Origin of the sequence: Streptomyces sp. NBC_01198, from assembly GCF_036010485.1 — a bacterium.
Classification (GTDB): domain Bacteria; phylum Actinomycetota; class Actinomycetes; order Streptomycetales; family Streptomycetaceae; genus Actinacidiphila.
The window spans coordinates 5068565-5125608 of the sequence record NZ_CP108568.1 but is presented as its reverse complement, the minus strand read 5'-3'; the positions used below and the strand labels follow the sequence as shown (position 1 = coordinate 5125608).

The 57044-nt window shown below is 71.5% G+C and carries 54 protein-coding genes, 1 tRNA gene and 1 pseudogene (1 of these 56 cut by a window edge); 31 read left to right on the top strand and 25 right to left on the bottom strand.

Annotated elements, in window-relative coordinates:
- The first annotated feature begins 81 nt into the window (after positions 1 to 81).
- The 4 genes from OG702_RS22935 (at position 82) to OG702_RS22920 (ending at position 5764) form a co-directional block, all read left to right on the top strand.
- Complete coding sequence (locus tag OG702_RS22935) at positions 82 to 822, top strand: hypothetical protein (RefSeq protein ID WP_327290798.1); 741 nt, start codon at positions 82 to 84, stop codon at positions 820 to 822.
- Positions 823 to 961: 139 nt separating this feature from the next.
- Complete coding sequence (locus OG702_RS22930) at positions 962 to 1975, top strand: SMI1/KNR4 family protein (RefSeq protein ID WP_327290797.1); 1014 nt, start codon at positions 962 to 964, stop codon at positions 1973 to 1975.
- A gap of 7 nt (positions 1976 to 1982) precedes the next feature.
- Positions 1983 to 4643 (top strand): SUKH-4 family immunity protein, encoded by a 2661-nt coding sequence (locus OG702_RS22925; RefSeq protein WP_327290796.1) that lies wholly within the window; start codon positions 1983 to 1985, stop codon positions 4641 to 4643.
- Positions 4644 to 4855: 212 nt separating this feature from the next.
- Positions 4856 to 5764, top strand: a complete 909-nt coding sequence (locus tag OG702_RS22920) for a cellulose-binding protein (RefSeq protein WP_327290795.1) — start codon at positions 4856 to 4858, stop codon at positions 5762 to 5764.
- An 8-nt stretch (positions 5765 to 5772) separates the two neighbouring features.
- Here the strand turns inward: OG702_RS22920 and OG702_RS22915 are convergent, their stop codons facing one another.
- Complete coding sequence (locus tag OG702_RS22915; RefSeq protein ID WP_327290794.1) at positions 5773 to 7161, bottom strand: sensor histidine kinase; 1389 nt, start codon at positions 7159 to 7161, stop codon at positions 5773 to 5775.
- 230 nt (positions 7162 to 7391) lie between these two features.
- On the opposite strand from OG702_RS22915, the gene ppc reads away from it, so the two are divergent.
- Positions 7392 to 10148 (top strand): phosphoenolpyruvate carboxylase, encoded by a 2757-nt coding sequence (gene ppc, locus OG702_RS22910; RefSeq protein WP_327290793.1) that lies wholly within the window; start codon positions 7392 to 7394, stop codon positions 10146 to 10148.
- Positions 10149 to 10263: 115 nt separating this feature from the next.
- On the opposite strand, the gene OG702_RS22905 is transcribed toward ppc, so the two are convergent.
- Positions 10264 to 10866 (bottom strand): TetR family transcriptional regulator, encoded by a 603-nt coding sequence (locus tag OG702_RS22905; protein WP_442814729.1) that lies wholly within the window; start codon positions 10864 to 10866, stop codon positions 10264 to 10266.
- Positions 10867 to 10957: 91 nt separating this feature from the next.
- Positions 10958 to 11953: an acyl-CoA desaturase gene (locus OG702_RS22900; protein ID WP_327290791.1), complete on the bottom strand. Its 996-nt coding sequence runs from the start codon at positions 11951 to 11953 to the stop codon at positions 10958 to 10960.
- Positions 11954 to 12177: 224 nt separating this feature from the next.
- Between OG702_RS22900 and OG702_RS22895 the strand changes: the two genes are divergently transcribed.
- The 6 genes from OG702_RS22895 (at position 12178) to OG702_RS22870 (ending at position 17109) form a co-directional block, all read left to right on the top strand.
- Positions 12178 to 12248 (top strand) — tRNA-Gln (locus tag OG702_RS22895).
- A gap of 74 nt (positions 12249 to 12322) precedes the next feature.
- On the top strand, positions 12323 to 13768 hold the full coding sequence (gene glmU / locus OG702_RS22890) for a bifunctional UDP-N-acetylglucosamine diphosphorylase/glucosamine-1-phosphate N-acetyltransferase GlmU (RefSeq protein WP_327290790.1): 1446 nt from the start codon (positions 12323 to 12325) through the stop codon (positions 13766 to 13768).
- A gap of 230 nt (positions 13769 to 13998) precedes the next feature.
- Complete coding sequence (locus OG702_RS22885) at positions 13999 to 14976, top strand: ribose-phosphate diphosphokinase (RefSeq protein ID WP_327290789.1); 978 nt, start codon at positions 13999 to 14001, stop codon at positions 14974 to 14976.
- A gap of 218 nt (positions 14977 to 15194) precedes the next feature.
- Positions 15195 to 15821 carry a 50S ribosomal protein L25/general stress protein Ctc gene (locus tag OG702_RS22880; RefSeq protein ID WP_327290788.1) on the top strand — a complete coding sequence of 209 codons (627 nt, stop codon included), beginning with the start codon at positions 15195 to 15197 and terminating at the stop codon, positions 15819 to 15821.
- A gap of 137 nt (positions 15822 to 15958) precedes the next feature.
- On the top strand, positions 15959 to 16552 hold the full coding sequence (gene pth / locus OG702_RS22875; RefSeq protein ID WP_327290787.1) for an aminoacyl-tRNA hydrolase: 594 nt from the start codon (positions 15959 to 15961) through the stop codon (positions 16550 to 16552).
- Positions 16553 to 16614: 62 nt separating this feature from the next.
- A complete protein-coding gene (locus OG702_RS22870; protein WP_327290786.1) occupies positions 16615 to 17109 on the top strand; it encodes a hypothetical protein in 495 nt (164 codons plus the stop codon).
- 59 nt (positions 17110 to 17168) lie between these two features.
- Here the strand turns inward: OG702_RS22870 and OG702_RS22865 are convergent, their stop codons facing one another.
- Positions 17169 to 17990 carry a trans-aconitate 2-methyltransferase gene (locus OG702_RS22865; protein WP_327290785.1) on the bottom strand — a complete coding sequence of 274 codons (822 nt, stop codon included), beginning with the start codon at positions 17988 to 17990 and terminating at the stop codon, positions 17169 to 17171.
- 135 nt (positions 17991 to 18125) lie between these two features.
- On the opposite strand from OG702_RS22865, the gene tamR reads away from it, so the two are divergent.
- A complete protein-coding gene (gene tamR, locus OG702_RS22860) occupies positions 18126 to 18623 on the top strand; it encodes a MarR family transcriptional regulator TamR (RefSeq protein ID WP_327290784.1) in 498 nt (165 codons plus the stop codon).
- Here tamR and OG702_RS22855 read toward each other — a convergent pair.
- The 13 genes from OG702_RS22855 to rsmI form a co-directional block, all read right to left on the bottom strand.
- The gene (locus OG702_RS22855; RefSeq protein ID WP_327290783.1) at positions 18582 to 19379 is read right to left on the bottom strand and encodes a response regulator transcription factor; all 798 of its coding nucleotides are present in this window, start codon (positions 19377 to 19379) and stop codon (positions 18582 to 18584) included. The two genes, tamR and OG702_RS22855, sit on opposite strands and share 42 nt — an antisense overlap.
- Before the next feature lie 296 nt (positions 19380 to 19675).
- Positions 19676 to 20806, bottom strand: a complete 1131-nt coding sequence (galK, locus tag OG702_RS22850; protein ID WP_327290782.1) for a galactokinase — start codon at positions 20804 to 20806, stop codon at positions 19676 to 19678.
- Complete coding sequence (gene galE, locus OG702_RS22845; protein WP_327290781.1) at positions 20803 to 21783, bottom strand: UDP-glucose 4-epimerase GalE; 981 nt, start codon at positions 21781 to 21783, stop codon at positions 20803 to 20805. The genes galK and galE overlap by 4 nt, the downstream gene beginning before the upstream one ends.
- A complete protein-coding gene (gene galT / locus OG702_RS22840) occupies positions 21780 to 22832 on the bottom strand; it encodes a galactose-1-phosphate uridylyltransferase (protein WP_327290780.1) in 1053 nt (350 codons plus the stop codon). The genes galE and galT overlap by 4 nt, the downstream gene beginning before the upstream one ends.
- A 298-nt stretch (positions 22833 to 23130) precedes the next feature.
- Positions 23131 to 23808, bottom strand: a complete 678-nt coding sequence (locus OG702_RS22835) for a helix-turn-helix transcriptional regulator (RefSeq protein ID WP_327293334.1) — start codon at positions 23806 to 23808, stop codon at positions 23131 to 23133.
- 240 nt (positions 23809 to 24048) lie between these two features.
- On the bottom strand, positions 24049 to 25839 hold the full coding sequence (locus OG702_RS22830; RefSeq protein WP_327290779.1) for an outer membrane protein assembly factor BamB family protein: 1791 nt from the start codon (positions 25837 to 25839) through the stop codon (positions 24049 to 24051).
- A gap of 150 nt (positions 25840 to 25989) precedes the next feature.
- Positions 25990 to 27783, bottom strand: a complete 1794-nt coding sequence (locus OG702_RS22825) for an ABC-F family ATP-binding cassette domain-containing protein (RefSeq protein WP_327293333.1) — start codon at positions 27781 to 27783, stop codon at positions 25990 to 25992.
- 379 nt (positions 27784 to 28162) lie between these two features.
- A complete protein-coding gene (locus OG702_RS22820) occupies positions 28163 to 29068 on the bottom strand; it encodes a 4-(cytidine 5'-diphospho)-2-C-methyl-D-erythritol kinase (protein ID WP_327290778.1) in 906 nt (301 codons plus the stop codon).
- Between the two features lie 23 nt (positions 29069 to 29091).
- Entirely contained in the window at positions 29092 to 29949 is an 858-nt protein-coding gene (gene rsmA, locus OG702_RS22815; RefSeq protein WP_327290777.1) for a 16S rRNA (adenine(1518)-N(6)/adenine(1519)-N(6))-dimethyltransferase RsmA, read from the bottom strand.
- 79 nt (positions 29950 to 30028) lie between these two features.
- Positions 30029 to 31183 carry a ubiquitin-like domain-containing protein gene (locus OG702_RS22810; RefSeq protein ID WP_327290775.1) on the bottom strand — a complete coding sequence of 385 codons (1155 nt, stop codon included), beginning with the start codon at positions 31181 to 31183 and terminating at the stop codon, positions 30029 to 30031.
- A 46-nt stretch (positions 31184 to 31229) separates the two neighbouring features.
- The gene (locus OG702_RS22805; protein ID WP_327290773.1) at positions 31230 to 32105 is read right to left on the bottom strand and encodes a TatD family hydrolase; all 876 of its coding nucleotides are present in this window, start codon (positions 32103 to 32105) and stop codon (positions 31230 to 31232) included.
- A gap of 131 nt (positions 32106 to 32236) precedes the next feature.
- Positions 32237 to 32632 (bottom strand): hypothetical protein, encoded by a 396-nt coding sequence (locus tag OG702_RS22800; protein ID WP_327290772.1) that lies wholly within the window; start codon positions 32630 to 32632, stop codon positions 32237 to 32239.
- Between the two features lie 256 nt (positions 32633 to 32888).
- Positions 32889 to 33752 carry a 16S rRNA (cytidine(1402)-2'-O)-methyltransferase gene (gene rsmI, locus OG702_RS22795; RefSeq protein ID WP_327290771.1) on the bottom strand — a complete coding sequence of 288 codons (864 nt, stop codon included), beginning with the start codon at positions 33750 to 33752 and terminating at the stop codon, positions 32889 to 32891.
- Positions 33753 to 33900: 148 nt separating this feature from the next.
- On the opposite strand from rsmI, the gene OG702_RS22790 reads away from it, so the two are divergent.
- The 3 genes and pseudogenes from OG702_RS22790 to OG702_RS22780 form a co-directional block, all read left to right on the top strand.
- The gene (locus OG702_RS22790) at positions 33901 to 35625 is read left to right on the top strand and encodes a dolichyl-phosphate-mannose--protein mannosyltransferase (RefSeq protein WP_442814512.1); all 1725 of its coding nucleotides are present in this window, start codon (positions 33901 to 33903) and stop codon (positions 35623 to 35625) included.
- Between the two features lie 249 nt (positions 35626 to 35874).
- Positions 35875 to 36438 carry a hypothetical protein gene (locus tag OG702_RS22785; RefSeq protein ID WP_327290770.1) on the top strand — a complete coding sequence of 188 codons (564 nt, stop codon included), beginning with the start codon at positions 35875 to 35877 and terminating at the stop codon, positions 36436 to 36438.
- 60 nt (positions 36439 to 36498) lie between these two features.
- A pseudogene (locus OG702_RS22780) lies at positions 36499 to 36747 on the top strand (winged helix-turn-helix domain-containing protein); the annotation flags it as partial.
- Positions 36748 to 36921: 174 nt separating this feature from the next.
- Here the strand turns inward: OG702_RS22780 and OG702_RS22775 are convergent.
- Positions 36922 to 38172 (bottom strand): XRE family transcriptional regulator, encoded by a 1251-nt coding sequence (locus OG702_RS22775; RefSeq protein ID WP_327290769.1) that lies wholly within the window; start codon positions 38170 to 38172, stop codon positions 36922 to 36924.
- 154 nt (positions 38173 to 38326) lie between these two features.
- Entirely contained in the window at positions 38327 to 38692 is a 366-nt protein-coding gene (locus OG702_RS22770; RefSeq protein WP_327290768.1) for a winged helix-turn-helix domain-containing protein, read from the bottom strand.
- Positions 38693 to 39331: 639 nt separating this feature from the next.
- Here OG702_RS22770 and OG702_RS22765 point away from each other — a divergent pair.
- From OG702_RS22765 to OG702_RS22690, 16 genes are all read left to right on the top strand, one after another.
- Entirely contained in the window at positions 39332 to 39778 is a 447-nt protein-coding gene (locus OG702_RS22765; RefSeq protein ID WP_327290767.1) for a transcriptional regulator, read from the top strand.
- Positions 39779 to 39889: 111 nt separating this feature from the next.
- On the top strand, positions 39890 to 40063 hold the full coding sequence (locus tag OG702_RS22760) for a hypothetical protein (protein ID WP_327290766.1): 174 nt from the start codon (positions 39890 to 39892) through the stop codon (positions 40061 to 40063).
- On the top strand, positions 40060 to 40416 hold the full coding sequence (locus OG702_RS22755) for a hypothetical protein (protein ID WP_327290765.1): 357 nt from the start codon (positions 40060 to 40062) through the stop codon (positions 40414 to 40416). The genes OG702_RS22760 and OG702_RS22755 overlap by 4 nt, the downstream gene beginning before the upstream one ends.
- Positions 40417 to 40563: 147 nt before the next feature.
- Positions 40564 to 40860, top strand: coding sequence for a hypothetical protein (locus OG702_RS22750; protein ID WP_327290764.1), 297 nt, complete (start codon positions 40564 to 40566; stop codon positions 40858 to 40860).
- Entirely contained in the window at positions 40857 to 41816 is a 960-nt protein-coding gene (locus tag OG702_RS22745) for a DUF2637 domain-containing protein (RefSeq protein WP_327290763.1), read from the top strand. Before OG702_RS22750 ends, OG702_RS22745 begins: the two co-directional genes overlap by 4 nt.
- Positions 41813 to 42448 (top strand): GGDEF domain-containing protein, encoded by a 636-nt coding sequence (locus tag OG702_RS22740; RefSeq protein WP_327290762.1) that lies wholly within the window; start codon positions 41813 to 41815, stop codon positions 42446 to 42448. The genes OG702_RS22745 and OG702_RS22740 overlap by 4 nt, the downstream gene beginning before the upstream one ends.
- Complete coding sequence (locus tag OG702_RS22735) at positions 42448 to 42834, top strand: RRQRL motif-containing zinc-binding protein (RefSeq protein ID WP_327290761.1); 387 nt, start codon at positions 42448 to 42450, stop codon at positions 42832 to 42834. Before OG702_RS22740 ends, OG702_RS22735 begins: the two co-directional genes overlap by 1 nt.
- Positions 42835 to 42978: 144 nt before the next feature.
- Positions 42979 to 45234 (top strand): cell division protein FtsK, encoded by a 2256-nt coding sequence (locus OG702_RS22730; RefSeq protein ID WP_327290760.1) that lies wholly within the window; start codon positions 42979 to 42981, stop codon positions 45232 to 45234.
- A 245-nt stretch (positions 45235 to 45479) separates the two neighbouring features.
- On the top strand, positions 45480 to 45626 hold the full coding sequence (locus OG702_RS35545; protein ID WP_442814510.1) for a hypothetical protein: 147 nt from the start codon (positions 45480 to 45482) through the stop codon (positions 45624 to 45626).
- A gap of 22 nt (positions 45627 to 45648) precedes the next feature.
- The gene (locus OG702_RS22720) at positions 45649 to 45843 is read left to right on the top strand and encodes a hypothetical protein (RefSeq protein ID WP_327290758.1); all 195 of its coding nucleotides are present in this window, start codon (positions 45649 to 45651) and stop codon (positions 45841 to 45843) included.
- A gap of 26 nt (positions 45844 to 45869) precedes the next feature.
- Positions 45870 to 46475, top strand: coding sequence for a DUF6197 family protein (locus tag OG702_RS22715; RefSeq protein WP_327290757.1), 606 nt, complete (start codon positions 45870 to 45872; stop codon positions 46473 to 46475).
- Between the two features lie 90 nt (positions 46476 to 46565).
- Positions 46566 to 47471: a bifunctional DNA primase/polymerase gene (locus OG702_RS22710; RefSeq protein ID WP_327290756.1), complete on the top strand. Its 906-nt coding sequence runs from the start codon at positions 46566 to 46568 to the stop codon at positions 47469 to 47471.
- Positions 47468 to 48775, top strand: coding sequence for a DUF3631 domain-containing protein (locus OG702_RS22705; protein ID WP_327290755.1), 1308 nt, complete (start codon positions 47468 to 47470; stop codon positions 48773 to 48775). Before OG702_RS22710 ends, OG702_RS22705 begins: the two co-directional genes overlap by 4 nt.
- Before the next feature lie 223 nt (positions 48776 to 48998).
- Positions 48999 to 49190 (top strand): helix-turn-helix transcriptional regulator, encoded by a 192-nt coding sequence (locus OG702_RS22700; protein ID WP_327290754.1) that lies wholly within the window; start codon positions 48999 to 49001, stop codon positions 49188 to 49190.
- Between the two features lie 85 nt (positions 49191 to 49275).
- Entirely contained in the window at positions 49276 to 50541 is a 1266-nt protein-coding gene (locus OG702_RS22695) for a tyrosine-type recombinase/integrase (protein WP_327290753.1), read from the top strand.
- Positions 50542 to 50843: 302 nt separating this feature from the next.
- Positions 50844 to 52535: a penicillin-binding transpeptidase domain-containing protein gene (locus OG702_RS22690; RefSeq protein WP_327290752.1), complete on the top strand. Its 1692-nt coding sequence runs from the start codon at positions 50844 to 50846 to the stop codon at positions 52533 to 52535.
- Between the two features lie 114 nt (positions 52536 to 52649).
- On the opposite strand, the gene OG702_RS22685 is transcribed toward OG702_RS22690, so the two are convergent.
- The 6 genes in view from OG702_RS22685 to OG702_RS22660 are tightly spaced (at most 5 nt apart) and all read right to left on the bottom strand, a layout consistent with a single transcriptional unit that may run on beyond the window.
- Complete coding sequence (locus tag OG702_RS22685; protein ID WP_327290751.1) at positions 52650 to 53780, bottom strand: cytochrome P450 family protein; 1131 nt, start codon at positions 53778 to 53780, stop codon at positions 52650 to 52652.
- Positions 53744 to 55219, bottom strand: a complete 1476-nt coding sequence (locus OG702_RS22680; RefSeq protein ID WP_327290750.1) for a cytochrome P450 — start codon at positions 55217 to 55219, stop codon at positions 53744 to 53746. Before OG702_RS22680 ends, OG702_RS22685 begins: the two co-directional genes overlap by 37 nt.
- 5 nt (positions 55220 to 55224) lie before the next feature.
- Positions 55225 to 55857, bottom strand: coding sequence for a GTP-binding protein (locus tag OG702_RS22675; RefSeq protein WP_327290749.1), 633 nt, complete (start codon positions 55855 to 55857; stop codon positions 55225 to 55227).
- Complete coding sequence (locus OG702_RS22670) at positions 55835 to 56194, bottom strand: DUF742 domain-containing protein (protein ID WP_327290748.1); 360 nt, start codon at positions 56192 to 56194, stop codon at positions 55835 to 55837. Before OG702_RS22670 ends, OG702_RS22675 begins: the two co-directional genes overlap by 23 nt.
- Positions 56191 to 56625, bottom strand: coding sequence for a roadblock/LC7 domain-containing protein (locus OG702_RS22665; RefSeq protein WP_327290747.1), 435 nt, complete (start codon positions 56623 to 56625; stop codon positions 56191 to 56193). The genes OG702_RS22670 and OG702_RS22665 overlap by 4 nt, the downstream gene beginning before the upstream one ends.
- A protein-coding gene (locus OG702_RS22660; RefSeq protein ID WP_327290746.1) for an ATP-binding protein crosses the window boundary here: on the bottom strand, positions 56622 to 57044 show its 3' end. Its footprint extends 1008 nt past the window's final position; 423 of the gene's 1431 nt are visible here — the last part of the coding sequence; its start codon lies beyond the right edge, outside the window — the gene reads right to left on this strand; it ends in the stop codon at positions 56622 to 56624. Before OG702_RS22660 ends, OG702_RS22665 begins: the two co-directional genes overlap by 4 nt.

Here is a 57044-nt window from a genome sequence, read left to right as displayed (position 1 = left end):
CGCGCGGCAACGGGCCGCCGCCCGTGGGATCGCCGTCGCCCGTGGGACGCCGGGACGGACACGACACAGGGGATCGCATCGATGCCGATACGCGCAGACCATCGCCTACTGACCGGTAGGCGGGCCGTGGCCGCCGCCGCGCTGCTGCCCGCTCTCGTGCTCACGGCCGGCTGCGGCGGTGATGGCGACGGCGGCGGCAAGGACGAGCCGGGGCCGGTGAAGGCGTCGGGCGCGGTGCCCATCGCCAAGCTGACCTCCGCCCTGCTGACCTCCTCCGACCTGCCGCACGTCCAGGTGCTGCCGGCCGCCAGCAAGGACCAGCTGCTCGGCCCCGCGCAGAAGGCGGACGTGGCGGCGTGCCAGCCGGTGGTCGACCAGTGGAGCAGCCAGCCCGCGCACCCGCGGCAGGTCTACACCGGCGCGATGGTCACCGACACCACGGACAAGGACAAGGGCGCCAAGGCGATCTCACTGACCGTCATCGCGTCCTACAAGGTGGGGGTGGCCAGGACCGTCCTGGACGAGCTGACCGCCGCGGTGACGGCCTGTCACGACTACGCCCTGGTGCGCAGCGGCGTGACCACCCACTTCGCGGTGAAACCCGCGCCCACCACGCCGGGGCTGGGCGACCAGCAGGTCTCCTACACGATCGGCGACACGGCCAAGGGCATCGCGGGCCAGGTGCTGGTCACGGTGGTCAGGGCAGGCGACACCACCGCGGCTTTCGAGACGGTGCGCGCCGACCACACGCCGGCGACGCTGCGCCGCACGATCCCGGTCAAACAGGTCGACAAACTGCGCACCGCGGCCAAGGGCGGCTGACCCCGGCGGCAGCCGCGGCGGCCACCGGGCGGCACCCGCCCGCGAGCTGAGCAAAGGGCCGGTCAGCGCACCTGCGACAGGCCAGGACAACAGGCCCTAGGCTGTCGTCATCACCCGTACGTACCAGGGGGCAGCAGTCATGACGACAGGTCGGCAAGGGCTGGGGGCAGCGCCTCCCGACCCCGGAGCGGGGGGTCGGACCGCGCCGCCGAACGCGGCCTACGCCGGGCAGGTCGTGCACTTCCCCGACCCGCTACGGGCCGGCCGCCACCCGCAGGGGGTGTGGATCGACGACGAGGGCCACCCCGACTTCTCGCCCTACGCCCGCGCGGCGGCCGAGATAGCCGAGCCGCCCCAGGGTTTCGGCATCGACGAACTGCGGCTGACCGACTACGTCTCGGCGAACGCCGCGCTGCACGCCTCGGGCCACGAGCTGTGGGGCAGCCTGCCCCCGGTGGCCACCCCGCACGGCTGGACCTGGCACCACGTGCCGGGTTCGCGGCGGCTGGAACTGGTCCCCACCGAGGTCAAGGCGCTGCTGCGGCACCACGGCGGGCTCGCGGAGTCCGTCGCCGACCACGACAAGCGCGGCACCCGGCCGCTGCAGGAGACCCGGCCGGTGCATTTCGCGCTGCCGAAGGACCCGGTGGCGGTCAGCGAGACGCAGGTGCGGGACGTCGAGGAGGAGCTGGGCTACCGGCTGCCGGGGTCCTACCGGGCCTTCCTGAAGGCGGCGGGCGGCTGCGCGCCCCGCGGGGTGGCGCTGGACCCGGAGCTGGGACTGCTCATCGACCAGCCGTTCTTCACCGTCCGCGACACCGCGGCGGCCAACGACCTGGTCTACGTGAACAAGTGCCTGCGCGACCACCTCACCAAGGACTACCTGGCGATCGCCTACATCCAGGGCGGGCTGCTCGCGGTGAAGGTCAAGGGCGAGGGCGCCGGCTCGGTGTGGTTCTGCGCCTACGACGACGCGCGTGACGGCGACCGCTGGGACAGCCCGGCCGACCGGGTGGCCGAACTGCTGCTGCCGTGCGGCGACTCGGTCGACGCCTTCCTGCTGCGGCTCGCGGGCAATCCGCCGGAGCTGGAGACGGTCGCGAACCTGATGGTCGACGGCGGTTTCGCCGCCGCGGCAGCGGTGGAGGGGTGAGCCGGACATGGTGACTTTCGCTCAGGCGCAGGAGCGCGCGGAGCACTGGATCAACGGCGGCGTGCCGCCCTACGAGCACCGCGAGATCCGGGTGCGCGAGTTCGACCTCGGCTTCGTCATCTGGTCGGAGCCGCGCGAGGGCGGCCCCTCGGCGGACGACGGCGGCGACATACGGGTGGTCATCGCCCGCGACAGCGGGGAGGCCACCTTGTGGCCCGCCCTGCCCATCGGCGAGTTGATCCGCCGCTACGAGGAGGAGTACGGCGCTGTGCCTAACGACGCGGCGCCGGAACCGCCGCAGCGCATCGACCTGGAGGCGACGTCCTTCCTGCTGAGCCCGCCGCAGTGGCTGCAGGACGCGGCGGACCGGATGGGCATCCCGGACCGCAGGCAGGACAGCGCCGCCGCGACCGCCCGCGCCGGCAGTGATGCCGATGCCGGCTCCGGCACGAGCACGCCGTCCGGCGGCACGAGTACGCCGTCCGGCGGGGGGGAATCCGCGGGCCGGATCGGCTACCGGCGGCCGGCCGCCGCGGAGAGCACGCCCCAGGAGCCCGACCGGCAGCGGCCTGCCGCCGCGTCCGAGGGATCGGGGGGCGTCGACTACGTCCGGCGGCCCGCCGCCGTCCCCGAGCACAACGGGCCGCAGGAAGGCGACAGTTGGGCGGGCAAGACGGTCAGCGGCTCCAGCGGGGGGCAGTCGGTGCCGGTCCCGGCCACCGTCTTCGCACCGCCGGTCGGCGCGGACCTGCCGCCGCAGGCGCCGCGGCCCGACGCCGCCGAGGAGCGGACCGACCTGCTGCCCGGCGGCAGCGGCACGCCCGAGCAGGCGCCTCCGCCGGCGCGCGGCGGGGTGCCGCACACCGTGGGCGGCTCCGCCTACCCGCCGCCGAGCGGCCCCGGCGTCCCCCTTCCCCCGCCGTCCGCGGGCGGTCAGGGCGCAGGCCCAGGCAGCGGACCCGGAAGTACCGCGGACATCGCGGGCCTTGAGACGGCCAAGGCGGTCCGCGGCAACGTGCCGCCGGCTCCCCCGTCCCGGCAGGGCGGTACTCCCCCGCCGCCCTACGCCGGGACTCCCGGCACACCGCCGCTGCCGGCGTACGGAGGGACCCCCGGCACACCGCCGTCCCCCGCGAGCAACGACCCCCACTACGCGGCCACCATGCTCGCCGGAGGCGGCGGCAACCCGCCCCACATCCCTTTCGCCGGAACTCCCGGCGGCGGCACGCCCCCGCCGCCCTACGCCGGGACTCCTGGCACACCGCCACCCCCGCCGCCGTACGCGGGTACCCCCGGCACCCCGCCACCCCCGCCGCCCTACGCGGGTACCCCCGGCACCCCGCCACCCCCGCCGCCGTACGGAGGCAGCGCCGGTGCGCCACCACCTCCGCCGCCCTACGGGGGCAGCCCCGCTGCTCCACCACCCCCGCCGCCCTACGGAGGCGCCCCCGGCACAACGCCGCCCCCCGCGAGCAACGACCCGCACTACGCGGCCACCATGCTCGCCGGACCCGCCGTCGCCGGACCCGCGCTGGGCGGCGCTCCGCCGCCCCCGCCGCCGGGGCCCTTCGCCGGCGCTCCCGGTGGCGGCGCTCCGCCGCCCCCGCCGCCCTACGCCGGCGGGCCCGCCGCGCCGCCGCCCGCGCCCGGCTACGGCTATCCGCAGCCGCCGGCCGGCGTGCCGACGGTGGGGCCCGGCTACATGGCGGTGCTGCGCTACCGCGGCCAGGACGGCAGCGAGCAGCAGATCATCAGGCGCTCCGCGCCCGGCACCCCCCATCCGGAGTGGCAGATCCTGCACGAGCTGCGGTCGGCCGGGGTGCGCCCTGAGCAGGTGCTCGAACTGCACACCGAACTGGAGTCCTGCGACCTGCCCGGCGGTTACTGCACCCGGATGATCAGGGAGACCTGGCCGCAGGTGCGGATCAGCCACACCGCGCCCTACGGGCGGGACCACGCGAGCCGCCGGCAGGGCGTGCAGCACCTGCTGACGCACCAGGGCGAACTGCACCAGGTGGCGGGCGCTCCCGCCCGCCCGCAGCCGCAGCGGGTGCCGATGCCCGACCCGCACACCGTACTGCGGGTGCCGCCGGTCGGGCTCGACGTGATCGGGCAGGAGCTGGCGGGCGCCTTCGGGCCGCCCGGGATCTTCCGCTTCGACCAGCGGGCCGTCTCCCGGCAGGGGGTGCCCGACATCGTGGCGCAGACCCTGATGTGGGCCGGGTTGCCGGTGGACTTCGGGCCGTTCTTCTGGGCGCAGGCCCAGCCCGGCCAGCCGGTGCCGACGCTGGCCGAACTGGCCGCCTCCCGCGGGGTGCAGCCGGCCGCGGACGCGGGTTCGTATCTGGTGATGGGCAACGACTTCGGGCGCCAGCTGTGCGTGCAGTACGGCACCGCGCACATCGTGGCGCTGCCGCTGGAGGGCGGGCCCGCGGGTTCGCCGCCCGCGGCACCGCAGTTCGTGAACTCCAGCCTGCCCGAGTTCGCCCGCAGCCTGGCGCTGCTCGGCCGGATGTGGCGGCTGCGGATCGGGCTGACCCCCGAGCAGGCGGGCCACTGGACGGTCGACTTCCAGGCCGCGCTGGCGGCGCAGGACCCGGCGGCGATCGCCTCGCCCGACAACTGGTGGTCGGTGCTGATCGAGCAGATGTGGGACGGGCTGCTGTAACAGCCGGGGCGGACCCGACGGTTCACCGCGGCGCCCGCCCAAGGGCCGGGCGGAAGGACGGATGTGTCCTTCCGCCCGGCCCTCCGGCGTTTTCCGGGTAGGAGAACAGTCGGAGTGTCGTAGCTCGTACAATTCGGTCATAAGCCATAAATAGGTAGCGAGGGAACGGCGAGGGGCAGCAGCGGTACGCCACCGGTAAAAGGGGCAGACGGATGAGCAGCAACACGACCGCATCGTCAACAGGCTTCCAGCAGACGCGCGGGCGGGGCCACGGCTACCGCCCCGACCAGGTCGACCGCTACCTCGAGGAACTCTCCGAGGACCGCGACGCCGCCTGGGAGCGCGCCGCCCGGCTCACCGTCCTCGCCAACGAGATGGACGCGGAATGCGCGGCCCTGCGCGAACAGGTCGGCGCCCTCCCGCCGGAGAACTACGAGACGCTCGGCCCCGGCGCGCTGGAACTGATGCGGCTGGTCGAGGAGGAGGCCGAGGCCGTACGCGAACGCGCCGAGGTCGAGGCGCAGTACGCCAGGGACGCCGCGGAGACCGCCCGCCGCACCCTCCAGGACGAGGCACGTGCCGCCGCCTCCGCCCGGCTGGCCGCGGCCGAGGACCACGCCGAGCGGATGCTGGACGAGGCGTGCAGCCGCGCCGCCGAGATCCTCGGCCAGGCCCGCGCCGAGGCGGACGCCCTGCGCGGCGAGGCGGGCCAGACGCTGGACGCCATGCGGCAGGACGTCGACCGCAGCACCGCCGAGGCCGAGAAGGAGCGGCAGGGGCGCCTGGACACCCTGCGGCACGAACTCGCCGAGCACGAGGCCGGCGTCGACAGCCGGCTCGGCGCGCTCCTGGCCGACGCCGAGCGGCGGCTCGACGCGGCGCAGAAAGAGCGGGCCGCCGCCGAGGAGGCGCTGCGCACCCAGCAGGAGGAGGCCGATCAGCGGGCCGCCTCGATGCTGTCGCAGGCACGGCTGCACGAGGAGCGGGTCCGGCGGGAGAGCGAGCGCTCGCTGCGCGCCCACGAGGAGCACCGCGACGAGATCCGCGCCCACCTCGCCCACGTCCGCTCCACCCTCGCCACCCTCACCGGGCGCCACACCACCCCGCCCGAGGAGCAGTAGCCGCCGGGTCAGACGCCGCGCAGCGGGACCATGGCCGAGACGCGGAAGCCGCCGTCCGAGGTGGGCCCGGCGGCGAATCCGCCGCCATGTGCGGTGACCCGCTCCTTCATGCCGAGCAGACCGTGCCCGCCGCTGGGCAGCGCGGTCTGCGCGGAGCCGTCGGAAGGGCCGTTGGTGATGAGGACCGCGACTTCGGCCTCCCGGTAGGCCAGCCGTACGACCGCCTTGGCGCCCGCCGCGTGCTTGTGCACGTTGGTGAGCGCCTCCTGCACGACGCGGTAGACGGTGGCCTCGATGCGTGCCCCGCACGGCCGCTGCGACCCCTCGACGGTCAGCTCGACGGCCATTCCCGCGGCCTGCGACTCCTCGACCAGGGCGGCGAGCAGCGCCAGCGTGGGCCCGTCCGCCCCGGGGCCGGGCGCGCCCGCCGGGTCCGCCCCGGCCTGCCGCGCCTGCGAGGTGTCCGGCCGGATGTCCACCCGCACGGCGTCGGCCCGCATGGCCGGGGCGACCACCACCGGCGCCGCGGCGGTACGCAGCACGCCCAGCATCTGGCGCAGTTCGGTGAGGGCCTGCCGCCCCATGTCGCCGAGCATCTCCGCACTGGCCGACGCCTTCTGCGGGTCCTTGAGCGCGACCGCCTTGAGCGCGGCGGCGTGCACGACCATCAGGCTCACCCGGTGCGCGACGACGTCGTGCATGTCGCGGGCGATCCGGGTCCGCTCCTCCGCCCTGGCCCGCTCGGCCCGCTCGGCGGCCTTCTCGGCGAGCAGTTCGAGTTCGCGTTCCAGACCGTCGGCCCGCTCCCGCAGGCTCTCCACCAGGCGGCGCCTGGCGCGTACGTAGAGGCCGAGCAGCACCGGAGGACCGGTCAGGCCGAGCGCCATGAGCGCCGCGACGACCAGTGTCAGCGGCATCCGCAGCGAGCTGCCGCCGTCCTGGTCGCCCAGGTTGTCGTGGAACTGGAGGAAGGCGACGATCATGGTGCCCAAGCCGTTCATCCCGGCCAGCACCGCGGTGATCCGCCGCGGCACCTCGGAGGACGCCAGCGTGTAGAGGCCGACCAGGGAGAGCAGGAAGCCCATCTGGGCCGGCGTCATGGCGATGCTGACCAGCACCACCGCCACCGGCCAGCGCCGGCGCAGCACCAGGACCGTGCCGACCAGCACGCCGAGCAGCGCGCCCGCACCGGTGACGATCCCGGTGCGGTCGGCGAAGGTGGCCCCCTCGAAGGCGCACTCGATCGCGGAGACCGCGGCCAGTGCCACGTCCAGCACGAAGCCGCGCCGCCGCGGCCACCACCACACGCCGGGGCGGCGCGGCAGCACCACTGCGATGGCGGCCGCCGCACCTCCCCCGGCACCGTCGTCCGGTACGTGCGCCCCCGTCGTACTCATGGCGTCCAGCGTATGCGGTGCCGGGGCGGCGCACCGGGCGCATACCGGCCGGGTACCGGGGCGTCACCGGCGGGTCTCCCGCCGTGCACCGGGCGGTGCCGGCGGCGGGACGCGGTGTCCGCCTGATGGGCTGACCGTCTCGGCGGAGGGGCCGCGACCTATCCTGGAACGGCCGGACAGCGCGGTCCGCGAGTACGCCGTCCACTTCCCCTGCACAAGGAGCCGCACCTGTGAGCAGCGCCGACACCGCCCCGGACAGCAGTACCGCCAGCAGTACCGCCCTGCGTGCCGACATCCGCCGCCTGGGGGAGCTGCTCGGCGGCAGCCTGGTGCGCCAGGAGGGCCAGGAACTGCTCGACCTGGTCGAGAAGGTCCGCGCCCTGACCCGCAGCGACGGGGAGGCCGCCGCCGCACTGCTCGGCGACACCGACCTGGAGACCGCCGCGAAGCTGGTGCGCGCCTTCTCCACCTACTTCCACCTGGCGAACGTCACCGAGCAGGTGCACCGCGGCCGCGAGCTGCGCTCCCGCCGCGCGGCCGAGGGCGGCCTGCTGGCCCAGACCGCCGACCTGCTCAAGGACGGCGACCCCGAGCACGTACGCGAGACGGTACGCAACCTCAACGTGCGGCCGGTGTTCACCGCCCACCCCACCGAGGCGGCCCGCCGCTCCGTCCTGAACAAGCTGCGGCGGATCGCCGAGCTGCTTGAGGACGGCCACGGCAACGGCGAGGGCAGCACCGGGGACCGGCGGCGCGCCGACCTGCGGCTGGCCGAGAACATCGACCTGCTGTGGCAGACCGACGAGCTGCGGGTGGTGCGCCCGGAGCCCGCCGACGAGGCGCGCAACGCGATCTACTACCTCGACGAGCTGCACGCGGGGGCGGTCGGCGACGTCCTGGAGGACCTGGCCGCCGAGCTGGAGCGGGTCGGTGTGCCGCTGCCGCCGCAGACCCGCCCGCTGACCTTCGGCACCTGGATCGGCGGCGACCGCGACGGCAACCCCAACGTGACGCCGGAGGTCACCTGGGACGTGCTGATCCTGCAGCACGAGCACGGCATCACCGACGCACTCGAACTGGTCGACTTCCTGCGCGGCGCGCTGTCCAACTCGATCCGCAACTCCGGCGCGAGCAGCGAACTGCTCGACTCGCTGGCCACCGACCTGGTGGCGCTGCCCGAGATCAGCCCGCGCTACAAGCGGCTCAACGCCGAGGAGCCCTACCGGCTCAAGGCCACCTGCATCCGGCAGAAGCTGATCAACACCCGCGAGCGGCTGGCGGCCGGCACCCCGCACGTCCCGGGCCGCGACTACCTGGGCACCGCGGGGCTGCTCGAGGACCTCCAGCAGATCCAGGACTCGCTGCGCACCCACCGCGGCGGCCTGATCGCCGACGGCCGGATGGACCGGACGATCCGCACCCTGTCGGCGTTCGGCCTGCAGCTGGCGACGATGGACGTGCGCGAGCACGCCGAGGCCCACCACCACGCGCTCGGCCAGCTCTTCGACCGGCTCGGCGAGGAGTCCTGGCGGTACGCCGACATGCCGCGCGACTACCGCCGCAAGCTGCTCGCCAAGGAGCTGCGCTCGCGCCGGCCGCTGGCCCCGACCCCGGCGCCGCTGGACGAGGCGGGCGCAAAGACGCTCGGCGTCTTCCACACCATCAGGCAGGCCTTCGAGCGCTTCGGCCCCGAGGTCGTGGAGTCCTACATCATCTCGATGTGCCTGGGCTCCGACGACGTCTTCGCCGCGGCCGTGCTGGCCCGCGAGGCCGGTCTGATCGACCTGCACAACGGGGTCGCCAGGATCGGCATCGTGCCGCTGCTGGAGACCACCGACGAGCTGAAGATCGCCGACAAGCTGCTGGACGAGATGCTGTCCGACCCGTCCTACCGGCGGCTGGTCTCGCTGCGCGGCGACGTGCAGGAGGTGATGCTCGGCTACTCCGACTCCTCGAAGTTCGGCGGCATCACCACCTCGCAGTGGGAGATCCACCGGGCCCAGCGCCGGCTGCGCGATGTGGCGCACCGGCACGGGGTGCGGCTGCGGCTCTTCCACGGCCGCGGCGGCACCGTCGGCCGCGGCGGCGGCCCCTCGCACACCGCGATCCTCGCCCAGCCCTGGGGCACGCTGGAGGGCGAGATCAAGGTGACCGAGCAGGGCGAGGTCATCTCCGACAAGTACCTGATCCCCTCGCTCGCCCGGGAGAATCTGGAGCTGACGGTCGCCGCCACGCTCCAGGCGTCCGCCCTGCACACCGCGCCGCGGCAGTCCGACGAGGCGCTGGCCAGCTGGGACGCGGCGATGGACATCGTCTCCGAGGCCGCCCACGGCGCCTACCGCACGCTGGTCGAGGACCCCGACCTGCCGCCGTACTTCTTCGCCTCCACCCCCGTCGACCAGCTCGGCGAGCTGCACCTGGGCTCCCGCCCCTCCCGCCGTCCGGACTCCGGCGCGGGCCTGGACGGACTGCGCGCGATCCCGTGGGTCTTCGGCTGGACGCAGTCCCGGCAGATCGTGCCCGGCTGGTTCGGCGTCGGTACCGGGCTGAAGGCCGCCCGCGACGCCGGCCTCGACTCGGTGCTCGAAGAGGCGCACGGCCAGTGGCACTTCTTCCGCAACTTCCTGTCCAACGTCGAGATGACGCTGGCCAAGACCGACCTGCGGATCGCCCGCCACTACGTGGACACCCTGGTGCCCGACGAGCTCAAGCACGTCTTCGAGGCGATCGAGGCCGAGCACGAGCTGACCGTCCGTGAGGTGCTGCGGCTGACCGGCGAGTCGGAGCTGCTCGCCGCGAGCCCGGTGCTGGCGCAGACCTTCCACATCCGCGACCAGTACCTCGACCCGATCTCCTACCTCCAGGTCACGCTGCTGGCCCGGCAGCGTGCGGCGGCCGCGGCCGGCGACGAGCCGGACCCGCTGCTGTCCCGCGCGCTGCTGCTGACGGTCAACGGGGTGGCCGCGGGGCTGCGCAACACCGGCTGACCCGCCTGGCGGCCCGACCGGCCGCGGGCAGAGCGCCGCCCCCGCGCCCATGAGGGCCGGGGGCGGCGGTCCGTTCCGGCGGGCGGTGTGCCGCGCCGGGTGTGCCGCGCGGCGGTCAGTTCTTGCGGTGGCCGATCAGCCGGGGCCTGGGCTCCAAGCCCGACAGGCCGTTCCAGGACAGGTTCACCAGGTGGGCGACGACCTCGGCCTTGTCGGGATGCTGGGCGTCCAGCCACCACTGGCCGGTCAGGGCGACCATGCCCACCAGGGCCTTGGCGTACATCGGCGCGAGCTTGGGGTCGAAGCCGCGCTGCTTGAACTCGTGGCCGAGGATGTCCTCGACCTGGGTGGCGATGTCGCTGATCAGCGAGGCGAAGGTGCCGGTGGACTGGGCGACCGGCGAGTCGCGGACCAGGATGCGGAAGCCGTCGGTGTACTGCTCGATGTAGTCCAGCAGCGCGAAGGCGGCCTGTTCGAGCAGTTCGCGCGGGTGGCCGCCGGTGAGGGCGCCGGTGACCATGTCGAGCAGCCGGCGCATCTCCCGGTCGACCACGACGGCGTACAGGCCCTCCTTGCCACCGAAGTGTTCGTAGACCACCGGCTTGGACACGCCGGCCTTGTGGGCGATCTCCTCGACGGAGGTGCCCTCGAAACCTCGCTCCGCGAACAGCGTCCGACCGATGTCGAGCAGCTGCTCGCGGCGCTCCTCGCCGGTCATGCGGACCCGGCGCGTGCGGCGCGGGCCGGGTCCCGAGGGTGTCTGGGGGGTCGTCGTCGCCCTGTCGTCTCTGCCGTCGGTCACGGATCAATCATGCCGCTTCACTGACGTCTTCCTTACGGCGGGCGGCGATCCGCTCCGCGGTCGGCCAGCGGACGTCGGTGGCCCAGCCGGCGAGCTCGAACCAGCGGATGATCCGGGCGCTGGAGTCGATCTGGCCGCGCAGCACCCCGTGCCTGGCACAGGTGGGGTCGGCGTGGTGGAGGTTGTGCCACGACTCGCCGCAGGACAGCACCGCGAGCCACCACACGTTGCCCGAGCGGTCACGCGACTTGAACGGCCGCTTGCCGACCGCGTGGCAGATGGAGTTGATCGACCAGGTCACGTGGTGCAGCAAAGCCACCCGAACGAGCGAACCCCAGAAGAAGGCCGTGAAGGCCCCATACCATGACATCGTGACCAGGCCGCCCACCAGCGGCGGCAGCAGCAGCGAGATCGCCGTCCACATCCAGAAGTCGCGGGAGATGCGGCGGATCGCTGGGTCCTTGATCAGGTCGGGGGCGTACTTGTTCTGCGGGGTCTGCTCCTCGTCGAAGAGCCAGCCCATGTGCGCCCACCACAGGCCCTTCATCAGCGCGGGCAGCGTCTCGCCGTAGCGCCAGGGGCTGTGCGGGTCGCCTTCCGCGTCGCTGAACTTGTGGTGCCTGCGGTGGTCGGCGACCCAGCGCACGATCGGGCCCTCGACGGCCATCGACCCGGCGATCGCCAGCGCGATCTTCAGCGGCCTGCTGGCCTTGAACGAGCTGTGGGTGAAGTGCCGGTGGAAGCCGATGGTGATGCCGTGGCATCCCAGGTAGTACATGCCCACCATCAGGCCGAGGTCGAGCCAGCTCATGCCGCGGCCCCACGCCAGCGGCACGGCGGCGGCCAGCGCCACGAAGGGAATGCAGATGAAGATCAGCAGCGCGATCTGCTCGATCGAGCGCTTGCTCTCGCCACCGAGGGTGGCCTTGAAATCCGATTCCTCTCCTGACGTCCCGGGATCCGGTTCCCGGGACTCGGTGATCACGTCCGGCTGTGTGGTCATGTGTGTCCCTCGGGGATGTGGAAGTGGGGGGCTGTTATCTGTGGTTACGTCCGTAACCTACGCCGCCGTAAGTATTGCAGCGGTGCACGGCGGCCGACAGGACCGTGTCGGGCCTGTGCCCAACGATCTCTACCCTGATCTCCGTCGCGTCCACCCCGCCGGGTACGGCATGATGGGAGCGACCGGCCGGCCTGCTCGACGCGATGCCGGGAGGGCCGAGTTGATCCGCCGTGGTGTAATGGCAGCACTGGGGCTTTTGGTGCCTTAAGTCCGGGTTCGAATCCTGGCGGCGGAGCAGTACGTGGTCGTAGGCGGGAAGGCCTCGCTATCCTGCGGGTGTCCCGCAATCGAAGCCCAGGAGTCTCCCCTGTGAGCGCCACACGCCCGGCTGCCGTCGTCGTCCTCGCCGCGGGTGAGGGCACTCGCATGAAGTCGGCCACCCCGAAGGTCCTGCATCCGATCTGCGGCCGCTCGCTGCTCGGCCATGTGGTCGTCGCGGCCCGCGCCCTGGACCCGGAACAGCTCGTCGTCGTCGTCGGACACGGGCGGGACCAGGTCGCCGCGCACCTGTCGGCCGCCGACCCGGCGGCGCTGACCGCCGTGCAGGAGAAGCAGAACGGCACCGGCCACGCGGTCCGCGTCGGCCTCGACGAGCTGGCCGCGCAGGGCGTCACGCCCGACGGCACCGTCGTGGTGACCTACGGCGACACCCCGCTGCTGACCGCGGAGACGCTGGCCACGCTGGTGGCCGCGCACCAGGCCGACGGCAACGCGGTGACGGTGCTGACCGCGAAGGTCCCCGACCCGACCGGCTACGGGCGGATCGTGCGGGACCTGACCGACGGCCAGGTCACCGCGATCGTCGAGCAGAAGGACGCCTCCCCCGACCAGCAGACCATCAGCGAGATCAACTCCGGGGTCTACGCCTACGACGCCGCGCTGCTCTCCGAGGCGCTGACCAAGATCACCACGGACAACTCGCAGGCCGAGGAGTACCTGACCGACACCCTGGCGATCCTGCGCGAGGACGGCCACCGGGTGGGCGCCTACACCGCGCCGGACCACCGGGAGATCGCCGGGGTGAACAACCGGGTGCAGCTGGCCGAGGCCCGCCGGGTCTTCAACGACCGGCTGCTGCACCGGGCCATGCTGGACGGCGCCACCATCGTCGACCCGGGGTCCACCTGGCTGGACGCCGATGTGGTGCTCGAACCCGACACCGTGATCCACCCCAACACCCAGCTGCTCGGCGGCACCAGGGTGGCCTCGGGCGCCGAGGTCGGCCCCAACTGCACGCTCACCGACACGGTGGTCGGCGAGGGCGCCCGGGTGTCGAACGCGGTGGCGCAGGAGGCGGAGATCGGCCCCGAGGCGAACGTCGGACCGTACGCGTACCTGCGGCCCGGCGCCAGGCTCGGCCGGGGCGCCAAGGCCGGGACCTACGTCGAGATGAAGAACGCCTCGATCGGCGACGGCACCAAGGTGCCGCACCTGAGCTACGTGGGTGACGCCACCATCGGCGATCACACCAACATCGGCGCGGCCAGCGTCTTCGTCAACTACGACGGGGAGGCCAAGCACCACACCACGATCGGCAGTTACTGCAAGACCGGATCCGACAACATGTTCGTCGCACCGGTGGTGGTCGGCGACGGCGCCTACACGGCGGCCGGCTCGGTGATCACCAAGGACGTGCCCTCAGGGTCGCTCGCGGTGGCCCGCGGACAGCAGCGCAACATCGAGGGCTGGGTCGCCCGCAAGCGCCCGGGCAGCGCTGCCGCGCAGGCCGCGGAGCGTGCCAAGCCGGCCGAGTGACCTGCCGCTGCGGGCGGCGCGGCCACGTCTTCGAACGGGTGAGCCGCGCCTTTCCGCAGGCCCCGCACACGTCGTCGAACGGGTGAGTGAGGGCCGTCTCATCAACCCCTCCGAGGTGCACGGATGCGCCGGAGGGGGCGTACCGTGTGGGGTGCACACAATTCCGCCAGCACGCCCACTTCGGGGCGGCGCTGTGTCGAACACCAGTCGAACACCAAGGAGACGGTGCAGTGACCGGGATCAAGACGACCGGTGAGAAGAAGTTGATGCTCTTCTCCGGCCGCGCCCACCCCGATCTGGCGGAGGCGGTGGCACGGGAACTCGGCGTCGAGCTGGTGCCGACCAAGGCTTTCGACTTCGCCAACGGCGAGATCTATGTGCGGTTCCAGGAGTCGGCGCGCGGCGCCGACTGCTTTTTGATCCAGAGCCACACCCGACCCATCAACCAGTGGATCATGGAGCAGCTGATCATGCTGGACGCCCTGAAGAGGGCTTCGGCGCGCAGCATCACCGTGATCGTCCCCTTCTACGGCTACGCCCGGCAGGACAAGAAGCACCGCGGCCGCGAGCCGATCTCGGCCCGGCTGATCGCCGACCTGTTCAAGACGGCCGGCGCCGACCGCATCCTGACCGTCGACCTGCACACCGACCAGATCCAGGGCTTCTTCGACGGCCCGGTCGACCACCTGTTCGCGCTGCCGATACTGGCCGACTACGTGGGCTCCAAGGTCGACCGCAACAAGCTGACCGTCGTCTCGCCGGACGCCGGCCGGGTCAGGGTCGCCGACCGCTGGTGCGACCGGCTCGGCGCCCCGCTCGCGATCGTGCACAAGCGCCGCGACCCGGACGTCGCCAACCAGGTGAAGGTCCATGAGGTCGTCGGCGACGTCAAGGGCCGGGTCTGCGTCCTGGTCGACGACATGATCGACACCGGCGGTACGATCTGCGCCGCCGCCGACGCGCTGTTCGCCAACGGCGCCGAGGACGTCATCGTCACCGCCACCCACGGCGTGCTGTCCGGGCCCGCCGCCGACCGGCTGAAGAACTCCAAGGTCAGCGAGTTCATCCTGACCGACACGCTGCCGACCCCCGGCGAGCTGAACCTCGACAAGATCACCGTGCTGTCGATGGCGCCGACCATCGCCAACGCCGTGCGCGAGGTCTTCGAGGACGGCTCGGTGACCAGCCTGTTCGAGGACTCGCAGTAAGGCCGCGCCGCAGAACCGGTCCGCCGCCACGGCGGGCCGCCGATCGATTTCGTCCGGGGCCTCCCCGCCGGTTACGCTGTCCGCGTTGCTCGGCGAGGGAGGCCCCGGACGTTCGTCGGTCCGGACCCGGCTCCGTAATCGACGCGCTCCTCGTAACTGTGGATCGGCCCGTCGGGGCCGGGCGACCGTACCGTCTGCCACCACGAGGAGTGAACCTCATGTCCGAGGTCAAGATCGTCGCCCAGCTGCGCACCGAGTTCGGCAAGGGCGCCGCCCGCCGGATCCGCCGTTCCAACCAGGTCCCCGCCGTCGTCTACGGCCACGGTGCCGACCCCAAGCACGTCTCCGTCCCCGGCCACGAGCTGCTGCTCGCGCTGCGCACCGCGAACGTCCTGATCGCGCTGGACATCGACGGCAAGTCCGAGCTGGTCATCCCCAAGGCCGTGCAGCGCGACCCGCTGAAGGGCTTCATCGAGCACGCCGACCTGCTGTCGGTCAAGCGCGGCGAGAAGGTCACCGTCGAGATCCCGGTCAGCACCGAGGGCGAGCTGGCCCCCGGCGGCAACCTGCTCGAGCACGTGCTCAACACCCTGCCGGTCGAGGCCGAGGCCACCCACATCCCCGAGGGTGTCACCGTCGACGTCGAGGGCCTGGAGGCCGGCGCCTCCATCCTCGCCAAGGACATCACGCTGCCCAAGGGCACCACGCTGGCCGTCGACGAGGACGCCGTCGTGATCCAGGTCGTGGCCGCGCAGGCCGAGGCCGTCGACGAGACCGAGGACGAGGAGGCCGCCGAGGACGCGGCCGCCGCCCCCGCCGAGGACGCCGAGTCCGAAGAGGCCTGACCCGGCACTCCCGGCCAGCCTCCCGGCCGCCGTCGTACCCTGCGGGGTGCGGCGGCGGCCGTGCGTTCCGTCGCGGCCCGCCGGGGACGCCCGCAGACCTGCCCGCAGACCCGCCCGCCCGAGACCTGGAGACGTGGATGAGCGACAGCACAGCGCCCTGGCTGGTGGCCGGCCTGGGCAATCCGGGGCCCGAATACGCGGCCAACCGGCACAACATCGGCTTCATGGTCGCCGACCTGCTGGCCGAGCGGATCGGCGGGCGCTTCAAGCGGTCGGGCAGGGCGCAGGCCCAGGTCGTGGAGGGCCGGATCGGCCCGCCGGGACCCGCGAGCCACCGGGTGGTGCTGGCCAAGCCGATGACGTTCATGAACCTGTCCGGCGGGCCGGTGACCGCGCTCAGGGACTTCTACAAGGTGCCCACCGAGCGGATCATCGCCGTCCACGACGAGCTGGACATCCCCTACCCCACGCTGCGGCTCAAGCTCGGCGGCGGCGACAACGGCCACAACGGGCTGAAGTCGATCACCAAGTCGCTCGGCCCCGACTACCTGCGGGTGCGGGCCGGCATCGGCCGCCCGCCCGGCCGGATGGACGTGGCCGCCTTCGTGCTCAAGGACTTCTCCGCGACCGAGCGCAAGGAGCTGGACTGGTTCGTGGACCGCGCCGCCGACGCGGTCGAGGCGCTGATCGCGGACGGCCTGGAGCGCGCGCAGGGCACCTACAACAGCTGACCGCGGCCCCCCGGGACTGCCACGTTTGACCGGACGGCATGCCATGGCCAAAGATCGCCCGCATGGTCAAACGGAGCCGTTCCCGCCGGGTGGCGGAGGGCGCTTGGGGACTGGTGCTGCTGGCGCGGGCGGTCGGTGTCACCGTGGTGGTGGCGCTGCTGCTGGTGTCCGGCGCCTGGGACTCCTGGCGGACCGCCCAGCATGTGATGCTCACCAAGGGCCGCGAACGCGGCACGATGACGCTGGTCAGCTGCGGCGACTCCGTCTGCACCGGGCCCTTCGCCCCCAAGGGCACGGCCGTCGCCCGCGACCGGGTCACCGTCAGCCTGCCGATCCGGCACACGGTCGGCGCGAGAATACCCGTCGCCGTCAAGCCGGGCACCGACAAGGTGGTCAGGGCCGGATGGGGCCGCATCCTCTTCGCCTGGGTCCCCTTCGGCGGCGCCCTGCTGCTGTCCGCCGTCGTGCTGGCCGGCGGCCTGCGCATGCGCCGCACCGCCTGGACCTTCGGCGCCCTCGGCGCGGCCCTGGTGGTGGGCGCCTTCCTCACGCTGTAGCCGCCGGACCCGGAGCGGTCCGCCCCCGGCCCTGACGGGCGCGGGGGCGGCCGGCGGGGTCAGCCGCCCGCGGTCCTGGCGACGGCGAAGATCCGGCGGAAGGGGAAGACCGTGCCGTGCGGCCCCGGCGGATACGCCTTGCGCAGCAGGTCGCGGTACTGGCCGACGAATTCGCGCGCCGCGCCCGGGTCGTCGTCGAGCGCGGTCAGCACCGGGCGCAGGGCGGTGCCCTTGGTCCACTCGAGCACCGGGTCCTCGCCCTGCAGCAGCTGCACGTAGGTGGACTCCCAGACGTCCACCTCCTGGCAGCCGAGCACGGTGAGGCGTTCCAGATACTCCGCCGGGCTGAGGATGTGGACGTAGCGGCGGCCGTGCCCGTCCAGCCGGCCGCGCCACTGCGGTGTGTCGCACAGCTCGGCGAGCAGCGCGTGGCTCGGCGCGGTGAAGTTGCCGGGGACCTGGAAGGCCAGGGCGCCGCCGGGGCTGAGGTGGTCGAGCCAGTCGCCGAAGCGGTCGGCGTGGCCAGGCACCCACTGGAGCGCGGCGTTGGAGACGATCAGGTCGTACGGCTCGTCCGGCGTCCACTCGGCGGCATCGGCCCGGCGGAAGTCCAGGGTGCCGCCGCCCGGGGTGGGCCCGGCGTGGTCGGCGGCCGCGGCCAGCATCTCGCGGGAGCTGTCGAGCCCGGTGATACGGGCGGCCGGCCAGCGCTCGGCGAGCAGCGCCGTGACGTTGCCGGGGCCGCAGCCGACGTCGGCGATCCGGGGGCTGTCACCGCCTGGCAGTCCGTTGATCCGGGTGAGGAGATCGAGAAACGGGCGGGTGCGGTGGGTCGCGTGCCGGAGATACTGGTGGGGATCCCACGTCGGGGCTGCGTGCATCGTTCGTACTCCCTGGGTGGTACGGAACCGCTGCCGAAACGGAGGGCGACGTTCTGCCTTCCGCTTCCAGGCTCCTCCCATCGATATCTTGATGTCAAGAGACTTCATATCGACAGACCTATTACACTGATCTCCATGGAGGACGAGGTCGACCGGCTGGTCGCTGCATGGCGCCGAGAGCGCCCCGACCTCGACGTCGAGCCGCTTGAGGTGCTCAGCCGGGTCAGCAGGCTCGCCAGGCATCTGGACCGGGCCCGGCGGCTGGCTTTCTCGGAGCACAGCCTGGAGCCCTGGGAGTTCGACGTGCTCACCGCGCTGCGCCGCGCGGGGACGCCGTATCAGCTCTCGCCGGGCCAGTTGCTCACCCAGACGCTGGTCACCTCGGGCACGATGACCAACCGGATCGACCGCCTCGCCGAGAAGCGGCTGGTCGAACGGCTGCCCGACCCCTCGGACCGGCGCGGGGTGCTGGTCAGGCTCACCCCGGCCGGCCGGGACCGCGCCGACCGGGCGCTGGCCGGCCTGCTCGCCCAGGAACGCGCCATCCTGGGCGAGCTCAGCCAGGCCCAGCGGGCCGAACTGGCGGCGCTGCTACGACAGCTGACCGCGCCTTTCGACAACATCCCCGGCTGAGGGGACCAGCTCCACCGGACCCACACCGGCCCGCCGGGCCAGTGCCACGGCGGCGAGCGTGGAGTGCACGCCGAGCTTGCCCAGCACGTTCTGCATGTGGGTGCGGACCGTGTGCGGGGACAGGAACAGCCGCTCGGCGACCGCCTTGCGGCCGAGGCCCGCGACCATGCAGCGCAGCACCTCCTGCTCGCGCGGCGTCAGCGACTCGACCAGCTGCTCGCTCTCGGTGCGGTGCCTGCGGGCCGCGGTCAGCTCGCGCAGGACGCCGGTCAGCAGGGCGGGCGGCAGATGCGTCTCGTCCCGCAGCACCCCGCGCACCACGGCCAGCAGCCGGGACAGCGAGCAGTCCTTGGCCACCCAGCCGGACGCCCCCGCCTGCAGCGCGCACGCGGCGCGGTGCGGGTCGTCGCGCTCGGCCAGCACCACCGTACGGGTGCCCAGGTGCTCGGCACGGACCCGTTCGACCAGCGCGAGGCCGTCGATGACGGGGTCGCGCGGCTCGACGCGGCGCTGCTCCGACAGCGGCGGCACGGCGGCCAGTTGGGGCCGGTCGCGCGGACCTGTGCCCAGGTCCGCGTCGACCAGCAGGACGTCGTAGCGCCTGCCGTCGACCGCGGCGCGGTCCAGACAGCGCTGAGCGGCGGGCCCGCTGCCCGCCGCTGACACGTCGACGTCGGATTCCGCCGCGAGTGCGGCGGCGAGCGACTCGGCGAAGATGCGATGGTCATCGACGACGAGCACGCGGATTCGTCCCACGGACACCACTCCCGCTGTACGGCTCTCCCCCAGTGGCGGGGCGTCATCGCGTGGGATCCGGCACCCGTGGCGGGGCCGCCGCCCCGGTCACGGATGCCGAATCCCGTGCGTCTCGCCCCCTGATGAGCGCCGGCCCCCACCGGCGCTGTGGGAAAAGCGTAGGGGCTTCCCCGGAGATTGGCGCCGTCTTGGCGGAAGTTGCCCGTCCGGGCGGCTCAACAGCGTCAGCAGGGGCTTTTCGGAGCACGTTCCAGTGCCGTTTCCGGGTCTGTGGTCCGTACCTTTCCGACGATCCGTCAGGAAAGCCGGTACGCGCCCGGTGACGGAGTGGCCGGGAAGACGCGGACAGCCGGGAGCGCGGCCTGCACGGCCGCGGTGACGGCTGCGGCGTCGGCCGCGCCCGCCAGGACCACCGCGGAGCCGCCGAAGCCGCCGCCGGTCATCCTGGCCCCGAGCGCGCCGGCCGCCAGCGCCGTGTCGACCACGAGGTCGAGCTCCGGGCAGGACACCTGGAAGTCGTCGCGCAGCGACCGGTGGCCGGCGGTGAGGACCGGCCCGATGTCCCGGATGCGCCCGGCGTCGAGCAGGCCGATGACCTCCTCGACGCGGGCGTTCTCGGTGACGACGTGCCGGGTGAGGCGGCGCAGCCGCTCGTCGGCGAGTGCGTCCAGGGCCGCGTCCAGCCCGCCGGCCGGCAGGTCGCGCAGCGAGGACAGGCCGAGCTCGGCGGCCGCGGCCTCGCAGCCGGCCCGCAGCGCGGCATAGGCACCGTCGGAGTGGGCGTGCTTGACCCGGGTGTCGGCCACCAGCAGCGTCAGGTCCTGGCCCGCCAGGTCCAGCGGCACCTGGCGCTGTTGGAGGCCGCGTACGTCGAGGTGCAGCGCGTGGCCCTCGGTGCAGCACGCGGACGCGGTCTGGTCCATGACGCCGACGGGCGCGCCGACGTAGACGTTCTCCGAGCGCTGGCAGAGCAGTGCGAGATCCTGCCGGCTCATCTCGACACCGTGCAGGTCGCCGAGGGCGAGCGCGGTGACCACCTGCAGCGCGGCGGAGGAGGACAGGCCGCCGCCGACCGGGACGGTGCTCTCGTAGTGGATGTCCGCGCCGCCGACCGGGTGCCCCGCTTCGCGCAGCGTCCACAGCACCGCGGCCGGGTAGGTGGCCCAGCCGGCCGCGACACCGGGGGCGAGGTCGTCGATCCGCAGCTCGACGGCGCCGCCGTCCATGTCGGCGGAGTGCACCCGCAGCAGGCCGTCGTCGCGGCGCGCGACGGCGGCCCTGGTGGTCTGCGGGAGCGCGAAGGGCAGCACGTGCCCGTCGTTGTAGTCGGTGTGCTCGCCGATCAGGTTCACCCGTCCGGGTGCGGCCCAACTGCCCTCAGGCGCCCGCCCGAAGACGTCCTTGAAAGCTATGCCGAGGTCCGTCATCGTGCGTCCTCCCCGAGGGATTGGGCGAAGGTCCAGGCGTCGCGGACGATGTCCGCGAGGTCGGTGCGGGTGGGCGACCAGCCGAGCCGGTCGTGCGCGCGCTGGGCGGAGGCGACCAGCGCGGCGGGGTCGCCGGCCCGGCGCGGCTCGGCGGTCTCCGGGATCGGGTGCCCGGTGACGCGCCGCACGGTGTCGATGACGTCGCGGACGGAGAACCCGCTGCCGTTGCCGAGGTTGCAGATGAGGTGCTCGCCCGCGGCCGCGTGGTCGAGCGCCAGCAGGTGCGCCTCGGCGAGGTCGGCGACGTGGATGTAGTCGCGCAGGCAGGTGCCGTCGGGTGTCGGGTAGTCCTCGCCGTAGACCGCGATGGCGTCCCTGCGGCCCTGGGCGACCTGCAGGACCAGCGGGATCAGGTGCGACTCGGGGTGGTGCCGCTCGCCGTACCTGCCGTACGCGCCCGCCACGTTGAAGTACCGCAGCGACACCGCGGCCAGGCCGTGAGCGGCGCATTCGCCGCCGATCATGTGGTCGACGGCGAGCTTGGTGGCGCCGTAGGGGTTGGTGGGCGCGGTGACGGCGTCCTCGGTGATCGGGACGTGCGCGGGCTCGCCGTAGGTGGCGGCGGTGGAGGAGAAGACCAGCGTACGGACCCGTGACTCGCGCATGGCGTCGAGCAGTTCGAGGGTGCCGCCGACGTTGTTGCGCCAGTACTTCGCCGGGTCGGCGACCGACTCGCCGACCTGCGAGGACGCGGCGAAGTGCAGCACCGCGTCATAGGAGCCGTCGAGCACCTTGGCCGCGTCCTGGACCCGGCCCTCCACGAAGTCCGCGCCGTCCGGCACCCCTTCGCGGAAGCCGGTGGACAGGTCGTCGAGCACCGTCACCTGGTGCCCGGCGGCCAGCAGATGGGCGCCGACCACCGAACCGACGTATCCGGCTCCACCGGTGACCAGCAGCTTCCTGGGGCTCTCACTCACTGGCTCGCTACCTCTCGCAGTCGCAGCGCGGCGGCCTCCGGCGGCACGTCGTTGATGAACGCGCCCATGCCCGATTCGGACCCCGCAAGGAACTTCAGCTTGCCCGATGTGCGGCGAATCGTGAAAAGCTCCAGATGCAGCCCGAACTCGCGTCGCGCCGGCTCGTCGAAGGGCGCCTGGTGCCAGCCGGAGATGTACGGCGTGGGCGGCTGGCCGGGGCCGAAGATCCGGTCGAAGCGGCGCAGCAGCTCCAGGTAGACGCGCGGGAATTCGGCGCGCGCCTCCTCGTCCAGCGCGAGCAGGTCGGGCACCCGGCGGCGCGGGAAGAGGTGCACCTCGTACGGCCAGTGGGCGGCGTGCGGGACGAACGCGGTCCAGTGCTCGCCGGCCAGCACGATCCGCCGGCCGTCGGCGGTCTCGTCGGCGAGCACGTCGTCGAAGAGGTTGCGGCCGGTGCGCTCGCGGTGCTCGGCGAGGGAGCGCAGCATCAGGGAGGTGCGCGGGGTGACGAACGGGTAGCCGTAGATCTGGCCGTGCGGGTGGCCGAGGGTGACGCCGATCTCCTTGCCGCGGTTCTCGAAGGGGAAGACCTGGACGACGCCCGGCAGTTGGGACAGCTCCCGGGTGCGGTCGATCCAGGCGTCGAGCACCAGGCGGGCGCGGGCCTCGGTGAGGTCGGCGAAGGAGGCGTCGTGGTCGGAGGTGAAGCAGACCACCTCGCAGCGCCCGGCGCCGCCCGCCAGCGAGGGGAAGCGGTTCTCGAAGACGACGACCTCGTAGTCGGTGTCGGGTATCTCGCTGAGCCGGCCCTCCCGCGAGGGGCACAGCGGGCACTCGTCGGCCGGCGGGTGGTAGGTGCGGCCCTGGCGGTGCGAGGCGATGGCCACGGTGTCGCCCAGCAGGCGGTCGTGGCGCAGCTCGGAGTGGGTGGCGACGGGCTCCAGCGGACGGCGGTCGACGGCGTCACGGACGACGGTGTCTGCCGTGTCGTCGGCGTCGTAGTAGATCAGTTCGCGGCCGTCCGCGAGCCGGGTCGTCGTCTTCTTCACCCTGCAGACCCCTCACACCACAATCACCCAACATAACCGCACACAATGAATCATGACACAACAGTGCAGTCAATGCGCGAGGGCAGGTCAAGTTGACTTCGTGAGCGCTATGGAAAGCCGCGTCCGTTTCGGGCACAAACAAACAAAGCCGAACAGATGAGTGACTGCCGCGGCCGGCGGCGGAGCGAACCGGCGCGCTGACCAGTCGTCCGCGCGGGGCGGGGGGCCGGACGGACGGCGGCCGGGCGGGGGCGGGGGACTGACGGCGGCTGGCCGGCCGCGCGGGCGGCCGGTGCGCTCAGCGCGGTCCCGGGGCCGCCGCGCGGTCGAGCAGGCCGGTGCGGGCGGCCAGCGCCGCCGCTTCCAGCCGGGAGCCCACCCCCAGCTTCATCAGCACCCGCTGCACATGCGTGCGCGCGGTGCTGGGGGCTATCCGCATCCCGGCGGCGATCAGCCGGGTGTCCTCGCCCTCGGCGACCCGCACCAGCACCTCGATCTCGCGCGGGGTCAGCAGTTCGAGCAGCCGCGTGCCCTCGTCGTCCGGCTGCTGCGCCGGGTTGAGCAGCTCGGCGAAGGCGCCCTGCAGCAGCGGCTGCGCCACCGCGACCTCGCCGGCCCTGGCCTTGGCCATGGCCCGCTCCACGCCTTCGATGCGCTCGTCGTGCCGTACGTAGCCGGACGCGCCGGCCGCGAAGGCCGCCGCGATCCCCCGCGGGTCGGGCACCGGGCCGAGCACGACCACCGCGACGCCGGGCCGCTCCCGCCTGATCCTGGCGACCGTGTCGAAGGCGCCGGGCTCCGCGGGCGCCGCCGTCCCGAACAGGCACACCTCGGGGGAACGGGTCAGCACCAGCTCCGCCGCCCCGCCCGCCGGCGCGGACGCGGCCAGCACGCGGTGTCCCCGCAGCTTGAGCGCCGAGGCCAACGCCTCGGCGAGCAGCCGGTGGTCGTCGACCACGACGAGGCGTACGCCCATGTCGGCCATCCCCCATCCCCCCGGGGGTCCGCTCCGCCGCCGCCCCCGTTCCCTGTCCATACCGCGCCAGAACCGGTCCCAACCGCGCCCCCGAGCGGTATGGTCCCAGGCCGCGAAGCTACACGCTTGCCCCATGGCCGCGCGCCCCGAACCGGCAGAAATTTCCGGGAATTCCGGACTGCCTGCCGGCAGGGGGCGCGCGGGTGGACGCCGGGTGCGCCGGCCGGGCCGGCGCAGCCGTCAGTGGAAGTCGATCAGATACTTCTCGTCGTCGTTGCCCTCGTAGACGGTGTGCGCGGCCACGTAGAAGTGGCCGTTGTGCCAGTAGGGGTAGTTCTCCAGATCGGACAGGTCGATGTGGTCGTGGGCGCCGTCGGCGAACGTCGCGAACTTCTTCATCGCGCCGGTCGCCGGGTCGATGGTGACCAGCTGCCCCGCCACGTCGTAGTCCGGCGGCTCCACGGCGAGCACCTGGCCGTCCACGAAGTCCAGGCCCTGGATGGCCTGCTTGTCGGCCGGCTTGGCGACCCACTTCTGCTTGCCGTCACTGGTGTTGAAGGCGACGATCCCGCTCAGCACCTGGCCCTTGCTGTCGCCCTGGCTGCGCAGCGTCAGGTAGACGGTGTCCTTGCTGACCAGCACGTTGTGCACGTCCTGGGCGCCGTTGTCGCCGACGGAGATGTCGTACTTGTCGGTGCCCAGCGAGATCCTGGACTGCATCCGGCCGTCCGCGACGGTCACGATGTCGGTGGCGTTGCTGTTCTCGGTGCCGAGCACCACCACCACCGGGTCGGTGGACACGATCGCGTTGACCTCGGTGCCGCTCGGCGCCTCCCAGGACCACTTCGCCTTGCCGTGGTTGTCCGGGTCGATGGCCTGGACCTTGTAGGTCTTGTAGTCGCAGTTGACGATCACCACGAACTGGCTGCCGCCGGCGTAGCCGTCGTCCTCGCAGTCCCCGTTGCCGCCCTGCCACAGGATCGCCTGGGTGGACAGCCGGTAGCCGATGGAGCCGCTCAGCCAGTCGACGCCGAGCGTGTCCCCGCTGATCGCCATCTGCGAGTAGTCGAAGTCGGTCTTGCTGCCGGTGCCGCCGGGCAGCGTGGCGGTCCACTTCTGCGTCCCGGTGGTCAGGTCGAAGACCATCACCTGGTTGCAGCTGGGGCCGAACTGGATCGCGGCCAGGTTCTGATACGTGTCCTTGGCCGCCGAGCAGTCGCCACGCGAGGGGGCCGCGAGCGTCCAGGCCGGGTTGCCGGTGGTGACGTCGTAGGCGACGACCTTGTTGATCTCGCTCTTGACCACGTACTTGTCGGTGAACCAGATCCCGAAGACGTACTTGAGGTTGTCCTTCTCGGCGACCGGGTCGGCCGGCTTGTCCCAGCCGAACTGCAGATCGGCGGAGTGCGGTGCGGTGGTCGGGCCGCCGCTGCTTGACTGCGCCGTCGGCTTGGGCCCCGGCTTGTGGTCGCCGCTCCTGGTCGCCAGGAAGACACCGCCGCCGATCACCAGCACCGCCGCCACCACGGCCGCGACGACGATCAGCAGCTTGTTGGTGGACCGCCCGCCACCGGGACCGCCCGGATACTGCGGCTGCCCCGGGTAGCCGTAGGGCCCCTGCGGTGGCACCTGGCCGTACTGCGCCTGGCTCGGATACGGCGGCGGCTGGGCGCCCGCGTACGGCGGAGGCGGGGCGCCGGCGTACGGGGGCGGCGGCACCTGCTGCTGCGGGTACGCCGCCGGGGCCGGTGTCTGCGCGTACGGGTTCTGCGCGGGCGGCACCGGCTGCGCGTACGGGTTGGCGGCGGCCGGCGGCGCGCCTGCGGCCGGGTAGCCGTAACCGCCGGCCGGCGGTGGCGGGGCCTGCGCCGGATAGCCGTATCCGGGCGGCGGGGGCGGGGTCGACGGCTGTTGCTGCGGCGGCTGTTGCTGCGGCTGCTGCTGTGGAGGAACCGGCGGGGGCGGTACCGCTCCGTCTGACGACTTCCCGAACTCGGGCGGGTTGCCTGGCGGCGGGGGCGGCTGCGACATCAGCGGACCTCTTTGAACTCATGTTTGGTTCGGGTTGGCGGAAATTCTTTCTACCACCCGGCACCGTTGCCCCCATGGGCCGCCGCTGTTCCGTTACCGGCCCGCTACACGTTCTCCCCCGCCCGGCCCGGCAACCGCCACGGCCGCCGACTACCCTGCGTCGTCGGCCAGTTCGAGCCAGCGCATCTCCAGGTCCTCGCGCTCCTCGCGCAACGCCCGCAGCTCCGCGTCGATTTCGGCGACCTTCGCGAAGTCGGTCGCGTGCTCGGTGATCCGCGCGTGCAGCACCTTCTCCTTGTCGCCGACCTTGTCCAACTGCCTTTCGATCCGCTGCAGTTCCTTCTTCGCCATCCGGGTGTCGCCGGCCGGTTTCTCCCTGGCCGCCGGCGCCGGCGGCGCCGCGGCCTCGGCGATCGCCCGGCGGCGCTCCAGATACTCGTCCACCCCGCGCGGCAGCATCCGCAGGCTCTGGTCGCCGAGCAGCGCGAAGACCCGGTCGGTGGTGCGCTCCAGGAAGTAGCGGTCGTGGCTGATCACCGCCATCGACCCCGGCCAGCCGTCCAGCAGGTCCTCCAGCTGGGTCAGCGTCTCGATGTCCAGGTCGTTGGTCGGCTCGTCGAGGAACAGCACGTTCGGCTCGTCCATCAGCAGCCGCAGCACTTGCAGCCGGCGGCGCTCACCACCGGACAGGTCGCCGACCGGCGTCCACTGCTTCTCCTTGGTGAAGCCGAACTTCTCGCACAGCTGGCCCGCCGTCAGCTCCCGGCCCTTGCCCAGGTCGACCCGCTGCCGCACCGCCTCCACCGCCTGCAGGACCCGCCAGGTCGGGTCGAGCTCCGCGACCTCCTGCGACAGATACGCCAGCCGCACCGTCTTGCCCACCACGACCCGGCCCGCGGCCGGCTGCACGTCCCCGTCGCTCACCGCGGCGTCGGCGAGCGCCTTGAGCAGCGAGGTCTTGCCCGCGCCGTTCACGCCCACCAGGCCGACCCGGTCACCCGGGCCGAGCTGCCAGGTGATGTGCCGCAGCAACTGCTTCGGCCCGGCCGTGACCGTCACGTCCTCCAGCTCGAAAACGGTCTTGCCGAGACGGGAGTTGGCGAACTTCATCAGCTCCGCGGTGTCACGCGGCGGCGGCACGTCCTCGATCAGCGCGTTCGCCGCCTCGATCCTGAACCGCGGCTTCGACGTACGCGCCGGGGCACCCCTGCGCAGCCACGCCAGCTCCTTGCGGACCAGGTTCTGCCGCTTGGTCTCCTCGGTGGCGGCGATGCGCTCGCGCTCGGCCCGGGCGAAGACGTAGTCGCTGTAACCGCCCTCGTACTCGTAGACCGTGCCGCGCTGCACGTCCCACATCCGGGTGCACACCTGGTCAAGGAACCAGCGGTCGTGCGTCACCACCACCAGCGCGGACCTGCGGGCCCGCAGATGCGCCGCCAGCCAGGCGATGCCCTCCACGTCCAGGTGGTTGGTCGGCTCGTCCAGCACGATCAGGTCCTGCTCGTCGATCAGCAGCTTCGCCAGCGCGATTCGGCGCCGCTCGCCGCCCGACAGCGGGCCGATCACCGTGTCGAGCCCCGCCGGGAACCCCGGCAGGTCCAGCCCGCCGAACAGCCCGGTCAGCACGTCCCTGATCCGGGCGTCCCCCGCCCACTGGTGGTCCGCCCGGTCCCCGACGACCTCGTGCCGCACGGTCGCCGCCGGATCCAGGCTGTCGTGCTGCGTCAGCACGCCCAGCCGCAGGCCGCCCTGATGCGTCACGCGTCCCGCGTCGGGCTCCTCCAGCTTCGCGAGCATCCGCACGAGGGTCGTCTTGCCGTCCCCGTTCCGCCCCACGACCCCGATCCGGTCCCCCTCGGACACGCCCAGCGAGACGGCGTCCAGCAACGCCCTCGTGCCGTACGTCTTGCCGACGGCTTCGACGTTGACCAGGTTGACGGCCACTTCTCGTCTCTCCAAGCGCAGGGGAACAACTCCCCTCAGCCTAATCGCCCCCGCCGCCCCCCTTTTCCCCCCGACCACCCCCGGGGGCGCTCGCCGCCTCCGCCGCCCGGGCTTCCCCCCTTGCCGTGGCGTGCTCACCTGCGGCCCGGTGGGGGCCGAGCGCTCCGTTCTCCCCCAGCGCTCCGCCTGGGGGTACCCCCACACGCCTTGGGGCCTGCGTCTTCCACCGTCGGGGGTTGGTCCCTGCCAGGGGGGCCGCTGCCGCAGAGGGTGAGCGTTTTTCAGGGGCGCGGGGAACGGCGCGACAAGCCACAGCGGCGGGAAAGCAGCGGCGCCACCGCACGTGGCGGTCGACCGAAAAGCCCGGCGCAGCCGGTGTTCAGAGGAGAGTGGCCCCCGGGGCCGGCGAGACGGCCGGGTGGGCCGAGCCCGGAGGGAACGTCGCGGCGAGCGCCGCGGCCCCCGCCGCCGACGGCAGGAGAAACGCACAGGTCGGGCCGGACCCCGAGACGAGCGCGGCAAGCGCCCCCGCACCGAGGCCCGCCGCGAGCGTGCCGGCCAGAGCGGGCCGCAGGCCGACGGACGCGGCCTGCAGGTCGTTGGACAGCGCGGCGCGGAGCGCGACGGCGGACCCCTCCCGCAGCGCCGCGACGAGCGCCGGGTCCGCGGCAGGCGCGGGCAGGTTCGCGGCGAGGTCACTCCCCCCACCGGCCCGCCGCAGGCGATCGCACTCCCGGTAGACGTCCGGCGTCGACAGACCCCCCTCGGCGACGGCGAAGACCCAGTGGAACTCCCCGCCGACCTCCAGCGGCGTCAGGATCTCCCCGCGCCCGGTCCCGAGCGCGGCGCCCCCCACCAGGGAGAACGGCACGTCGCTGCCCAGCTCCGCGCACAGCGCGATCAGCTCATTCCGGGGCGCGCCCAGTCCCCACAGCGCGTCGCAGGCGACCAGCGCGCCCGCCGCGTCGGCGGACCCGCCCGCCATGCCGCCGGCCACCGGGATGTCCTTGTCGATGTGCAGGTGCACGTCCGGCTCGACGCCGTACCGCTTGGCGAGCGCGACCGCCGCCCGGGCCGCGAGGTTCGTCGCGTCGAGCGGGATGCCCGCCACGTCCCGCCCGGCGGCGGTGATCCGCAGCCCGTCCGCCGGGGTGGCGGTGACCTGGTCGTAGAGCCCGACGGCGAGGAAGACGGTGGCGAGGTCGTGGAAGCCGTCGGGGCGGCGGCCGCCGACGGAGAGCTGGACGTTGACCTTGGCGGGCACGCGGACGGTGACGGCGGTCACGGGCGGGGGCTCCTCATCGACGGCTACGGCTTGTGCTCTGCGACGGCGGCGAATTCCTCGACGGTCAGCGCCTCGCCGCGGGCCTGCGGCGACACTCCGGCGGCGACCAGCGCGGACTCCGCCGCGGCGGCGGACCCGGCCCACCCGGCGAGCGCGGCCCGCAGGGTCTTGCGGCGCTGGGCGAAGGCGGCGTCCACCACGGCGAAGACCTCCTGCCGGCTCGCCGTCGTACGCGGCGGGTCGCGCCGCACCAGGGCGACGAGCCCGGAGTCCACGTTGGGCGCGGGCCAGAAGACGCTGCGCCCGATGGCGCCGGCCCGCTTGACGTCGGCGTACCAGTTGGCCTTCACCGAGGGCACACCGTAGACCTTGTTGCCCGGCCCCGCGGCGAGCCGGTCGGCGACCTCGGACTGCACCATGACGAGGGTGCGTTCGATGCCCGGGAACGTCGCGAGCATGTGCAGCAGCACGGGGACGGCGACGTTGTACGGCAGGTTGGCCACGAGGGCGGTGGGCGGCGGGCCCGGGAGCTCGGTGACCGCCATGGCGTCGCCGTGGACCAGGTCGAAGTGGCCGGTCCGGCCGGGCAGCCGGGCCGCGACGGTCGCGGGCAGCGCGGCGGCCAGCACGTCGTCGATCTCGATCGCGGTGACGTGTGCGGCGGCTTCCAGCAGGGCGAGCGTGAGGGAGCCGAGCCCGGGACCGACCTCGACGACCGTGTCGTCGGGCCTGACTCCGGCCGTCCGCACGATCCTGCGTACGGTGTTCGCGTCGATCACGAAGTTCTGCCCGCGCTGCTTCGTCGGCCGCACGCCGAGCGCCGCTGCCAGCTCCCTGACGTCGGCCGGGCCCAACAGGGCGTCGCTCTCAGTGCCACTCACGCGCCCTAGGCTAATCGTTCTCCCCGACGCCCCCGACCCCCCAGGGATCTCCCCGGCCGGCGTCCGGGCGCAGCCGGGGTCAGTCGAAGAGGTGGCGGCCGCACGTCGGCCAGGGCGAGGCGCCACGCGTGGCGTAGAGGCGTTGTGCGCGGACCGTCTGTTCGGCGGGGCTGGCGTTCTGCGGCCGCCCCTGGCCCCCGAGGCTCCGCCAGGTCCGCGTGTCGAACTGGTACAGCCCGCCGTACCGCCCGGACGGGTCCACGACGTGCGCACGCCCGCCCGACTCGCACAGGGCGAGGCCGTGCCAGTCCAGCCCCCCGGCCGCGCGGGAAGACCGTGTGGCCCGTGCGGACGGTGTGGACCGCGACGGCCGCGACGACCGCGACGGGGAGCCGGACCCGCCGACCCGCACCACCTCGGTGACCGGCGGCCGCGTCACCCGGCTGCGCAGGACACGGGTCGAGCGGGGGACGCCGTCGGCCGTGACGACGGCGTAGCGGACCTCGCGCACCCCCGGACGCCCGTGCACGTCCACGACGGTGGATCCGCGGCGCAGCGACGGGTCACGGTGCCGTACGACCCGGTAGGGCACCGGCTCCCGGCGCACGGACCGCGCGGTCCTGATCCGGACGACCGTCAGGGTCAGGCCGTCGCTCGGGAAGGCGGACGCGGCGGGCGAGAGCGTGTCCTCGGGACCGAGGACGAGGCCGGCCTCCGCGACGGCTCCGCGGACGGTGACCGCGTGCGTGCGGACGAGGTGCGCGCGGCCGTCGGCCACCACCGTGACCCGGCGCTGCGTGCGCACGGACAGCGCGAGCCCGAGCCGCCCGATGGCGGCACTCCGCGAGGCGTCCACCTGCGCACCGTCCGCCCGTACGCCGAGCTGCCGCAGCGCGGTGGCCACGGTGGTCGCCGTCGTCCAGACGCGGCGCTGCCGGCCGTCGAGCGTGAGGGTGACCGGGCGGCCGTAGCGTACGGCCACGGCGTCGCCGTCGTGCAGCCGGTGGCCGGGCGCGGGGGCGACGATATCGTGGCCGCCGACCGTGAGGTGCTGCTGCCGCAGGACGCCGGCGACGTCGGCGGCGAAGGTGTGGACCGTCCGCGGCCGGCCGTCGACGCTCAGCCGTACGGTCTTGTCGGCCACCACATACGCCCCGGCGCCGCCGGCGAGCACCGCGACGACGAGGGTCTGCGGTACGAGCTTGCGCGCGCGTCCAGCCAGGTGAATGCTCACGACGCCGGACCTTAAAGCCTAAAAGTGGCGGAAACCCGCATTCACCTCACGTGTCGTAACCGAACGCCCGTGCGGTGTTGGCGGCGACGGCGGCCGCGAGCTGGTCCTCGTCCTCGCCCCTGGCCGCGGCCATCGCGCGCAGCGTGACCGGAATGAGGTAAGGCGCGTTGGGCCGCCCGCGGTAGGGCACGGGGGTCAGGAACGGCGCGTCGGTCTCGACCAGCAGCAGGTCGCGCGGGGCGACGGCGACCGCGTCCCGCAGGTTCTGCGCGGACTTGTAGCTGACGGTCCCGGCGAAGGACAGGTAATAGCCGTGCTCGGCGCAGACTCCGGCCATCTCGGCGTCGCCGGAGTAGCAGTGGAAGACCACCGTGGAGGGCGCCCCCTCCTCCGCGAGGATGCGCAGCACATCGGCGTGGGCGTCCCGGTCGTGGATGACCAGCGCCTTGCCGTGGCGTTTGGCGATGTCGATGTGCCGCCGGAAGGAGTGCTGCTGGTCCTCGACCCCGTCGGGCCCGGTGCGGAAGTAGTCGAGGCCGGTCTCGCCGACCCCGAGGACGTGCGGCAGTGCGGCGAGCGCGTCGATGGCGTCGATCTCGGCGTCCAGCCCCGCCCGGCCGCCGGCGGCGGCGCGGCCCGCCACCCGTGGCGCCTCGTTCGGGTGCAGCGCCACCGTGGCCCAGATCCGGTCCCAGGCGGCGGCGGTCTCCGCGGCCCAGCGCGATCCGGCCAGGTCGCAGCCGACCTGGATCAGCGTGTCGACGCCGACCGCCGCGGCCTGCGCGACGGCGTCCGCGACGCTGCCCGACTGCATGTCGAGGTGGGTGTGGGAGTCGGCGACCGCGACCCGCAGCGGCTCGGGCGCCGGCGGTGCCGGCTGCGCCGCCCGCGACGTCGTCTTCTTGCTGTCCCTGTCTGGCATGCCCCGATCCTAGGGACCGGCCCGGATGGCCGGCGCCGGAGGACCCGGTCGCCGGAACGGGGGCACATTGCCGCGGACCGGGAAGGCGGCGTCCATTGCGGGAAGACGGCGCCCATTGCGGAAGGCGGCGTTCATTCCCCCGCTTTTTCACCCCCGCGCCTGCGGTGCGGGAAGTGCAGTGACGGCCAGTGGTGCGACGGCCCCGCCGCACCCTGCGCCGCCCGGCGCGCCGCGGGCCCGGCGGCGGCCACTCCGGCGACCCGCCCGGGCGGCATGATGCGCACCCGGTGCCCTTCGCAGTTGTCGCACGTGGGGTGGGTCAGCGGGGAGGGCACCAGGGTGCCGTCGGCGAGATAGGTCACGTAGGAGCGGCCGGCGGTGTCGACGTGGTGCTCGATCTCGTAGGCCTGCTCCCAGCCGTGCCCGCAGTTCATGCAGGCGAAGGAGTACGCCTCGTGCACGACGTCCGTGCCGGGTCCGGCGGCGGGCCGCGGCGCCCTGGGCCCGCTTCCCCTGGTGTCGCTCATGTGCAGCTCCTGCGTGCCCTCCGGGCGCGGCGCCCGGACCGGGACTTCCCTCGCCCCAGCGAACGCCCCGCACCGGGCGGCCGCAGCAGGCGTGGACGACTCTTGAGCCAGATTTGGGATCTATGAGGGGGATGGCCGGTATTGCTTTGCCGAGCCCTCGGTTTAGTCCCTGTGACGCTGCTCATAGCGCCGGGGACTGCTGTGAACTCCCTGTGCGCCGGCCCGGAAAGGGGGTCCCCCGGGGTCTCACGAGGTCTCACACGGCGCCGTGTTTGGCGGCGACCACCGCGTCGAAGACCTCCCGCTTGGGCAGCCCGGCGTCCGCGGCGACCGCCGCGATGGCCTCCTTGCGCCGCTCGCCTGCCGCCTCGCGCGCCGCGACCCGGCGGACGATCTCGGCGGGGTCGAGGTCGGCGGGGCCGGGCGCCGGCGCGCCCTCGACGACGACGGTGATCTCGCCGCGTACACCGTCCTCCGCCGCCCAGCGGGCCAGTTCGGCCAGCGGGCCGCGCCTGACCTCCTCGTAGGTCTTGGTCAGCTCGCGGCACACCGCCGCGCGCCGCTCACCGCCGAAGACCTCGGCCATCGCCGCGAGCGTGTCGTCGATGCGGTGCGTGGCCTCGAAGTAGACCAGCGTCCTGCGGTCGGCGGCGACCTCGCGCAGCCGGGCCAGCCGCTCGCCGGCCTTGCGGGGCAGGAAGCCCTCGAAGCAGAAGCGGTCCACCGGCAGCCCGGAGACGGCCAGCGCGGTCAGCACGGCGGAGGGCCCGGGCACCGCGGTGACGGTGATGCCGCGCTCCACGCAAGCGGCGACCAGCCGGTAGCCGGGGTCGGAGACCGACGGCATGCCGGCGTCGGTGACCAGCACCACCCGGGCACCGCCGGCCAGCGCCTCGACCAGTTCGGGCGTGCGGCCGGCCTCGTTGCCCTCGAAGTACGACACGATCCGGCCGGTCGGCTCGATGCCCAGCGCCTGGGTGAGCCGCCGCAGCCGCCGGGTGTCCTCGGCGGCGATGACGTCGGCGCCGGTCAGCTCGGTGCCGAGCCGCGGCGGGGCGTCCGCGGGGTCGCCGATGGGAGTTCCGGCCAGTACGAGGACGCCTGCGGCTTGCGTGGTCACCGCCCAAGCTTCCCACCCGCGGCGACCGCGCCGGTCCCCGCCCGCGAGCACCGGCCGGGCCGGGAGCAGACGCCCGGGTTTACGGACAAAAAGGGGCGCCGGGCGCCGACCTCATCACATTTTCAGAGGCGTTCCCTACGATGGGCCGGTGACGAGTGAGACCGCGACGCAGGACCGGGCCGCAGAGGCTGTTCTGGAACAGCCGCATCCGAGCCCCTGGGCGCAACGGCTGCGCAGGTTCGGCTACGCGGAGAGGCCGCGGACCGACACCCGCGAGCGCCTGGTGCCGCCGTTCCCCGAGCCGGGTACGAAGATGTGGCGCTCGCTGGGCGCGAGCCAGGAGGTCTCCTACCTGCTGGCCAGGATCTCCGGCTGGCTCGGCCCGGTTCTGGTGGCGGTCTTCGCGGGCGCGCTGCGCTTCTGGCACCTGGGCACGCCCCGCGAGGTCGTCTTCGACGAGACGTACTACGCCAAGGACGCCTGGTCGCTGCTGCAGTTCGGCTACGAGGGCACCTGGCCGGACGCCAAGATCACCAACCCGGACCTGCTGGGCCATCCGCAGACGATCCCGCTGTCCGACGCACCCGGCTACGTGGTGCACCCGCCGGCCGGCAAGTGGGTGATCGCGGTCGGCGAGTGGATGTTCGGCATGAACCCCTTCGGCTGGCGCTTCATGATGGCCGTGCTCGGCACCCTGGCGGTGCTGATGCTGTGCCGGATCGGGCGGCGGCTGTTCCGTTCCACCGCGCTGGGCTGCCTGGCCGGGCTGCTGATGGCGGTGGACGGCCTGGAGTTCGTGATGAGCCGGATCGCGCTGCTCGACCTGGTGATCATGTTCTTTGCACTCGCGGCCTTCGGCTGCCTGCTGGTGGACCGCGACTGGTCCAGAGCCCGGCTGGCCCGGGCGCTGCCGGTGGACGAGTCCGGCTGGGCGGGTCCCGACCGGCGGGTCGGCGACCGGGTCGGCATGGGGTGGCGCCCGTGGCGGATCGCCGCGGCGGTCTTCCTCGGCCTCGCCGCGGCGAGCAAGTGGAACGGCCTGTACTTCCTGGCCTTCTTCGTGATCCTGACCCTGGCCTGGGACATCGGCGCGCGCCGCCTGGCGGGCGCCCGCCGGCCCGTCCTGGCCGTGCTGCGCAAGGACTTCGGCTGGTCGGTGCTGACCATGATCCCGGTCGCGCTGCTCACCTACCTGGCGACCTGGACGGGCTGGTTCCTGTCCGACAAGGGCTACGGCCGGCACTGGGCGGACAACCGCGGCGGCACCTGGTCCTGGATCCCGGCCCCGCTGCGCAGCCTGTGGCATTACGAGTACGAGGTCTACCAGTTCAATGTGACGCTGCACACGCCCCACCCGTACCAGTCCAATCCGTGGAGCTGGCTGATCCTCGGCCGTCCGGTGTCGTACTACTTCGAGTCGCCGAAGCTCGGCCAGGACGGCTGCCACAGCACCGGCGGCTGCTCGAAGGAGATCCTGGCGCTGGGCACGCCGCTGCTGTGGTGGTCGGCGTGCTTCGCCCTGCTCTACCTGCTCTACCGCTGGCTGCTCCGCCGCGACTGGCGGGCGGGCACCATCCTGTGCGCGGTGGGCGCGGGCCTGCTGCCGTGGTTCCACTACCAGGACCGTACGATCTTCTACTTCTACGCCGTCGCCTTCGTGCCCTACCTCTGCCTGGCGGTCGCGATGATGGTGGGCGCCTTCCTCGGCCCGCCGGGTTCCGGCGAGGGCCGCCGGATGTGGGGCGCGGTCGGTGCGGGCACCCTGGTGCTGCTGATCATCTGGAACTTCATCTACTTCTTCCCCATCTACACCGGCATGACCATCCCTTACAGCGGCTGGCAGGCCAGGATGTGGTTCGACTCCTGGGTCTAGCCAGGTCAATGGCACAACGAGGTGCCCCGCGCTGGTTCTCCAGCACGGGGCACCTCGGTCGTTGTCGGTTGTCACAAGTGGGTGTGGGCCGTCACCGGACGGCCCACAGACGGCCCCTGCGCGACGCGAGTGGCGACTTAGGTCGGAGCCGTCAGTTCGATCACCAGCCCCCACAACACGTGAAATCGTGCTCGCGACCATCACCACATGTGCAAATATTCTTGTACCGGCTACTACCCAGGGGGGCACATGCCTGATTTCGTCGACGACCCGAACCTTTTTCGCGCAATTGGTAGGGTGGCAGCTGAGAGCGCACAGTTCGACGAAGTGCTGCGTGAGATGATATCCGAGCTAATCGACGGGGCTCGAACCTCGTGGGTCCTATTTGAAGGGCAGACCAGTGAGTGGTTGAGCGAAAACTTTAAGGCGATACTCAGAGAGACGCTGAAAACCGAAAATTACCGACCCAAGTTCCAGTCTCTCTTTGCAGACATGGGGCAGCTTCGCGCGTTGCGCAATGCAGTTATACACGGCACTTGGGTGACCGCCCCGGTTGGCGGAGAGCCCACGGAAGAATATTATGCTACTCGCCCGTGGGGAAATGCAGACAAAAGTACACCCTTGTACTACTGCATGAGGAGTCGCATGAGAAAGGGATTCGAGGAGCGGGAGTTCACTCCATCCGACGTAGATGAACTCGCCGATAGGATCGCCGCCACCCGACAGGATATTGTTGACCTGTACAGGGAATTGCTAGAATCGCTGGATTGGGGAACAGCACTTGCTCGGTGGCCTTCTGCACCCCGGGGGTAGCCGATCGCCTCACGGAAACCTGATACCTCACCGAAGCAATTAAAGGGAACGAAGAGTTCAATGGGACCGAAGACGAGGCAAGCTTACGATTCCATCCGGGCGCGTCTTAAATACGGCGAATTCAACCCTGGCGACAAAATTCCATCGGAACGCACCCTCGCCGAAGAACTAGGAATTGGCCGAACGGCACTCCGCCAAGTCCTATCTCGACTCGTCGTCGAAGGCGCGCTGGAGGTTCGTGGGCGGAGTTCGTATCGCGTACCCGGAGGCTCGCCCCTCGAAGCCCCCGAAGAGCTTGAAGCAATCCGAGCAACCTCACGACCTGTGGTCGCCCCCGTCTGATCTGCGCGAACGGTCCACCGTCGTCCGTGGTTGTTCGCCACTGTACGCGGCTGTTGTAGCGCAGTTAGACACGCAGCGGGGAACGCGTACGGCGGCCCCCGACACATCGGGGACCGCCGCGGTGAGGGCCGATCCTTGTTGCTAGGCCGGCAGGAATCCGGGCCGCGCCTTGCCTAGATCGTGTAAATGCGTCAGGTAGTCCTGAGCTGCCGGATCTGTGGGGTAGCGGTCTTTGACGACGGCCGCCAGTTCCCTACTCACCATGAGGAGCGACGGGACCGATTGCCGGTCGCCGACGAGCGCGCGTTCTCCGTACGCGAGTGCCTGTTCTAGGTCGCCTTCACGGGCTGCGGCTACTCCGAGGGTGATGCGCGCTTCTGCGTTGCGCATCGGTGAGTGCTCCGCGTCGTCAAACTCCATGCCGAGACGAAGAACCTCCTCCGCGAGCGTGCGGGCCAGACGGTCTTCGCCCAACAACCGGTAGCAATCCATGCTGTAGAAGTCGAACTTTGCGGGGTCCACAACGAAGTGATTGTCGAGGTTGTCGGGATGCGGCATCCCTTCGAGAAGCCGCCGACCGCGGTCGAGCGCGACTTCCGTTTGACGACGGTCTCCGATGCGTGCCCATGCCTTGGCTTCTTGTGCCGCAAGCTGCACGGCAACGCCGTGGTTGGGCGCGATGGCGGCACCCGTCTGTGAGGCTGCAATAACGCCGCGGTAGTCGCCTGTCGTGAGGGCGAACCAGGCGCGCATTTCGTGAGCCCATCCCTGGATCTCTGCGTTTTCCGCTTCGTGAGCCAGGGAAAGTGCCGCTCGACGCGTCGATTCGGCCGCGCGCCTACCGCCGCTGTCGTATTCGACGCATCCGACGAGGAGCGCGAGCCAGCCGGAGAGGGTAAGCACCTCGCGGTGCTGCGCGAGGGTGAGCCGTTGCCCTTGGAGTTGACCGACGCGGCGAAGCCAAGCGCGACCTTCAACGATGAGCTGTTCGCTCGGGAGGAATGCGTACTCGGAGCACAGCCTGTCGGCCGTGATGCGCAGCGCTTCAATTGTGGCGTTATCAACGTCCGACGCTTGCAGACGGCTCACGATCTCAAGTGTTTCCATGCCGCTAGCCGCCGCGATTTCCGCGTTTGCATCACGCTTTCCCTTCAAGGGAAACAGTGCGTGAGTGACGGTTCCGAACATGGCCGCGATGATCGGCTGGTAGAACGTGCCCGGCATCGCGGCACCCGTCTCCCAACGCTTCCACTGTCGGAGCATGTTCGCGTCGTCCGGCAAGTCCTTGGGTGAGTGCGCACGCAGTGCGCGGACGGCTTCGGCCTGAGACCAGTCGCGTGATTCCCGCTCGGCAACCATGCGCCGTGCCCAAGACGGTCGATCGTCGCTCATTCGCCCTCCTCCGGGTGTGCTCCGATCTGACTACGGCGGACCTGGTGACAGTCAAGGTGACACGGCAGTGACACCGGGGGTGTCCGCCCTGTCCATTCCTGACCTGTCGGTGTCACTGTGCGTGCCGTTCCTGGCAACCCATTGTGGTTGTTGTTCAAGCGTCGCCCGGGTCGGACTTCTTCTCCAGTTGTGCGACTCGGGCACTGAGCTTCTGGACTTCGGATCGGAGGGCGTCGATGGACTCGCGCACATCATCAGGACTGTTCACTGCGGCGTCACTCTCGCGATCCGAGCCTACGGCGAAGTGTCCTCGGTTGGGGACGGAGAAGATCAGCCCTTCTGTCCTGAGCGTGGCCAACCCCTTCTTGACCGTCTCTTCGGCAATGCCGAAGCGATCGGCGAGCGCCTTGATCGAAGGCAGCTTCTCTTCCGGGGCGTACGCGCCCTCTTGGAGTTCCTTGCGCAACGCGTCCGCGACCTGCACTGACGGCAGGCGCGGACCGTCCTTGGCAATCGTCATGCAACCAGCGTATCTGGCAGCGTGCGCTAGTCCACACTGCTGGATGGGTTGCCAAGACAGTGTGGACTAGTGCACGCTAGCTCGTGAAGCGCCCGGAGGACCCGGTGACAGGGGTCCGAAGGAAGTGCCTGGATCTTGAGAACTGAACAGTGAACTTCGACGGGTGAGACTCCCGCCCCCGTGACGACCGGGTGAGGCTCGTCGGCAGCGGTCCCGAGCGTCGGCTCGGTACGTACCGCACATCGGCTCTGGGGAACGCCCTTCCATGGGGTGCCACCTGATGTGAGCTGCCCTGCTCTTGCGCCAGGTAGAGAGATGGTGCACCCGAAGAGGGCTCGGGACTGGCACGCCGCAGCAACGGCCGGCCAGTGCAGTCCTCACACCAGTGACCACAGTCCCTGACCTCTGCCTTTGCAAGGCAGAGGTCACGGGCCGTGGCCGCTCGTGGCGAGTGGTCCAAACGAGTGCGGCCCCGGTGGGCAAACACCGGGACCGCGTACAGGACCTGTTGGGAGGACCTGTGTTCATCAGTCTGACAGAGGAAGAGTCCGCGGAACTGTCGCGGAAGGTCGCTGAGGCTAACAAGCGCAGCGAGAACGGGAGCGGCAAGTGAGTGCCGCTGCCGGTACATTCGCTGCGGTGTTCGCGGCCCTGTATGTCGCCCACAGTGTGGGGGATCACTGGGTTCAGACGTCCGCTCAGTCCGCGGCCAAGGGTCGCCCCGGCTGGGTCGGTCGGTTGGCCGGTGCCCGGCACGTCGCGACCCTCACCGCGACCAAGCTGGTCGTTCTGCTGCCCGCGGCCGTGCTGCTGGGTCTGCATCTGTCGGTGTGGGGCCTGTTTGCCGGGCTGGGAGTCGACGCGGTGACGCATTGGTGGGCGGACCGTCGCACCACGTTGGCGTGGCTGGCCACACGGACCGGGAAGGCCGAGTTCTACTCGCTCGGCACCGGTGCGCACCCTGCCCATCCGGTTACCGGTGAGGGCAAGCCCGCCGCGCATTTGGGGACCGGTGCGTACGCGCTTGACCAGTCCTTCCACCATCTGTGGTTGCTGGTCGCCGCGCTGCTGATCACTCTGCTGTGACCGGCTGACGGTTGTCTGATCCGCTCACCTGCCGGTGCGTCCGGTGGGTGGGCGGTGACGGAGAGCCGGACAGTCCGGCCCGCACCACACGGCAGCGGAGGAACCCACCCGATGGGCCTGTTCAAGCGCGAAACCCACGAGACCACCATCCAGGACTACGGCTTTGGCAACTACGGCTTTATCTGTTCCTGCGGCGCCTACGGCCGCTCCGGCCCCTCCCGCGGCGAAGCGGTAACCAAGGCCAACCTGCACAAGCAGACGATCAACGGGAGTGGTCGCCGGTGACGTACAAGATTTCCGACCGCGATCGGCACGGCTGGCAGCGTCAGGCGGTCGTTGCCTTGGTGGCGATGCTGACCCATGGCTACAGCGAGGGTCTGCCGGCGTTGCATTGGTCCATCGCCACGACCGGGACTCTGATCGGCGAGGCGCACGGCTTGGGTGTGGGCGTGGTGGAACAGCGTGCTGCGTTCGATGCGTGGGCCGACTACCTCAACGCCGACCGCTGGCAGGAACGCACCGATGCCGACGGCACCACACACCTGCACGCGGTCTTCACCTGGCGTCAGAACGACCGGGTGAAGGGTGCGATCCGTGCGGTCGTCTTCGCTGCTACGGACGACAGTGCGCCTGCGTGACCCGTACGACCAGCCCCGGACCCGGCGTGATGCTGCCGGATCGGATCCGGCTCGGGGCACTCCCACCATGAACGGCGCGCACCCCCGGAGCGACTACTCCGGGGGTGCTGGTTGGGCCGTTCCCACCGTCTAAGGAGTGCACGACCCATGAGAAGTATCGTCGCAGGCCATGTGGCTGTCACGGCCACCGATTTCGTGGAACTCGCGCTGGGCACCCCGCTGGAGTTGTGGCTGGGTGTCGATGGCGAGACCGAGGAAGAGCGCGCCGCCCGGCTCGCCGCGGCGGCCGACATCCTCGCCGACGACCCCACCATGCCCGACCGGGTGAGCCGGGTCGCTGTCGAGGTGATCGAGGCTTACGCCCCGCACCTGTTCAACGTCTCCGTGCTGCCCCTCCCGACCGGTCGGCGGCGCCGCGGTTCCCGGAAGGGGGCTGCGGCATGAGCGCCCCGGAGACCGGGCGGACCGACCTTCCGCCGCTGTCGCGAGTTGACCGGGTGCTGCTGGTCGCGGCAACGGTGCTGGGTGTGGGTGTGGGCGGCGTGGGGCTCGCCATGTCGTTCGACACGGTCTCTGCGGCCGCTGCCCGCTGGGGCTTCACGACGCCGGGCATGCTGCCGCTGGCCATCGACCTGGCCATCCCGGTGTTCACCGTGATCAATCTGCTGTTGATCCGCATGGACATGCCACTTGCCTGGGCGCGGTTCGTGCCCTGGCTGCTCACGGGGGTGACGTGCTGGCTGAACATCGCCGCGGGCACGTCGCTGTCGGCGAAGGTCGCGCACGGCACGATGCCGCTGCTGTGGGTGGTGCTCTCCGAGGTCGCAGCGCACGTCTACGCGGCACGGATCGGTGCAGTGACCGGCCGTCGTATGGAGAAGATCCGCCGTTCCCGCTGGCTGCTCGCCCCACTGTCCACGTTCACGCTGTGGCGACGGATGACGCTGTGGGAGATCACCTCCTACAGCGACGCGCTGGCCCGGGAGCGGGGACGGCAGCTCGCCCGCGCGGACCTGCGGTCGGAACACGGCCGCCGGTGGCGGGCCAAGACCGACCGCCGTACCCGCGTGCTGCTCAAGCTCGGGGAACTCGCCCCCGCCGCCGACCCTGAGCCGGTCCCGGTGCCCGGTGGCGTGGACCCTGCCGCGCCGCCGGTCGGGCCGAAGGCGTCCGCGCGCAAGCGGTCCGCGAAGCCTGCGGCGAAGTCCGGTCGGCGTTCGCTGGATGACGTGCTGACCGAGGCCCGTGCGGTCACCGCCGGGTGGCCGTTCGAGCATCTGACGGCGGACCGTATCCGGCAGGCCGTGAGTTGCGGCGCCGCCCACTCCCGGGCCGTCCGCGACACCCTGCGCGCCGACCGTACGACCGGCCACAACGGGCCGCGGGCGGTGGCGGCATGAGCACCCTGTTAGCTGCCGCGGTGGCCGGCATACCGCTGGCCGCGGGCTGGTCGGCCCACCTGCTGTGGTTCCGGCACCGGTTGAACACGGCTCGCCGTGACCCGCTGACCGGGCTGTGGACGCGGGACGGCTTCACCCGCCGCGCCACCGTTCTGCTGCGCGACCCGCGCGCGGTGGTGGTGCTCGCCGATGTGGACCGCTTCAAGCAGGTCAACGACACCCACGGGCACGCCGCGGGGGACGCGCTGTTGAAGGCGACCGCGGACCGGCTCGCCCACTACACCGGCCCGCACGGGGTTGCCGGGCGGCTGGGTGGTGACGAGTTCGCTGCGGTGCTCATCGACCAGCACGGCACGGTCGGCGACATGCTTGCCGTGCTGGGTGGTGTGCTCGCCCGGCCTGCGGCCGGTCTTGACCCTGCCGTGCACACCACGGTCTCGCTCGGCTGGGTCCGGACCGCGGACTTCCCCGGCGAGGGACTGCCGGAGTTGCTGCGCCGGGCCGATGAGGCGATGTACGCGGCGAAGCGCGCCCGCGCCGGTGTCCGCCGGGCAGGGATCGGCAGCCTGTTCGCGACGCTTGCGGGGCGCCGGTCCGGACGGCCCGGTACCGCCGGATCGGCGGTGGCGTGATGTCCCCGACGTTCGGCCGGTGCTACGACCCGACCGGCGCCACCTGGGGAACGCCTACGTTCCCGTGGCGGCTCGCCCCGGACGGCATGGCGACCCGCCGGCAGTTGCGGGCGAAGGGGCTGCGTCCCGGTGGTCAGCCGGTCGCTGCTCAGATCATGCGCAGTTCCCGGCGTCGCAAGACCGGCTACGCAGTCGCCTACCTCTACCGCATCGACTTGGCAAAGCCGGTCCGGCCGATGACACCCGCGAAGTGGGCGGCGCACGCTGCGGCGATGCTCGCCCGCCGCACCTGCCCGGTCTGCCGCACGGATGCCGGATACGTCATCCCCGGGTCGCTCGGCAGTTGCGTGCCCTGCGCCTACCCCGACGAACAGCGCGCCGCCTAGCTCAGCCCAGCCCCGGCGATCTGCCGTGAGGGCGCCGCATCGAATGCGGCCCGGGGCACGCACCACATAGCGGGGTCCGGACGGTAGGCCGTCCAAAGCGCCATCCGGACCCCTCCAACCCCATGTGTCCGGGAAGGACATTCAGTGAATCACGAGGAAGAGAACGAACTGTTCCACCGGCTCGAAGCCGATATCGCCGCCAACTTCGGCGGTGACGTGGTCGACCTGGGCAAGGCGCGCGCCGCCCGCGAGTCGGCCGACACCAACCCCACCGAGTCCGACCTGGTACCCGACACGTCGGGTACCAGCAACCCCGACGCGTCGTCCGACGCGTCGGGCGACACGATCATCGTCACGGGTGACGCTGCGTCGGGTCCGGGCGGGTCGCGGGTCGGTCGTCCTGTCGACCCGAAGAACCTTCCCTCGCCGGGGGTGCGGTGGGACAAGCGCAAGCCGATCCTGCCGACGTGGCTTACGTCCAAGCCGGGGTTCGTGTCCACCACGCAGCGCGCGGCGAGCAACGCCTTCTACGCTGCCGCGTACCACTCGATCCGCAGTCCCTGGTACGCCCTGCGGCTGACCTCCTACGCCCCGCGCGGTGCCGCGCGGATGGTGGGCGATACCCGCCGTTGGGTGTGGGACACCGAAGGGGCGCCGCTGCGCGCGTATGAGGTGGCCAGGGAGAACACCGCGGAGTACCTGAAGCTGTCGAGGCAGCGTGATGACCGGGTGCGGCTGCGAGTGCTGGTCACGGCCGTGTCCATCGTGTTCGGTGCGGTGTTCGCCCTGGCCCTGTACATCATGGCGCCGCTGTGGCTGGGGGCGTTCGCCTCGGCTGCGGTGCTGGTCGCGGGGTTCTGGGGGGCGCCGAAGGACCATCCGGTCATCGGGCCTGCGGTGCTGCGGACCGAGCTGGAGAAGCTGACCGGGTCGATCGTGCTGCGCGGTCTGGACAGCGTCGGGAACGCCAAGATCTCCGCCGCGCTCAAGAAGGGCGGAGACATGAACGGGATGCGGTTCACCTCGGAGATCACCCGTGACGGACCCGGCTACCGCGCCGACCTCGATCTGCCCTACGGGGTCACCCCGCAGGACATCATGGAGTCCCGGCCGGCGCTCGCGTCGGGCCTGCGCAGGAAGGTCGGCTGCGTGTGGCCGTCCGCTGACCCGACCGAGCACGACGGCCGGCTGATTCTCTGGGTGGGCGATAAGCCCATGAACGAGACGAAGAAGCCCGCGTGGCCGCTGCTGAAGTCCGGCACAGTGGACCTGTTCAAGCCGGTCGTGTTCGGCAACGACCAGCGCATGAGCGACGTATCGGTGACGCTGATGTTCGCGTCCGTCATCGTCGGCAGCGTCCCGCGGATGGGCAAGACGTTCCTGATGCGGCTGTTCCTGCTGATCGCCGCATTGGACCCGCGTTCGGAGATCTACGGATTCGACTTCAAGGGCACCGGTGACTTCGGCGCCCTGGAACCGATCTGCCACCGCTACCGCGCCGGGGACGAAGACGATGACCTCCTGTACGTGCTGAATGCTTTGCGGGAACTGCGCGAGGAACTGCGCCGCCGGGCGAAGGTCATCAAGTCCCTGCCGCGATCACGCTGCCCGGAATCCAAGGTCACCCCGGAGCTGGCCAACGACAAGACGCTCGGACTGCACCCGATCGTCGTGGGCTTCGATGAGTGCCAGGTCCCGTTCGAGCACGACAAGTACGGGGCGGAGATCGAGGAGATCTGCACCGACCTGGCCAAACGCGGTCCCGCGCTGGGCATCGTGGCCCTGTTCGGGACGCAACGCCCGGATGCGAAGTCCCTGCCCACCGGTATCAGCGCCAACGCGGTGCTGCGGTTCTGCCTGAAGGTCATGGGCCAGCCTGCGAACGACATGGTGCTGGGCACGTCCATGTACAAGGCCGGCTACCGCGCCACCATGTTCAGCCGGACCGACCGCGGTATCTGCTGGATGGCCGGCGAGGGAGACGACCCCCGCATCGTGGCGTCCGCGTTCGTGGACGCGGTCGGTGCCGAACTGGTCGTCAAGCGGGCCAGGGAGATGCGCGAGGCGTACGGGAACGTCACCGGCCACGCCATCGGCCAGGAACCCACCGCCACCGAGACCGGCTTCGACCTGCTCACCGATGTCCTGCGGGTCATACCGGCCGACGAAGACAAGGTGTGGAACGAGAAGATTGCTTCCCGCCTCGCCGAGCTGCGGCCCGAGGTCTACGGCGGCTGGAAGGCCGCAACGGTCGCGACGAACCTGAAGGCGCACGGCATCACAGCGCAGGACGTGTGGGGAACCACCGGCGCCGGCAAGGGCACCACCCGCCGCGGTATCGTCCGTGCCGACCTCACGACTGCAATCACACAGCGTGACAAGAAGCAGTCCGGGGGCTGACTCGGAAGAGTGCTAGGTCTAGCACCGCCAAGTGCTAGACCTAGCACCTCTACTAGCACCCCGCCCAGCGCCTGAGCTGCGATCTCGCACCTAGCAGCCGACCTGCGCAAACACCCGAAACCCCGCCTGGAAGGCATCCCGTGACTCTCCTCCTCCTTGCTAGCGCCTGCCTGCTCATCGTCACACTGTGTTACGCGAGTCTGTGTGCGGCCCAGCCGTTCGCGGACTGCCGCCGCTGCGGCGGCATGGGCCACGCGACCAAGGTCACCCGCCGCGGCACCGTCAAGCGAGGCAAGCCCTGCCGCCACTGCAAGACCACCGGCAAGCGCATACGCCGCGGACGCCACCTCTACAACCTCTGGCACCACACCTACGACCGCGGCACCCGCTGACCACCGATCGGAGATCCCGCCCGTGATCCTGTCCATCTCCGCCGTGCTGCTCTTCGGCGTCGCGTCCCTCTTCGCGATCCGCGCCAAGTCCACCTCGTTCGGCGCCGCCCTGGTCGTATTCCTCTTCGGCTTCTACGCCGCCGCCACCGGCGCCGCCGGACCCATCGATCAGGTCATGGCCAGCCTCGCCCACTCCCTCGCACAGATGCGCACCTGACCGTACGGAACGGAGAACCCCCCGCCATGACCCACACCACCACCCCGCCCACCGCCGCCGCGCTGCCGCGGCTCGCCGACGTTGACACGCTCGGTGCTGACCTGGTCGACCAGATCGAAGCGTGGCTCACCGACCCGGCCCGCACCGCGCACCGGCTCGTCACCGCGCCCACCGCAGATCTTGTGGCCGAAGCGCTCGCCGACCTCACCCCGACCACCCCGACGACTGCGGCCGGCGTGATCCTGCCCGGCGGGTTGTGGCGGATCCTGCCCGACCGGCTGCTGTTCCTGCACCCCGCTCGCCGCGGCGAGGGAGTCGCGCGCCTGCGTATCCCGGTCGCCGACCATCTCGACCTCACCGCCGCGGTGCTGGAGCAATGGGGATGGGCACAGACCGGGACCCGCATCCGCACCGCCACCGGCCGCCGCTGCATCCTCGGTGCCCAATACACCGTTTTCCGGCTCGGCTACGGCACCCACGACACCGCCACCACCGCAGGCCACCACATCAACGCGCTGTTGCGCTCCCGCGGAATCAACCTGCCGTTCCCGCAATGGAACGACCAGCCCCACATCGGCCGCGAACAGGCGCTCGCCGTGGTTCGTGCCGCCGCCACCGCTGCCCGCACCTGACTTCGCCCGGGACGGCCGCCGCATCTCGCCAAAGAACCGCGGCCGTCCCGGCTCACCCGCTCCACAACAAGGAACAGGAGTACCCCCAGCATGACCCAAGCCACCCGATCCGCGCTGCTGTCCGCGGCGCTCGCGGTCGCCGCACGCGGCTGGCCCGTCATCCCGCTTCGCCCCGGCGACAAGCCCCCCGCCCTACATGGCGCGCGCACCTGCCCCCGAACCGGGGACTGCACCGCCGGGCACCGCACCTTCGAGCAGCGCGCCACCACCGACCCCGACCGCATCGAGCGGTGCTGGTCGGCCGGACCGTTCAACGTCGGCACCGCCACCGGCCCCGCCGGGCTTGTCGTGGTCGATCTCGACACGCTCAAGCCGAAGGACAAGAAGGGCACGCCTGACGGCGCGACATCCTTCCTGGCGCTCTGCGAGCGCGCCGGACAGGCCGTCCCCGATACCTACCGGGTCCGGACCCCCAGCGGCGGACAGCACCTGTACTTCACCACCCCGCCTGGTGCCCGGCTGCACAACACCGCGGGCACCCTCGCACCCAAGGTCGACACCCGCGCATGGGGCGGACAAGTCGTCGCCCCCGGCAGCATCACCCGAACGGGCCTGTACGCCGTTGAGAGCGACGCACCCGTTGCAGACCTACCCGGCTGGCTACACAGCGCCCTGACGGCCCCTCAGAAGTCGTCTACGGCCGCAATCCGGCTCATGCCCACCCGTAACGGGAACCGGCTCGCCGCTGCCGTGCTCGAACGCGAGACAGCCGCGGTCGCCGGAACCGGCGAAGGCGGCCGGAACGCCGAGTTGCTGCGCGCGGTCCGTGCGGTCGGCCGGTTCGTGGCCTGGGAAGACCTCGACCGCACCACCGTAGAGATGGCTTTTCAGGCCGCGGGCGAGTCGGCCGGACTGCCGGCAGCCGAGTGCCGCACCACGATCCGCAGCGCACTGGACTGGTCGATCCGCACCGCCCGCACCCGGGAGAGCGCATGACCAGCCCCGAACCCCGCCCCGGGCTGAAAAGCCTCACCACCACCCCCGACCAGACCAGCTCCGCCGAACCGGCCGGCACTCCCACCGGCAGTGGGGCGCCGAAGGTCGCCGCCCGCCAGGGCGCCCTGTCTGCTGTTGGCCCTGGCCCGCAGGTCATCGACGGCGCCGAGCTGCTGGCGGAAGTCGAGGCGTTCCACCGGCGCTTCAACATCTTCCCCTCGGATGCCTGCTACGTCGCGGTGGCGTTGTGGGACGCGCACGCGCACCTGCTGGACGCGTTCGACTCCACACCGCGCCTGGCGTTCCTGTCTCCCGAACCGGGATCGGGGAAGTCGAGGGCGCTGGAGATCGTAGAGACGCTGGTGCCGCGGCCGATGGTCGCGGTGAACGCGTCCGCCGCGGCCCTGTTCCGGGCGGTGTCCGGTCCGGACGGGCGGCCCACCATCCTCTTTGACGAGGTCGATACCGTCTTCGGCCCGAAGGCGGGGGACAACGAGGAACTGCGCGGATTCCTCAACGCAGGCCACCGCCGGACCGGTGTGACGTACCGGTGTGTGGGCGACGGCGGGAACCAGACCGTGCAGGCCTTCCCCTCCTACGCCGTGGTGGCTGTCGCCGGACTCGGCTCACTCCCGGACACGATCCTGACCCGCTCGATCATCATCCGCATGCGGCGCCGCGCCCCCAACGAGAAGGTGGAACCCTTCCGGCAGCGCATCCACGAACGCCAGGGCAACGCCCTGGGCAAGCGGCTCGCCGCATGGGCAGAGCAGATCCGCGGCAGCATCGAAGGGGTCTTCCCCGCCATGCCGGACGGGGTCACCGACCGGCCGGCCGACGTGTGGGAACCGCTTCTCGCGGTCGCCGACGCTGCGGGGGGAACCTGGCCGGACCGGGCACGGGCCGCGTGCGTGGAACTCGTCACGGCCGCGAAGGTCGATGACAAAGGCTCACTCGGTATCCGGCTGCTGACCGACCTGCGCGACCACGTATTCAACGGCATCGACCGGCTTCCCACCGTCGCGATCCTCGACAGGCTGTGCAGCCTTGACGAGTCGCCGTGGGCGGACCTGTACGGCAAACCGCTGGACGCCCGGCGGCTGTCGAAGATGCTGCGCGACTACCAGACCGCGGACAACACCCCGATCACCGCCCGCAACATCAAGAGCAGCATCACTCCCGGAGTCAGCAGCGTCATGAAGGGCTACTACGCCACCGACCTGCACGACGCGTGGCAGCGGTACTGCCCCCCACCCCCGGAAAGTCCGCTACCTCCGCTACCTGATCTTCAAAACGCACCCTGAGCTGCGCGGACCCGGTAGCGGATACGCACCCCGCTATCCGCTACCTGTCCGCTACCAGCACCCCACATCCGCTACCGGCCACCCGTCGCCGGTAGCGGACCCATCCGCTACCGCTACCCCGATCCGCTACCTGATCAAGGCCCTGACCAGGGCGGTAGCGGAGGTAGCGGAAGTAGCGGACCTGGCAGGACAGGGCCCCGGCCCCAAATCTCGGAGGACCCGCGTGTCCGCGCTCCCCGATCACTTCCTCACGCCCGAAGAACTCGCCGACGTATTGCGTCTGCCGAGCGTCGAAACCGTCTACGCCTGGCGCAAGAAGCGCACCGGACCGCCCGGATTCCGCGTCGGTAAACACCTGCGCTACGACCCCGACGCCGTACGCACCTGGATCGACCAGCAGACGCAAGCTGCCTGACTCACCCCGCTCAGACCACCACGGCCGGTGGCGAGCACACCTGCTCGCCACCGGCCGCCGCCATACCTTCCAGGAGTCGCCACCCATGGCAGGGCATATCCAGGACCGCTGGTACAAGACCGTCACCACCCCCGATGGCAAGTCCATCACAGTCAAGACCGACCGCCACGGAACAGGCATGCGGTACCGCGCCCGTTACATCGGCCCGGACGGAACCGAGAAGTCCAAGAGCTTCCCCGATCGACAGAAGCGCCTCGCCGAAGCCTGGCTCGCCAAGACCAAGGCCGACATGGAAGGCGGCCACTACGTCGACCCCAAAGCCGCCCGCACCACCTTCCAGCAGTACGCCGAACGCTGGGCCGCCAGCGCTTCGGGCAGCATCGGTGGGCGAGACGCGATCGAACGACAACTGCGCCTTCACGTGAACCCGCTCATCGGGTCGCGCCCGTTGGTTGCCTTCCAGCCTGCGCACGTTCGCGACTGGCTTGAGGAGTTGAAGAACACCGCGCCAACGGAGTCGTACCGCCGGATCATCTTCGGAACGGTGTCCACAGTGTTCGGCGCCGCGGTGGATGACCTCCTGATCCCACGTAACCCGTGCCTGGCCAAGTCGGTCAGGGCACCCCAGGGGGCCCCGTCGCGCATTACGCCGTGGCGGACGGAGCACGTTTTCGCGGTCCGAGGCGCGTTGCCCAAGCGGTTCCGAGCTATGGTCGACATCGGCGGCGGCTGCGGTTTGCGTCAGGGCGAGATCTTCGGCTTGCCGGCCGACGAAGTGGACTTCGCGGGCGAATGGCTGGCCGTGCGCAATCAGGTCAAGCGTGTCCGCGGCAAGCTCGTGTTTGCCCCGCCCAAACGGGGCAGGCTCCGCGACGTTCCTCTGCCGGCTACTGTCGCGGCTGCGCTCCGCGCCCACATGCGGGAGTTCCCGACCGTCAAGGTCACGTTGCCGTGGATCACGCCGACCGGGCCTCTCGTGACCAAGGAACTGGTGTTCACTGGCAATACGGGCAATACCGTACGGGCAAGCTACTTCGATGACTTCATGTGGAAGCCTGCCCTGGCCACCGCTGGCCTCATCCCGAAGCCTCCGCCTGGCGAGCGCTACCCGGCCGCACGCGAGCACGGCATGCACGCCCTGCGGCACTTCTACGCTTCGGTCCTGCTGGACGCCGGGGAGACCATCAAGGCCCTGAGCACCTACCTCGGCCACAGCGACCCCGGCTTCACACTCCGCGTGTACACGCACCTCATGCCGAGCAGCGAGGGCCGCACACGGAAGGCCGTGGACAACGTGTTCCCGGCTCTTGATGAGCAGCCGGACGGCCCACAGACGGCCCCCGGCACGTAGGCTCCCCCCTGGTCAGTGCGTCTGCCCTGGCCAGGGGTCTACGTGCCCAAGGAATCGGAATTTCATCTACTTCTTCCCGATCTACACCGGCATGACGATCCCCTACACCGGCTGGCAGGCCAGGATGTGGTTCGACTCCTGGGTGTGACCAGGCGAGCGTCGAGGGCGAGGGTTCCCCGTGCAACACAGCAGGGACGAAGCCGTGTTGCTTTCGAGACCTGTCCTGTCACACCCGTCCCGTAAAGTGCCCCCTGGACACGCTCATTTGAACGTGTTCAGGGGGTGGGAAGAGGGGGGTCTCGGTGCCCGTACCAAGGAAAGTCAAGACCGGTGTGATCGGTGCGGTCTTCATCACGATGCTGGGCGTCGCCGTGTACGGCGGCTACAACATCTACACGAGCCTGGACGACAGCGAGGGCAGCAAGCCGGCCGCCGCCACCGCCAGTGCGGGCACTCCGCTCAGCGCCAAGGACGTCACCAGGACGGCGGCCGACTTCCTGGCCGCCTGGTCAGCCGGTGACGACGAGAAGGCCGCCAAGCTGACGGACTCCGTCCAGACGGCCTCCGCGGCGCTGGCCGACTACCGGCAGAAGGCGAGCATCAGCAAGATCACGGCCACGCCGATCCCGACGGACAGCGCGACCGACTCGACCACCGCGCCGGACCCGTCGGCGCTGACGGTCTCGTTCGCGGTCAAGGCGACCATCTCGTACGAGAAGCTCGCGCCGAAGGTCTGGACGTACGACTCGACGCTGAAGGTCAGCCGCAACACGGTGGGCGACCCGGCGGTCAAGTGGGCGCCCGACGTCATCGAGCCGGACCTCAAGGACGGCCAGTCGGTGGTCACCGGCCTGGCGAGCACGCCCGAGGTGGATCTGGTCGACCGGCACGGCAAGACCATGACGGTCCAGCAGTTTCCGGGTCTGACCGACGTCTTCACCGACCTGCGCAAGCGCTACGCGGACGCGAACCTCGGCGGCACCCCCGGCATCGAGACCTACGTGACCGACGACGGCGGCGCCGTCGTCAAGACGCTCTACGTGGTCAAGCCGGGCCAGAACGCCAAGCTCGAGACCACGCTGGACGCCGGGATCCAGGCGGCGGCGGAGAAGTCGGTGCGGAAGTACGGCCAGTCGGGGGTGACCGCGCTGGACACCCGCGACGGCACGATCCTGGCGATGGCGGCCAACCCGCCCGGCGGCACGAACTACGCGTTGGCCCTGCAGCCGCCCGGCTCCACCTTCAAGATCGTCACGGCGACCGCACTGATGCTGGCGCCGGTCACCTCGGACACCCCGCGGCTGACGCCCCAGTCGACGTCGCAGTGCGTCGACGGCTACGCGGCGCTCGGCGGCAAGAAATACCACAACGTCACGCCGGACAAGCTGAACGCCACGCTCGCCTGGGACTTCTCCAGGTCCTGCAACACCGGCTTCATCCGGCTCTCGAAGTATCTGGACCAGGATTCGCTGGCCCAGGTCGGCAAGAAGTACTTCGGCCTCGTCGGCGACTCCCGCCCCTGGTACGTCGGCACCGGCACCACCGACGGCAGCATCCCCGGCGGCACGGGCGACGAGATGACGTCGGAGATGATCGGCCAGGGCCAGGTCCTGATGAACACGCTGAACATGGCGTCGGTCGCGGCCACCGTCCGGGACGGCCGCTTCCACCAGCCGTCGATCCTCCAGGACACCGGCCTCATCGACAAGCGGGAGACCCTCAGCGCCACTCCGCTGCCGCCCACCGTCCGGCAGAATCTGATGTCGATGATGCACCTGACCGCGACCGCGGGCACCGCGGCGGGCCTGCTGAGCGGCGTGAGCAGCCCCTACGGTGCCAAGACCGGCTCGGCGGAGGAGAACAAGGACGACCTGCCCACCGGCTGGTTCACCGCCTACAGCGGCGACGTGGCAGCGGCGGCGATGGTGGTCCAGGGCGACCACGGCAACAAGTCCGCCGGCCCGATCGTCGCGGACGTGCTGCGCGCCTCGTAGCCGCGACGCCCCGTCAGGAGCCGCCGACCCACCCGCGCCGGCGGCTTCCGGCAGGCGACGGTGCCCCCGCCCGCGGCGGACCGCGGACGGGGGCACCGTGGGGAGGGACGCGGCTCAGCCCAGGAGCACCGGCAGCCGCGCGTGGCCGTGCGAGATGAACGACTCCACCGGCGGCAGCTCCTCGTCCGGCACCGCGAGCGCCAGGCCCGGGAAGCGGGCGAAGAGCGCCGGCAGGGCTATCTCGGCCTCCAGCCGGGCCAGCGGGGCGCCGAGGCAGAAGTGTGCGCCGTGCCCGAAGGCCAGGTGCTCCTTGTTGGCCCGGGTGATGTCGAACCGGTCGGCGGTCGCCCCGTGGTAGGCCGGGTGGCGGCCGGCGGCGGCGTACGAGGCCAGGATCGCCTCGCCCTTCTTGATGTGCACCCCGCCGGCCGTGATGTCGTCCACCGCGTAGCGCAGCGGCAGGCTCGCGACGGGCGCCTCGGCCCGCAGCGTCTCCTCGATCACGTCGCTCCAGCCCGCTCCGCCGGCCCTGACCAGCTCCAGCTGCTCGGGGTGGCGGAGCAGGGCGTGGACAGCGTTGTCGAGCAGGTTGACGGTGGTCTCGTGGCCGGCGCTGATCATCAGGATCAGGGTGTCCACGAGCTCGCCCTCGGTCAGCCGGGAGCCGTCCTCCTCGCGGGCGGAGATGAGCACGCTGGTGAGGTCGTCGCCGGGCTTCTCCCGCTTGCGGGCGACCAGGCCGGAGAGCACCTGGTGGATCCCGGTGAAGGTGGCGACGGCGTCCTCGGGGCTGATGGCGGTGTTGAAGATGTTGTCGACCAGCCGGCGCAGCTCCGTGCGGGTCTCCTCGTCCTCGATGCCGAAGAGCTGGCAGATCACCTGGATCGGGATCGGGTAGCAGTACGCCTCGCGCAGGTCCACCGGCTCGCCGGCCGGCGCCGCGGCCAGGGCGTCGAGCAGGTCCCCGGTCAGCTGCTCGATCCAGGGGCGCAGCGCCTCGGTGCGGCGGGCGGTGAAGGCCACCGACACCAGCTTGCGCAGCCGCCGGTGGTCGCCGCCGTAGGCGGTGAACATGTTGGTGACCGCGACCCAGGTGAACAGCGGCCAGTCAGGCGTGATCTCGCCGTTGGCCCAGGCCGACCAGTGCTGCCGCGGGTCCTTGGAGACGCGCGGGTCGGTCAGCAGCTCCTTGAGCAGCGCCTGGTCGCTTACCGCCCACGCCTGGACCCCACCAGGAAGCTCCACCAGCGTCGCGGGGCCGCGTTCGCGGATGCGGGCTCCCTCACCGTGTATGTCCCGACCTGCCGGGTCGATGACGAGGGGGGCTGCGGCGTCGCGCTCGGCGTCGGCGGGGCGGGCTGGGTAGTCCATGCGGGGGCTCCTGAGGTCTCTTCCGCGGCGGCCGGCGCGGAGATGGTGATCGGCGGGAAAACGACAGGCAGAGCGACCAGAGCCCGGTGGAAGGGACCCTGCCGCCACTCCAACTGTCCCACCTCGCAGTCGAGTTCGATATCCGGCAGCCGGTCGAGCAGCTTCTCCACCGCGACCGCCGCGATCAGCCGGGCCGGGCTCTTGGCGGGGCAGGTGTGCGGGCCCGCGCTCCACGACAGGTGGGCCCGGTTGCCGCCGCGGCGCTCCCCGCTGAGTGCCGGATCGGTGTTGGCGGCGGTGAAGCTGACCAGGATCGGGCGTCCCGCGACCAGCTCGACGCCGTCGACCTCGGTGTCCTGGATGGCGTAGTGCACCGCGTAGTTCGCCAGCGGCGGGTCGCCCCACAGCACCTCGTCGAGGGCCTCGTCGACCGGCATGCTGCCGCCGGCCAGGTCGCCGGCGAAGCGGTCGTCGGACAGCAGCAGGAGCAGCGCGTTGCAGATCAGGTTCTGCTCGGGCTCGGTGCCCGCGCCCACCAGCAGGACGAGCTGGTGCAGCATCTCCTCGTCGCTCAGCCCGGCCGGGTGGGCCATCATCCAGGACGTGACGTCGGCGCCGGGCTGGCGGCGCTTGAGCGCGACGAGTTCGAGCATGCCCTCGGTGAGGAGCTGGTTGGCCTTCTCCGAGTCCGCGTCGGCGTCGAAGATGCCGGACATGCCGACGACCAGCTTGTCGCCGATGTCGGCGGGGCAGCCGAACAGCCGGTTGAAGACCAGCAGCGGCAGCAGCGCCCCGTACTCGCCGAGCAGGTCGGCGTTGCCGCGGGCGCCGATCCGGTCGATGAGGATGTCGGCGCTGTCCTCGACGTAGCCGCGCAGCGCGTTGGGGTCGACCTGGCCGAGGCTGTCGGTGATCGCCCCGCGGTAGCGGGCGTGCGCCTCGCCGTCGGACCACAGGGCGTTGGGCCGGTACCCCATCATCGGCACCACCGGGCTGTCGGCCGGTACGGAACCGTCCTCAAGCGCCCGCCAGTTGCGCGGGTCCTTGGAGAAGCGCTCGGGGCTGCGCAGCACTTCGAGCGCGCTCTGGTAGCCCAGCACGAGGTCGGCGTCGACGCCCGGCGCGATCTCCACCGGGGCGACGCTGCCCTGCTTGCGCAGCGCCGCGAAGGTCGCCTGCGGGTCGGCGGCGTGCTCCGGCCCGTAGAGGCGCAGGGCGCCGCTGCCGGCGTGCGCGGGGCAGCCGGGCGGCGGTGCGGGGAAGGCCGCGGGGTCCGGGGCTGATGCGGGCTCTGGCGCGATCGGGGACGTCATCCGGTTCAGGACTCCTGGTCGGCGGGGACGGGGCGGGTCTGCAGGTGTTCCACCAGGGCGATCAGCGCCTTGGTGGAGGAGGCGGCGTCGCGGGCGTCGCAGCCGATCAGCGGGGTGTCGGGTAGCAGGTCGAGCGCCTCGCGCACCTCCTCCTCGGGGAAGTGCGGCGCCCCGTCGAACTGGTTGACGGCGACCGCGTACGGCATGCCGTGCTCCTCGAGCAGCCCCATCACGTCGAAGGACTGGTCGAGCCGCCGGGTGTCGGCGAGCACCAGGGCGCCGAGCGCGCCCTGGAGCATGTCCGTCCACAGCCGCGTGAAGCGCTTCTGGCCCGGCGCCCCGAAGAGGTAGAGCACCAGGCTGTCGCTGAGGGTGAGCCGCCCGAAGTCCATGGCGACGGTGGTGGCGGTCTTCTCGGGCACCCCGGCCAGGTCGTCGACCTGCGCGCCGGCCTGGGACAACGGCTCCTCGGTCCGCAGCGGCGTGATCTCCGAGAGGGTCCCGACGAAGGTGGTCTTGCCGACCGCGAAGTGCCCCACGACGAGGATCTTGGCCGCGGTCCTGACCGAGTCGGCCACGTACGAGGGCGCGCCGCCCGGGGGGACGGTGGCGCGGTCAGAGGCGGGCGCGGAGCCCATTGAGCACCTCCTGCAGGAGCTGGACGTCGGGGAGTTGCGCCTTGGGTATGGCGGCCCGCGCGATGATGTGGCCGCTGTCGATGAGGTCGCTGATCAGCACTTTGGTGACGCTGAGCGGCAGGGAGAGGTATCCCGCGACCTCGGCGACGGACAGGGCTCCGCCCCGGCACAGCTCCATCACCGCGCGCCGCTCCGGCGTGAGCCCGGCCAGCGGGCGGCTGGTCACGGCGTTCACCAGCGTGACGATGTCCAGGGTGTTGCGCGTCGGGTGGGCCCGCCCGTCGGTGACGACGTAGGCCCGCACGAGTCCCTGCTCTCGCCTGCGCGGCGGGGTCATGACGTGACGGTGGTGCCCGGCCGGGTGGTCGCCGCGTCCTGGCGGGGCGGGCTGGTCAGCTCCTTGCCGAGGCGGTCGACCAGCTTCTGCATGCGGTAGGTGACCATCTCCATGTCCACGTTCTGCGTGGAGGAGACCGCCAGATACGCGCCCGCGCCCGCCGCGACCAGGAAGACGTAGCCCCCCGCGAACTCGACCAGGGTCTGCTGCCAGGGCGAGCCGTCCTTGCCGCAGAACTCCGCGGTGCTGCGGCTGATGGACTGCAGCCCGGACAGCGCGGCGGCCTGGCGTTCCGCCTCGTCGCGCCCGATGCCCTTCGAGTGCGCCCTGAGCATCCCGTCCGCGGACAGCAGGATCGCGTGCCGCGCCTCCGGGACCTTCAGGACCTCGTCGAGCATCCAGCCCAGCTCGTTGGCCATATGGTCGTTCATTCCTGAGTCGTCCCTTCGTCATCGGTGGATTCCGCGCGCCCGGAGCGTGTGCCACGGGCGAATGCACCCATTCGGGATGCCGTCTCGTACGGGGTACGCACCGGCCCGGTGTCCTCGTCGGCAGCCGGTTCCGCGGTGCGTGCGTGCCGGGCCGCGAGCTGCTCGCCGCTGACCTCGCGCCTGCGGCGCTTGGGCAGGCCGCCGGCGGTGGCGCCGGTGATGGGGGTCGCCGGTACGTCGTCGCCGGGGGTGTACCCCGGCGCCGGTACGGTCGCCGCTGCGTGCCGGCCGGCGCCGGGAGCCGGCTCGGCCGACGCGTTGCGCGCGGCCGCCGACGAGCGCACCGGCAGCTCGCCGGGTGCCACGGCGCGGGAGTGCGCGGCGGCGCGGGCGACCACCGGGGCCGCGGCCGTACCCGC

Coding starts and splice junctions, on each gene's coding strand:
- OG702_RS22935 (WP_327290798.1), top strand. CDS start 82: ATGCCGATACGCGCAGACCATCGCCTACTGACCGGTAGGCGGGCCGTG.
- OG702_RS22930 (WP_327290797.1), top strand. CDS start 962: ATGACGACAGGTCGGCAAGGGCTGGGGGCAGCGCCTCCCGACCCCGGA.
- OG702_RS22925 (WP_327290796.1), top strand. CDS start 1,983: ATGGTGACTTTCGCTCAGGCGCAGGAGCGCGCGGAGCACTGGATCAAC.
- OG702_RS22920 (WP_327290795.1), top strand. CDS start 4,856: ATGAGCAGCAACACGACCGCATCGTCAACAGGCTTCCAGCAGACGCGC.
- OG702_RS22915 (WP_327290794.1), bottom strand. CDS start 7,161: ATGAGTACGACGGGGGCGCACGTACCGGACGACGGTGCCGGGGGAGGT.
- OG702_RS22905 (WP_442814729.1), bottom strand. CDS start 10,866: ATGACCGGCGAGGAGCGCCGCGAGCAGCTGCTCGACATCGGTCGGACG.
- OG702_RS22900 (WP_327290791.1), bottom strand. CDS start 11,953: ATGACCACACAGCCGGACGTGATCACCGAGTCCCGGGAACCGGATCCC.
- OG702_RS22880 (WP_327290788.1), top strand. CDS start 15,195: ATGTCCGAGGTCAAGATCGTCGCCCAGCTGCGCACCGAGTTCGGCAAG.
- pth (WP_327290787.1), top strand. CDS start 15,959: ATGAGCGACAGCACAGCGCCCTGGCTGGTGGCCGGCCTGGGCAATCCG.
- OG702_RS22870 (WP_327290786.1), top strand. CDS start 16,615: ATGGTCAAACGGAGCCGTTCCCGCCGGGTGGCGGAGGGCGCTTGGGGA.
- OG702_RS22865 (WP_327290785.1), bottom strand. CDS start 17,990: ATGCACGCAGCCCCGACGTGGGATCCCCACCAGTATCTCCGGCACGCG.
- tamR (WP_327290784.1), top strand. CDS start 18,126: ATGGAGGACGAGGTCGACCGGCTGGTCGCTGCATGGCGCCGAGAGCGC.
- galK (WP_327290782.1), bottom strand. CDS start 20,806: ATGACGGACCTCGGCATAGCTTTCAAGGACGTCTTCGGGCGGGCGCCT.
- OG702_RS22835 (WP_327293334.1), bottom strand. CDS start 23,808: ATGGGCGTACGCCTCGTCGTGGTCGACGACCACCGGCTGCTCGCCGAG.
- OG702_RS22830 (WP_327290779.1), bottom strand. CDS start 25,839: ATGTCGCAGCCGCCCCCGCCGCCAGGCAACCCGCCCGAGTTCGGGAAG.
- OG702_RS22805 (WP_327290773.1), bottom strand. CDS start 32,105: ATGCCAGACAGGGACAGCAAGAAGACGACGTCGCGGGCGGCGCAGCCG.
- OG702_RS22800 (WP_327290772.1), bottom strand. CDS start 32,632: ATGAGCGACACCAGGGGAAGCGGGCCCAGGGCGCCGCGGCCCGCCGCC.
- OG702_RS22785 (WP_327290770.1), top strand. CDS start 35,875: ATGCCTGATTTCGTCGACGACCCGAACCTTTTTCGCGCAATTGGTAGG.
- OG702_RS22775 (WP_327290769.1), bottom strand. CDS start 38,172: ATGAGCGACGATCGACCGTCTTGGGCACGGCGCATGGTTGCCGAGCGG.
- OG702_RS22770 (WP_327290768.1), bottom strand. CDS start 38,692: ATGACGATTGCCAAGGACGGTCCGCGCCTGCCGTCAGTGCAGGTCGCG.
- OG702_RS22760 (WP_327290766.1), top strand. CDS start 39,890: ATGGGCCTGTTCAAGCGCGAAACCCACGAGACCACCATCCAGGACTAC.
- OG702_RS22750 (WP_327290764.1), top strand. CDS start 40,564: ATGAGAAGTATCGTCGCAGGCCATGTGGCTGTCACGGCCACCGATTTC.
- OG702_RS22745 (WP_327290763.1), top strand. CDS start 40,857: ATGAGCGCCCCGGAGACCGGGCGGACCGACCTTCCGCCGCTGTCGCGA.
- OG702_RS22740 (WP_327290762.1), top strand. CDS start 41,813: ATGAGCACCCTGTTAGCTGCCGCGGTGGCCGGCATACCGCTGGCCGCG.
- OG702_RS22735 (WP_327290761.1), top strand. CDS start 42,448: ATGTCCCCGACGTTCGGCCGGTGCTACGACCCGACCGGCGCCACCTGG.
- OG702_RS35545 (WP_442814510.1), top strand. CDS start 45,480: ATGGGCCACGCGACCAAGGTCACCCGCCGCGGCACCGTCAAGCGAGGC.
- OG702_RS22715 (WP_327290757.1), top strand. CDS start 45,870: ATGACCCACACCACCACCCCGCCCACCGCCGCCGCGCTGCCGCGGCTC.
- OG702_RS22710 (WP_327290756.1), top strand. CDS start 46,566: ATGACCCAAGCCACCCGATCCGCGCTGCTGTCCGCGGCGCTCGCGGTC.
- OG702_RS22705 (WP_327290755.1), top strand. CDS start 47,468: ATGACCAGCCCCGAACCCCGCCCCGGGCTGAAAAGCCTCACCACCACC.
- OG702_RS22695 (WP_327290753.1), top strand. CDS start 49,276: ATGGCAGGGCATATCCAGGACCGCTGGTACAAGACCGTCACCACCCCC.
- OG702_RS22680 (WP_327290750.1), bottom strand. CDS start 55,219: ATGACGTCCCCGATCGCGCCAGAGCCCGCATCAGCCCCGGACCCCGCG.
- OG702_RS22675 (WP_327290749.1), bottom strand. CDS start 55,857: ATGGGCTCCGCGCCCGCCTCTGACCGCGCCACCGTCCCCCCGGGCGGC.
- OG702_RS22670 (WP_327290748.1), bottom strand. CDS start 56,194: ATGACCCCGCCGCGCAGGCGAGAGCAGGGACTCGTGCGGGCCTACGTC.
- OG702_RS22665 (WP_327290747.1), bottom strand. CDS start 56,625: ATGAACGACCATATGGCCAACGAGCTGGGCTGGATGCTCGACGAGGTC.